This window comes from Collinsella sp. AM41-2BH, assembly GCF_003468085.1.
Classification (GTDB): Bacteria; Actinomycetota; Coriobacteriia; order Coriobacteriales; family Coriobacteriaceae; genus Collinsella.
Window position 1 is genome coordinate 1 of sequence record NZ_QSGH01000016.1, and the last position, 47,136, is coordinate 47,136.

Annotated in this window: 32 protein-coding genes and 3 rRNA genes; 4 read left to right on the top strand and 31 right to left on the bottom strand. The window is 59.4% G+C overall.

The window, feature by feature from the left end; genetic code table 11:
• Positions 1 to 205: 205 nt before the first annotated feature.
• From DW899_RS08230 to uvrA, 25 genes are all read right to left on the bottom strand, one after another.
• Positions 206 to 1,234, bottom strand: a complete 1,029-nt coding sequence (locus tag DW899_RS08230) for an ABC transporter ATP-binding protein (RefSeq protein WP_117564866.1) — start codon at positions 1,232 to 1,234, stop codon at positions 206 to 208.
• Positions 1,235 to 2,326: an ABC transporter ATP-binding protein gene (locus DW899_RS08235; protein WP_117564867.1), complete on the bottom strand. Its 1,092-nt coding sequence runs from the start codon at positions 2,324 to 2,326 to the stop codon at positions 1,235 to 1,237.
• A gap of 2 nt (positions 2,327 to 2,328) precedes the next feature.
• Positions 2,329 to 3,264, bottom strand: coding sequence for an ABC transporter permease (locus DW899_RS08240; protein WP_117584279.1), 936 nt, complete (start codon positions 3,262 to 3,264; stop codon positions 2,329 to 2,331).
• A 14-nt stretch (positions 3,265 to 3,278) separates the two neighbouring features.
• Positions 3,279 to 4,316, bottom strand: coding sequence for an ABC transporter permease (locus tag DW899_RS08245; protein ID WP_117800622.1), 1,038 nt, complete (start codon positions 4,314 to 4,316; stop codon positions 3,279 to 3,281).
• 156 nt (positions 4,317 to 4,472) lie between these two features.
• Entirely contained in the window at positions 4,473 to 6,149 is a 1,677-nt protein-coding gene (locus DW899_RS08250) for an ABC transporter substrate-binding protein (protein WP_117648301.1), read from the bottom strand.
• Positions 6,150 to 6,439: 290 nt separating this feature from the next.
• Positions 6,440 to 6,694: a preprotein translocase subunit SecG gene (gene secG, locus DW899_RS08255; protein WP_117776111.1), complete on the bottom strand. Its 255-nt coding sequence runs from the start codon at positions 6,692 to 6,694 to the stop codon at positions 6,440 to 6,442.
• Between the two features lie 164 nt (positions 6,695 to 6,858).
• Entirely contained in the window at positions 6,859 to 8,412 is a 1,554-nt protein-coding gene (gene gpmI / locus DW899_RS08260) for a 2,3-bisphosphoglycerate-independent phosphoglycerate mutase (RefSeq protein ID WP_117800623.1), read from the bottom strand.
• A 5-nt stretch (positions 8,413 to 8,417) separates the two neighbouring features.
• A complete protein-coding gene (gene tpiA / locus DW899_RS08265) occupies positions 8,418 to 9,185 on the bottom strand; it encodes a triose-phosphate isomerase (RefSeq protein WP_089572945.1) in 768 nt (255 codons plus the stop codon).
• Entirely contained in the window at positions 9,178 to 10,368 is a 1,191-nt protein-coding gene (gene pgk / locus DW899_RS08270; RefSeq protein WP_117800624.1) for a phosphoglycerate kinase, read from the bottom strand. Before pgk ends, tpiA begins: the two co-directional genes overlap by 8 nt.
• A 140-nt stretch (positions 10,369 to 10,508) precedes the next feature.
• Entirely contained in the window at positions 10,509 to 11,534 is a 1,026-nt protein-coding gene (gap, locus tag DW899_RS08275) for a type I glyceraldehyde-3-phosphate dehydrogenase (protein ID WP_022094880.1), read from the bottom strand.
• A gap of 193 nt (positions 11,535 to 11,727) precedes the next feature.
• Positions 11,728 to 12,657, bottom strand: a complete 930-nt coding sequence (whiA, locus tag DW899_RS08280) for a DNA-binding protein WhiA (RefSeq protein WP_117800625.1) — start codon at positions 12,655 to 12,657, stop codon at positions 11,728 to 11,730.
• Between the two features lie 6 nt (positions 12,658 to 12,663).
• Entirely contained in the window at positions 12,664 to 13,584 is a 921-nt protein-coding gene (rapZ, locus tag DW899_RS08285; RefSeq protein ID WP_117638000.1) for an RNase adapter RapZ, read from the bottom strand.
• Between the two features lie 98 nt (positions 13,585 to 13,682).
• On the bottom strand, positions 13,683 to 14,369 hold the full coding sequence (locus DW899_RS08290; RefSeq protein ID WP_022094877.1) for an N-acetylmannosamine-6-phosphate 2-epimerase: 687 nt from the start codon (positions 14,367 to 14,369) through the stop codon (positions 13,683 to 13,685).
• A gap of 140 nt (positions 14,370 to 14,509) precedes the next feature.
• Complete coding sequence (locus DW899_RS08295; protein ID WP_006236155.1) at positions 14,510 to 15,475, bottom strand: ROK family protein; 966 nt, start codon at positions 15,473 to 15,475, stop codon at positions 14,510 to 14,512.
• A gap of 172 nt (positions 15,476 to 15,647) precedes the next feature.
• Entirely contained in the window at positions 15,648 to 16,568 is a 921-nt protein-coding gene (locus tag DW899_RS08300) for a dihydrodipicolinate synthase family protein (protein WP_040359998.1), read from the bottom strand.
• 68 nt (positions 16,569 to 16,636) lie between these two features.
• Positions 16,637 to 17,488 carry an acetylxylan esterase gene (locus DW899_RS08305; protein WP_117800627.1) on the bottom strand — a complete coding sequence of 284 codons (852 nt, stop codon included), beginning with the start codon at positions 17,486 to 17,488 and terminating at the stop codon, positions 16,637 to 16,639.
• The gene (locus DW899_RS08310) at positions 17,481 to 18,458 is read right to left on the bottom strand and encodes an acetylxylan esterase (protein ID WP_117800629.1); all 978 of its coding nucleotides are present in this window, start codon (positions 18,456 to 18,458) and stop codon (positions 17,481 to 17,483) included. The genes DW899_RS08305 and DW899_RS08310 overlap by 8 nt, the downstream gene beginning before the upstream one ends.
• Positions 18,459 to 18,538: 80 nt before the next feature.
• Positions 18,539 to 19,366: an ABC transporter ATP-binding protein gene (locus DW899_RS08315; RefSeq protein ID WP_006236159.1), complete on the bottom strand. Its 828-nt coding sequence runs from the start codon at positions 19,364 to 19,366 to the stop codon at positions 18,539 to 18,541.
• Positions 19,367 to 21,382 carry a dipeptide/oligopeptide/nickel ABC transporter permease/ATP-binding protein gene (locus tag DW899_RS08320; RefSeq protein ID WP_035138893.1) on the bottom strand — a complete coding sequence of 672 codons (2,016 nt, stop codon included), beginning with the start codon at positions 21,380 to 21,382 and terminating at the stop codon, positions 19,367 to 19,369. It abuts the gene before it with no gap.
• Between the two features lie 3 nt (positions 21,383 to 21,385).
• Positions 21,386 to 22,342: an ABC transporter permease gene (locus DW899_RS08325; RefSeq protein WP_055251823.1), complete on the bottom strand. Its 957-nt coding sequence runs from the start codon at positions 22,340 to 22,342 to the stop codon at positions 21,386 to 21,388.
• Between the two features lie 157 nt (positions 22,343 to 22,499).
• Positions 22,500 to 24,113 carry an ABC transporter substrate-binding protein gene (locus DW899_RS08330; protein ID WP_117655648.1) on the bottom strand — a complete coding sequence of 538 codons (1,614 nt, stop codon included), beginning with the start codon at positions 24,111 to 24,113 and terminating at the stop codon, positions 22,500 to 22,502.
• A gap of 365 nt (positions 24,114 to 24,478) precedes the next feature.
• A complete protein-coding gene (gene uvrC / locus DW899_RS08335; protein ID WP_369832170.1) occupies positions 24,479 to 26,419 on the bottom strand; it encodes an excinuclease ABC subunit UvrC in 1,941 nt (646 codons plus the stop codon).
• 6 nt (positions 26,420 to 26,425) lie between these two features.
• Positions 26,426 to 28,006 carry a murein biosynthesis integral membrane protein MurJ gene (murJ, locus tag DW899_RS08340; RefSeq protein ID WP_117800630.1) on the bottom strand — a complete coding sequence of 527 codons (1,581 nt, stop codon included), beginning with the start codon at positions 28,004 to 28,006 and terminating at the stop codon, positions 26,426 to 26,428.
• A gap of 105 nt (positions 28,007 to 28,111) precedes the next feature.
• Entirely contained in the window at positions 28,112 to 28,612 is a 501-nt protein-coding gene (gene ybaK / locus DW899_RS08345; protein ID WP_089573609.1) for a Cys-tRNA(Pro) deacylase, read from the bottom strand.
• A gap of 132 nt (positions 28,613 to 28,744) precedes the next feature.
• The gene (gene uvrA, locus DW899_RS08350) at positions 28,745 to 31,624 is read right to left on the bottom strand and encodes an excinuclease ABC subunit UvrA (RefSeq protein WP_117800632.1); all 2,880 of its coding nucleotides are present in this window, start codon (positions 31,622 to 31,624) and stop codon (positions 28,745 to 28,747) included.
• A gap of 193 nt (positions 31,625 to 31,817) precedes the next feature.
• Here uvrA and DW899_RS08355 point away from each other — a divergent pair, with 193 nt between their 5' ends.
• From DW899_RS08355 to DW899_RS08370, 4 genes are all read left to right on the top strand, one after another.
• Positions 31,818 to 33,971 (top strand): LTA synthase family protein, encoded by a 2,154-nt coding sequence (locus DW899_RS08355; protein ID WP_158566602.1) that lies wholly within the window; start codon positions 31,818 to 31,820, stop codon positions 33,969 to 33,971.
• A gap of 145 nt (positions 33,972 to 34,116) precedes the next feature.
• On the top strand, positions 34,117 to 34,947 hold the full coding sequence (locus DW899_RS08360; RefSeq protein ID WP_022094864.1) for an Mrp/NBP35 family ATP-binding protein: 831 nt from the start codon (positions 34,117 to 34,119) through the stop codon (positions 34,945 to 34,947).
• Entirely contained in the window at positions 34,948 to 36,219 is a 1,272-nt protein-coding gene (locus DW899_RS08365; RefSeq protein WP_117786307.1) for an NAD(P)/FAD-dependent oxidoreductase, read from the top strand. It begins immediately after the preceding gene.
• An 80-nt stretch (positions 36,220 to 36,299) separates the two neighbouring features.
• A complete protein-coding gene (locus DW899_RS08370; RefSeq protein WP_117800636.1) occupies positions 36,300 to 37,940 on the top strand; it encodes an NAD(P)/FAD-dependent oxidoreductase in 1,641 nt (546 codons plus the stop codon).
• A gap of 65 nt (positions 37,941 to 38,005) precedes the next feature.
• Here the strand turns inward: DW899_RS08370 and uvrB are convergent, their stop codons facing one another.
• From uvrB to DW899_RS08400, 6 genes are all read right to left on the bottom strand, one after another.
• Complete coding sequence (gene uvrB, locus DW899_RS08375) at positions 38,006 to 40,246, bottom strand: excinuclease ABC subunit UvrB (RefSeq protein WP_117640771.1); 2,241 nt, start codon at positions 40,244 to 40,246, stop codon at positions 38,006 to 38,008.
• A gap of 51 nt (positions 40,247 to 40,297) precedes the next feature.
• The gene (locus DW899_RS08380; RefSeq protein WP_117640770.1) at positions 40,298 to 40,879 is read right to left on the bottom strand and encodes a lytic transglycosylase domain-containing protein; all 582 of its coding nucleotides are present in this window, start codon (positions 40,877 to 40,879) and stop codon (positions 40,298 to 40,300) included.
• Complete coding sequence (gene coaE, locus DW899_RS08385; protein ID WP_117800637.1) at positions 40,872 to 41,513, bottom strand: dephospho-CoA kinase; 642 nt, start codon at positions 41,511 to 41,513, stop codon at positions 40,872 to 40,874. The genes DW899_RS08380 and coaE overlap by 8 nt, the downstream gene beginning before the upstream one ends.
• A gap of 196 nt (positions 41,514 to 41,709) precedes the next feature.
• A 5S ribosomal RNA gene (gene rrf / locus DW899_RS08390) occupies positions 41,710 to 41,825 on the bottom strand.
• A gap of 148 nt (positions 41,826 to 41,973) precedes the next feature.
• A 23S ribosomal RNA gene (locus DW899_RS08395) occupies positions 41,974 to 44,947 on the bottom strand.
• 398 nt (positions 44,948 to 45,345) lie between these two features.
• A 16S ribosomal RNA gene (locus tag DW899_RS08400) occupies positions 45,346 to 46,851 on the bottom strand.
• The 16S, 23S and 5S rRNA genes sit together here, the layout of an rRNA operon.
• Between the last annotated feature and the right edge of the window lie 285 nt (positions 46,852 to 47,136).

Sequence of the window (47,136 nt, forward strand, 5' to 3'; positions counted from 1 at the left end):
ACAGCATTGCCCAGTTGACAAAACTATAGGAACACCCCCCCCTCTGCATCGGTAACACAGAGCCCGTGCTAGACTTAGTTTTCAGAACATTCCGCAGACCAGGAAACCCCCTTATCCACAGCTCCGAAGGAGCAGGATAAGGGGGTTTCCATGGTCGAGGACGTTCTGAAAACTAAGTCCAGCACGGGCCCGGACAAACAGCCGACTACAGGTCGATGTGAGATTCCTTGATCGGGAACGGCTCGGCGAAGTGGCACGCGCAGCAGTGGCCCGGAGCGACTTCCTTAAACTCAGGAAGCTTCTCGGAGCAGATGCCCTGCGCGATCGGGCAGCGCGTGTGGAAACGGCAGCCGGTCGGCGGATCCAGCGGCGACGGCGGGTCGCCAGCGAGGATGATGCGTTTGCGGGTCTTCTGGATATCTGGATCGGGCACCGGCACGGCAGACAGCAGCGACTGCGTGTACGGGTGGTGCGGCTCACTGTAGAGCGTCTTCCAGTCCGAAACCTCGACCATCTTACCCAGATACATAACGGCAACGCGATCGGAGATATGCTGCACGACGGACAGGTCGTGGGCAATGAAGAGATAGGCCGTACCGAACTTGTCCTGAAGTTCCTTGAGCAGGTTCAGAACCTGGGCCTGAATGGAAACATCCAGAGCGGAAACGGGCTCGTCGCAGATGATCAGCTTGGGCTTCAGAGCGAACGCACGGGCGATGCCGACACGCTGACGCTGACCGCCCGAGAACTCGTGCGGATAGCGGTTGATGTGCTCGGGGTTCAGACCGACGACGTCCAGCAGCTCACGGACACGCTCAATGCGCTCCTCCTTGGTGCCCACGCCATGAATAGTCATGGGCTCGGAGACGATCTCGCCGATGGTCATACGAGGATTGAGCGAAGCATAGGGGTCCTGGAAGATGAACTGCATCTCACGACGCATGTCCTTGATCTCATGCTTGCTCATCTCGGCAACGTCTTTGCCCTGGAAGAACACCTTACCTGCCGTCGGCTTGGTCAGGCGCATGATGGTGCGGCCCGTGGTGGACTTACCGCAACCAGACTCGCCGACCAGGCCAAAGGTCTCGCCCGGATAAATCTCGAACGAAATGTCATTCACAGCAGAGACGACGCGCTTGGAAAAACGCTTGGCGAACATGCCGGACTCTGCGGGGAACTCCTTAGAAAGATGCTCGACCTTCAGCAGCGGAGTGCGCTCGTTATTGTCTGTCATTTACGCCTCGCCTCCCTTCTTGGAATCCTTGCGCGTGCGGGACGTCTCAGGGGCGTTCTTGAGGAACTCGGGGTCACCGGAATAATGGCACGCAGAATAGTGGCCGGACTCGGTGACAACGCGCTCGGGGCGCTGCTTGCGGCACTTGTCCGTCGCATAGGGGCAGCGAGGAGAGAAGACGCAGCCCTCGGGCAGGTTCATGAGCGAAGGCGGGTTGCCGTGAATCGGCGTCAGCGGCTTCTTCTCATCGATGGCCTGCTCCGGGATGGAGCGAATAAGACCCCAGGTGTAGGGATGGCGGCTCTCGTAGAAGATTTCCTCAGCAGTACCGAACTCGACGGGACGGCCGGCGTACATAACCATAATCTTATCGGCCATATCGGCGACGACGCCCAGGTCATGGGTAATCATAATAATGGCGTTGCCGTTCTTCTCCTGCATCTCCTGCATGAGCTCGATAATCTGAGCCTGAATGGTAACATCCAGAGCCGTCGTGGGCTCGTCGGCAATCAGGATATCGGGATCGCAGGCAAGAGCCATAGCGATCATGACGCGCTGACGCATACCGCCGGAGAACTGGTGCGGATACTCATTGACGCGCTTCTCGGGCTCGGGGATACCCACGAGGTCCAAAAGCTCGGTGGCGCGCTTGAGCGCCTCCTGCTTGGAGTAGCCACGGTGCAGACGAAGGCCCTCGCCCACCTGCTTGCCGATCTTATAGACCGGGTTCAAGGAGGTCATAGGATCCTGGAAAATCATCGCGATATCGTTACCGCGAATGTGCTGCATCTCTTCCTCGGTCATCTCGAGGATAGAACGACCGCGATAGCGAACGTCGCCGCCCTCAATCTTTCCCGGAGGCATCGAGATAAGACCCATGATGGTCATGGCGGTCACGGACTTACCGGAGCCGGACTCACCGACGACACCGAGGGTCTCGCCACGATCGAGCGTGTAGGAGACACCGTCGACAGCGCGAACAACGCCATCTTCGGTGTGGAAATACATCTTAAGGTCATCGACCTCGAGCAGATGCTGGCCCTCGGGAACCGGCTGGTCCTTCAGGTCCACATAGTTCTTGTTCTTCTTCATCCTTATGCGTCCTTCATCTTGACGTCGAGGGCGTCGCGCAAACCGTCACCCAGCAGGGTGAAGGCGAGCACCGTCGAGAGAATTGCCAGACCGGGCATGATCATCATCCAGGGAGCAGTCAGAAGATACTGCTGACCGTCCTGAATCATGGAGCCCCACGAAGGCGTAGGCGGAATAACGCCCATGCCGAGGAAGGACAGAGCGGACTCGGTCAGAATAGCGCCGCCGATGTTCATGGTCGCGTAGACCACGATGGAAGCAACGGAGTTCGGGAAGATATGGCGCATAACGATACGGGCATCGGATGCACCCATGGCACGGGCGGCGTCAACATAGTCGTTCTCTTTGACCGTGAGGATCGCGGATCTAAAGACGCGCGCAATCGAAGGCCAGCCGAGAATACCGATGGCGATGAAAACATTTTGAAGACCACGGCCGATAACGGCGATCATGGCGACGACGAACAGCACGTACGGGAACGCCAGGAAGATGTCCGCGCAGCGCATGATAATCGTATCCCAGATGCCGCCATAGAAACCGGCAAGGGCGCCCATGACCAGACCGATCACCGTGGAGATGGCGGTGGCCATAATACCGACGGAAAGCGAAACACGTGCACCGTAGATAACACGAACGAGAATGTCGCGGCCAAGGGCGTCGGTGCCAAACGGGTGCTCGGCACACGGAGCCAGCAGCGACGTCTCGGCCATGGTGGTCGAGTCGGAAGCCGTCGGCGAACCGAGCCAGGGCTTAGCCCACAGATCTGCGGTCAGGGCAACCAAAACGACGACGATGATCCAGCAGACACCGATAACGGCGAGCTTGTTCTTGCGAAGACGCTTAAAAGCGTCGCCCCACAGCGTGCGGGACTTGGCGGGAGCAGATGCGGCCTTGGTGGCGGTAGCCTGCTCCTGAGACTGAGAATCAGTTTCCTGCATGAGACGTACCTCCCTTAGGCCTTATCCGACGGACCGCCAAGGCGGATGCGCGGGTCGAGGAATGCATAGCTAATGTCGACGAGCAGGTTGATCACCATGACGACGACGACGATGAGCGTAACGCCGCCCATAACGATGGGCCAGTCACGCATGCTAATGGCGCGATAGACCTCATAGCCGATACCGGGCCAGTTAAAGACCGTTTCGGTCAGGATGGCACCCGAAAGCATGCCGCCAAAGTCGACACCAATATAGGTAACGACGGGGATGAGTGCATTCTTAAGCGCATGCTTGATGATGATCGCGCGATTGGAGAGACCCTTGGCCTTTGCCGTACGAATGTAATCTTGGTTCATGACGTCAAGCAGCTGCGAACGCATAATGCGGGCAGCATAAGCGGTCGAAACCGAAGCCAGCGTAATGGTCGGAAGCACATAGTGCATCCAATCCTGATACTGAGAGCTGGAACCGCCGGCACCCGAAATCGGCATGGAGAATGCGCCGCCGGTGACATCCTTAAGGATGACGCCGAAGAACAGCTGCAGCAGCATGCCGAGCCAGAAGGCGGGAACGGCAACGAGGATCGACGTGGTCAGCGTTACCAAAATATCCCAGAAGGAATAACGCTTTACCGCCGAAATGATACCCGCACCGATACCCATGATCGCCTCGAGCACGATGGCGCACGCGGCGAGTTTGACCGTATACGGATACTTCTGGGCAAAGATTTCCGTAACCGGCAGCTTGCGCTGGTACGAATTACCCAGATCGCCATGAAGCAGACCGTTCATGTAATACAGATAACGGTCTACAAGCGACGTCTGAACGGGATCGCCGTTCTCGTCAAGGATCGCGTTACCGTCCTCGTCCGTCTGGACCAGGTGATAGCGTACGCGAAGCTGAAGCTCTACCTCGGGGGACAGAGCCTTGTCTCCACCGATCAGCTTGATCGGATCTCCCGGCACGATATTCTGGAGGGCGAACAGAATCAGCGTGACGCCCAAAAACACCGGGATGAACTGAAGCACACGTTTAACGATGTACTTACCCATACCACTCCCCTATCTAGGGATTAACCTAAATGGGATGCCGATCGCCAGACCGGCATCCCAAAATTACCATCAGCCAGTTTACCCCAGGTTAGGGGGAACTGTATGTTTCCCATGAGGTCTACGTAAATACTTGACCCTCACGGAAGCTGCAAACTCTTAGGCGAGCTCAGCGGTACCCAGATCGGCGTGCTTCTGCGGATCAACGTAGAGGTACTTGACGCGGTCGGAGCCAGCGATGGTGTGCGTGTAGAACATCACCGGGATGACCGGGCAGTCGGCGGCGACCATGGCGTCGGCCTCCTGCATCTTGGCGATACGCTCGTCGTCGTCAACCGTGGCACGGGCCTCGTCAACCTTGGCGTCAAAGTCGGGGTTGCTGTAACCGGAGCGGTTGTCGCCACCCAGGGAGTCGGAGTGGAACAGCGGATACAGGAAGTTGTCCATGATCGGGTAATCGGCGATCCAGCCCAGACGGCCGAACTGATAGTTGAAGTTCTGATACTGCTCGAGCAGGGCAGACCACTCAGGGGTATCGGAGACGGCGGTGACGCCCACCTTGGCGAGGTCGCCGATGATGGACTCCATGATCTCCTTGTGGCCGCCGTCCTGGTTGTAGGACAGGGTCACATTGATGCCACGATCGCCGTTAGCGCCAGCGGGAGCGACCTTGTCGAGGTACTCGTTAGCCTTGTCGACGTCGTAGGCGCAGAACTCCCATGCGCCCTCCTTGTAGCCGGCGATTCCCGGAGGAACGATGCCGTCAGCGGGGGTACGGGTGCCCTTGAAGATGGTCTTGCAGATGGCCTCACGGTTGATAGCCAGGGAGATGCCCCTACGCAGGTCAGCGTTGTTGAACGGCTCGGCCGTGGTGTTGCACGTCAGATAGTACGTGGAAGGCTCGGAACCGAGCAGCATGCGCGCACCATCACTCATGGTGTAGCCATCCTTGGACTCGCCGCGGTCCTTCTTGGCGGCGTCGATCTGAGCAACGGGAACGTCGCAGACATCAAGGTTACCGGCCTGGAACTCCTTGTAAGCGGTCTCCACGTCCTTGATGACCTGGAAGTGGATGGCGTCGATCTTGGCCTTGTCGCCATAATAATCGTCGAACTTCTTGAGGTTGATCTCCTGACCATCCTCCCACTTACCGTCCATCATGAACGGGCCGTTGCCGACCGGGGCAAGATAGAAGCTCTTGACATCGGTCTCGGCGCACTCGGGAACCGGGGACAGAGCCGGGTGAGAGGCGACGAAGGGGAAGTCGGCGTAGGCAGAAGTCAGCTTGACGACGAGGGTCTCGTCATCCGGGCAGGTGACACCGGTCAGCTCGGTAGCCTTACCGGCAACCAGATCGTCATAGCCCTCGACCATGGAAAGGTGATAGGAGACCTCGGAAGGACCATACTCGGTAGCGATGGCCGACTTGGTGTTGACCAGGCGCTCCCAACCGAGCTTGAAGGACTTGGAGGTAACGTCGTCACCGTTATGGAACTTGGCCTTCTTGATCTTGAAGGTGAACTCGGTGGCGTCGTCGTTAGCCTCAAAGGACTCGCAAGCCAGCGGAACGATCTCGCCCTTCTCGTTATCGTACTCCGTCAGAGCGTCGAAGAGCTGGTACTCGACCTGAGTGCCCTGATCCTCCTGGACGTTGTAGGGGTCGATGCAGACCGGGTTGTTGATGTAGAAGTTCAGCGTCGAACCGGACTCAGAACCGGAAGCGTCGCCGCCCTTCTTGCCGCATGCGGCAAGAAAAGCCATGGAGCTCGCAGCGAGGGTGCCGCCAACAAAGGCGCGACGACCCATAACGGGCTGGTGGAACATAGAATCAGCCATGCCATCCTCCTTATGAGATAGGACAAAGTGAATTCGGCCGGGCAACGTCGAGACAGCCCAATCGAACCATTCAAACGCGGTCCGCTGTTATGGCTGGTTATGCAATGCGGGCCAACGTTTTGCAATACAGTAGCGCATTTTATGCACAATTTGGCGCTGATTCCGGTTAACGGTCGAGAATTTCTTTAGTTGGGCGAAGTATGTGGGGATATTTTGGCTCTGTTACAAGTCTGTAAACAAAAAGGGCCCCGCACATGCGGGACCCCTTACAAACGTATATACGCCGATGCTTAGTAGCCGACGATGCCCTGCGGGAAGAAGAACATGCACAGAACGACACACACAGCAAAAACGACGGCCATAATTACCGTCAGGCGATCGAGGTTCTGCTCCATGACGCCCGTGGCAGAGCTGGAGTTATACAGCGAGCTAGCGATCATATCCGAAACGCCGGTACCCTTACCGGAGTGCATCAGGACGAGAATCGTCAGCGCCACGGCAGAGATAGCCCAAACGACAAACAGAAGAATCTGGAACGGACCCATAGATAAGCTCCTTAATAGAACAATTTAAACTCCAGTACTGTACCACAACCTCCAACACTCCCCCATCCGCCATTTAGGGACGGGGTAGAAATGGCAGAAATACCAAAAAAGGGGTCGTCCGGTTGTGGACAACCCCCTTACTAGAAAACGGTATTTGTTTTCTATTAGGCCTCGGTGGCGAGTACGCGACCCGTCATCTCGGCGGAAGGCTCAATACCAGCCATGGTAAGCATGGTCGGAGCGATATCGGAAAGACGACCGTCCTCGATACCGGTGAGCTGTGCCTTCTCATCAACGATGATGAACGGCACGCGGTTGGTGGTGTGAGCCGTGAACGGATGCTTGGAACCGTCGGAAGCAACGTCAAACATGTGATCGGCGTTGCCGTGATCGGCGGTAATCAGCGCAAAGCCGCCCTTAGCGAGAATCGCCGGGACAACCTTGGACAGGGCATCGTCAACAGCCTCGACGGCCTTAACGGCAGCTTCGAAGACACCGGTGTGACCAACCATGTCGCAGTTTGCGAAGTTCACGATGTAGAAATCAGCGCGATCCTCGTTGATGGCGGCGACAAGCTTCTCGGTAACCTCGGGAGCGCTCATCTCAGGTTGCAGGTCGTAGGTAGCGACCTTGGGAGAAGCGACGAGCACGCGCTCCTCGCCCTCCTTGGGCTCCTCGATGCCGCCGTTGAGGAAGAACGTCACGTGGGCGTACTTCTCGGTCTCGGCGGTGTGCAGCTGCTTCAGGCCATTGGCGGCGATAACGTCGGCCAGAACGTTCTTGGGGAACGTCTTGGGGAAGGCGACCTCGACGTCAAACGTCGGGTCGTACTCGGTCATCGTCACAAAGTGCGAAAGCTTGATCTGCTCGCGCTCAAAGCCGTCGAACTCCTTGTCCGTGAACACGCGAGTCATCTGACGAGCGCGGTCGGGACGGAAGTTGAAGAAGATGGCCGCGTCGCCCTCGTGGATGCCCTCGTTGTGGGCAGCGAAGGGCTCGACGAACTCGTCGCCGCGCGGATCCTTCTCGTAGTAGGCCTTGATACCGGCAACAGGGTCGGTATCGGCATCGGACGCGTTGACCATGACGTCGTAGGCGCGCTGGATGCGCTCCCAACGGTTGTCGCGGTCCATGGCCCAATAACGGCCCGAGACGGTGGCAACGCGAGCGTCGCAACCGGTCTCCTCGGAGATCTTGGCCAGGAAGGCACAGAACTCACTCATGTAACCGGCACCGGACTGCGGGTCAACGTCGCGGCCGTCCATAAAGGCGTGGACGCGAACGGTCTTGACACCGTGCTCGGCAGCCATCTTGACCAGAGCCTCGACGTGGTTCATGTGAGAATGAACACCGCCAGGGCTCATAAGGCCCATGAGATGAAGGGTCTTGCCGTCAGCCTTGACATCGTCCATAGCCTTGACGAAAACCTCGTTCTTGGCGATGGAGCCGTCCTTGATGGCATTGTTGATGCGCGAAAGCTCCTGGAACACGATGCGGCCGGCACCGATGTTGAGGTGACCCACCTCGGAGTTACCCATCTGGCCGTCGGGAAGGCCCACGTCCTCGCCCGAAGCACCGAGCGTGGTGTGGGGGTACTTCTCGTACAGGCTATCAAGGAAGGGCGTCTTGGCAGCGGCGACGGCGTTCTCGCCATCGGCCGGAGCCAGGCCGCAACCATCCATGATGATCAGGAGTGCAGGAAGATGACGCTGTGCCATATGTCCTACTCGCCTGCCTTGACGACCATAGAGGCGAAGTCGGCAGCCTTGAGCGAAGCGCCGCCCACGAGGGCGCCGTCAACGTCGGGCTTGGCGACGAGCTCGGCAATGTTGCCAGGCTTAGCGGAACCACCGTACAGGACACGGATGCCGTCGGCGAGCTCCTCACCGAACATCTCCTTAAGGGTCTCACGGATAGCGCCGCAGACCTCCTGAGCGTCCTCGGCGGTAGCGGTCTTGCCGGTGCCGATGGCCCAGATGGGCTCGTAGGCGACGACGACCTGCTTGGGGCAGGTGATCTCAAGACCAGCAAGACCAGCCTTGACCTGGTTCACGACGTGCTCGACATAGGTGCCGGCCTCGCGGACCTCAAGGGACTCACCGCAGCAGAAGACGGGAACAAGACCGGCGGCAACGAGGGCCTTGGCCTTCTTGTTCTGATCCTCGTCGGTCTCGTGGAAGTAGTCACGACGCTCGGAGTGACCGATGATGCAGTAGGTGCAGCCAGCGGATTTGAGCATGTCGCAAGAGGACTCACCGGTGAAGGCACCCTTGGCCTCCCAGTACACGTTCTGTGCACCGAGGGCGATGGGGGCAGCCTGAATACGGTCATGAACCGTGGTGATGTCGATGGTCGGAGGGCAGACGAGCACCTCGACGCCAGCCGGAACCTCGGGCAGAGCCTGGGCCAGCTCGTCGGCGAGCTTGGCGGCCTCGGCGACGTCGTTGTTCATCTTCCAGTTACCAGCGATAAGAAGGGTGCGATTAGGCATCGAGAAGCGCCTCCACTCCGGGCAGGGCCTTACCCTCGACGAGCTCCATGGAAGCGCCACCGCCGGTGGAGATCCAGCTCATCTTGTCGGCCAGGTTAAACTTGTTGACGGCTGCGACGGAATCGCCACCACCGATGATCGAGGTGCAGTCGGCCTCGGCAACAGCCTCAGCGATAGCCTGGGTGCCGTGAGCGAAGTTGTCGAACTCGAAGACGCCCATGGGGCCGTTCCAGAACACGGTCTTGGCGCCCTTGACGGCCTCGGCGTAGAGCTCCTCGGTCTTGGGGCCGATGTCCATACCCTCACGGTCGTCGGGGATAGCGTCGGAAGCGACAACCTCGGGGACAGCGTCCTCACCAAAGTGATCGGCAACGCGGTTGTCGATGGGGAGCAGGATCTTGACGCCCTTCTCCTCGGCCTTCTTGAGCATCTCGGCAGCGCGCTCGACCCAGTCCTCTTCCTTGAGGGACTGACCGACGGACAGGCCCTGAGCCAGGAAGAAGGTGTAGGCCATGCCGCCACCGATGATCAGGGTGTCAGCGGAGTCGATGAGGTGATCGAGAACGCCGATCTTGGAGGAAACCTTGGAACCGCCGACGATAGCGACGAAGGGGCGCTCGGGCTCGGCGAAGATGCCGGTCAGCGTGTCGACCTCCTTCTCGAGCAGGAAGCCAGCGACGGCAGGCAGGTAAGCGGCGGGGCCCACGACGGAACCCTGGGCGCGGTGGGCGGTGCCGAAGGCATCGAGAACGAAGACGTCACCATAGGAAGCGAGCTTCTTGGCGATCTCGGGATCGTTCTTCTTCTCACGCTTATCGAAGCGGACGTTCTCGAGAACGAGGACCTTGCCCGGCTCGACGGCGGCAACGGCCTCGGCGGCCTTCTCGCCATACGTGTCGGCAACAAAAGCAACGTCAAGGCCAGAGAGCTCGGCGAGCTTCTTGGCGACGGGCTCGAGGGAGAGCTCGGGCTGGAAGCCAGTGCCCTCGGGACGGCCGAGGTGGCTCATGAGGATGACGCGAGCGTTGTGCTCAACGAGGTAGTTGATGGTGGGCAGGGCAGCCTTGATGCGGGTGGTGTCGCCAACGACGCCATCCTTGATAGGCACGTTGAAGTCAACGCGGACGAGAACGCGCTTGCCGTCGACATCGATGTCGCGGACGGTCTTCTTGGTAAAGGCCATGTTTGCTTCTACCTTTCGTACGTGTCTGCCTCCCATTACGGCAGACGATTTCCTATAAAAAGGGCGCGACCCTAGGGTGTAAGCCCTATAAGGCCGCGCCCTTCTTTAGACGCTCAACGAGCTATTCGCTAAAAGCTAAATTAAGCAACGAACTTCTCGAAGTACTTGATGGTGCGGACCATCTGAGAGGTGTAAGAGTTCTCGTTGTCGTACCAAGAGGTGACCTGAACGAGGGTCTGGCCGTTGCCGAGATCAGAGCACATGGTCTGAGTGGCGTCGAAGATGGAGCCGTGGGTCTCGCCGATGATGTCGGTGGAGACGATGTCGTCCTCGTTGTAACCGAAGGTCTCGGAGATGGTGGCAGCGTAGGCCTTCATAGCGGCGTTGACCTCGTCGACGGTGACCTTCTTGTCAACGACAGCGTAGAGGTTGGTGATGGAGCCGGTCGGCGTCGGGACGCGCTGGGCGGCACCGATGAGCTTACCGTTGAGCTCGGGGAGAACCAGGCCGATAGCCTTGGCAGCACCGGTGGTGTTGGGGACGATGTTGACGGCGCAGGCGCGGCTACGACGCTTGTTGCCCTTGCGCTGCGGGCCGTCGAGCGGCATCTGGTCGCCAGTCCAGGCGTGAATGGTGGTCATGATGCCGGACACGATGGGAGCGAAGTCGTTCAGACCCTTGGCCATCGGGGCGAGGCAGTTGGTGGTGCAGGAAGCGGCGGAGATGATGTTGTCCTCAGCGGTCAGCGTCTCGTGGTTGACGTTGTACACGATGGTGGGCAGATCGCTGCCGGCCGGAGCGGAGATGACGACCTTCTTGGCGCCAGCGTTGATGTGGGCCTGAGCCTTAGCCTTGCTGGTGTAGAAGCCGGTGCACTCGAGAACGACGTCGACGTCGAGGTCGCCCCAAGGCAGGTTATTGGCGTCGGCCTCCTTGTAGATCTTGATCTCCTTGCCGTCAACGGTGATGGAATCCTCGCCAGCAACGACCTCGTGATCGCGAGCGTAGTTGCCCTGCGTGGAGTCGTACTTCAGCAGGTAAGCGAGCATATCGGGAGAGGTGAGGTCGTTGATAGCGACGATCTCGGAGCCCTCATGACCGAACATCTGACGGAAAGCCAGACGACCGATGCGACCGAAGCCGTTAATAGCAACCTTTACTGCCATTGTGTCTCCTTTCGTAAGGCCCCCGCAAGCTACAGCGCCTGCCGTTGAGGCCCACAAACTAACCACTCGCCTAATATACCTTTTTTTGGACTTGAATTTCACGAGAATGCTCGAAATTGAAAATCAAATTTACGTTAAAACGTTTTAAAGAATAAAACAGCAGTTAAATCCGCATATACGCCAATACTTTAAACTACCTGTTTGCTTCAATGAGCTTTTCAAGCCTCAAAACTCGATGGTAGAGGGCCGACTTTGACAAGGGAGGGTCAGCCATCTCCCCCAAATCACGCAGCGACAGATCGGGATAGCGCTCGCGCAGGTCGCAAAAGACCGCCAAGGCATCCGGAAGCGCATCGCGAAGGCCACGCTGCTCGAGCTCATCGATAAGCGCAAGCTGATGTTGGGCGGCACCGGCGCTTCTGGTCTGGTTGGCGAGTTCGGCGTTCACGCGACGGTTCACATCGTTCTTAACCAACTTGACCGCACGCGCCTCCTCAATCTCGGCAACACTGCGCTTGGCACCAATCAGCTTTAATAGATGCTCGATTTCCTCGGCGCTCTTAATGTACACGGCATAAGACCCCCGCCGTGCATTAACACGCGCATGGACCCCAATCTGCTCCAACAGATCGCAAAGCCCCTTGGCATATTGCTCACCCTGTACCGCGATCTCCAAATGAAAATCGCCGCGTGGATCGGCCACGAAGCCGCCCGCGATGAGCGCGCCGCGGATATAGGCAAGTCTGCAGCAAGGACGGGCAACGATATGCCGGGGCACGCCGGCGACAAGTCCTCCCCTCCGGTCGAGGATACCCAGCAGCACCAGAGCCTTATCCAAATCGGGCTGATCGGGCAAGGTGATGAGATAATTTCGAACCTTATGCAATACAGATTTGCGGACGGTGAACTCCGTTTTGAGTTTAAGGATGCGATGCGTCAGCGTGATCATCGTGCGCGCGACGGCTCCCGTCTCAGTCGCAACCGTCAAACGATACCGCCCAGAGCCGGTAAGCGAGAGCGTACCACTCACGCGCGTGAGGGCGGCAAGCGTCGACAAGTCGCAGTATTCACATTCGGGTTCGCAGCGCGCAAGCTCGTCACGCACCTCGGCGGTAAACGACATGCAGGCCTATGCTTTCGTGTTGGCGCGCGACAAGTCGCGATGGGAAATGCTCACGTGATACTGGGCGCCTTCCAAATAACGTGCCGTGGCCTCGGCGATGGCAACGCTGCGGTGCTGACCGCCCGTGCAACCGATGGCAATAGAAAGCTGCGGCTTGCCCTCCGCGATATAGCCGGGCATGACCGTATCGAGCAGCTGCGTCCAGGCCTTCCAGAACTCCTGGGTCTTGGGATGGTCCAGAACAAAGTCGGAGACTTTCTTATCGAGACCGGTCATGGTGCGCATCTCGGGATCGTAGAACGGATTGGGCAGGAAGCGAACGTCGATCATAATGTCCGCCTCGACGGGCATACCGTGCTTAAAGCCAAACGAGAACACGTGAACGTCCATGAGCTGCTGGTCGGACAACTCGGAGAACGCCATGCGCAATTTATTACGCAGGGCAGAGGTGCGCAGACGGCTCGTGTCGATGATCATATCGGCTCGATCGCGCACACCCCGCAGCTGCAGACGCTCCCGCTGAATCGCATCGGCCGTAGTCTCCCCCGGCTTGGCAATGGGATGGCGGCGGCGGTTTTCGCTATAACGACGGATCAGCACCTCGTCAGAGGCCTCGAGAAAAACGATGTCGCAGCTCATCTCGCGCTCCTCGAGTGCGGCAACGGCATCGAGCAGCTCATCGAACAAGCCCTGGCTGCGCAGGTCGCAGGTGACGGCAAGGTGCCTACCCACGCCCGTATTGATGCCAACGAGCTCGGCAAGCTGGGCAATCAGACGCGGAGGCAGGTTATCAATGCAAAAATAGCCCATATCCTCGAACACGTGCATGGCCTGTGTGCGGCCCGATCCGGACATTCCGGTGATGATGACGATATCGGGGATGCGCTCCGAGCGCTCCGCCGCATCCATGGCATCTCCCTTTTGCATGTGTGCCTCCTAAAACAAGCGCGGGACCCGGCCAGCGGATCCCGCGCGATCAATTGCCTTTATTGAGTATACCGCCCCAAGCGGATACGAGGTCCGTCTTACGCCTCAAGCGCGGCTTTGAACCAACTCGTAATACTCGTGGGGTGCGTAATGGCAGTGCCCACGACAACTGCCCAGGCGCCCGCATCAATCGCGGCGCGGGCCTCCTCAGGCGTGTGCACGCGACCCTCGCAGATGATGGGAAGGCCGGGAAACTCCTCGGTCGCCTGGCGCAGGAGCGGCAGATCGGGACCGTCGGCCATGGTGCAATCGATGGCGGCGACACCATGAGAAAGCGTGGTGGACACCAGGTCGAAGCCCATGTCGACAGCACGACGAATATCCTCGATGGTGGCACAGTCGGCCATCAGGAGCACGCCCTCCTCGTGCAGCGGACGGAAGGTGTCCTCAACGGTCTTGCCATCGGGACGTGGGCGATCAGTGGCGTCAATTGCCACGATGTCGGCACCGGCGGCAACGCAGGCGCGAGCATGACGCAGCGTCGGCGTGATGTAGACGCCCTCGTGTCCATCCTTCCACAAGCCGATGACGGGGACCTCGCAGCGGCCCTTAATGGCGGCGATGTCGGCAAGACCCTGGCAGCGAATAGCGGCAGCACCGCCAAGCTCGCAGGCGCGAGACATCTGAGCCATGGTTTCGGGCGTACGAAGCGGCTCGCCCATATACGCCTGAACGCTCACGACGAGCTTGCCCTTTAGGGACTGGATCAAAGGATCAACGGTCATGTTCGACTCAACCTTTCTCAAAACAGCCTTCTGAGACACCGCACCTTGACGTTCAAACCGTCGCTCGCGTACCGAAGTACGCTTCGCTCCTCTTTCACGTCAATCTGCGGCACCTCAGAAGGCGCACTTGGTAGTTATGTTTACTTCAACGACGCAAGAAGGTGTTCGGCGGCACCGATGAGCGGCGCGTCGCCCTCCAGAGAGCCGATGAGAATCGGCGTGTCCTGAAGCGGGTCGAGCGCCTGGCTGGCATAGCCCTCGTGCACCGAGTCCTTCCACGTCTGTGAACGCCAATCGGGGCCTTGGTGAATCACGCCGCCCGAAAGCACGATGACCTCAGGGTCCAGGATGTTAGCGAGCGAGCCCAGGCTGGCGCCCAGCGCAAAGCCGGCGTCATGAATGACCTCGGTCGCCTTTGCGTCGCCTGCGCGGCACAGGTCGTTCACGTCACGGCCGACCGAAGGACGGCTGGGGTCGACGCGGCCAAAACGCTCATCGTACATGCGCCCGATTGATGTTCCGGAAGCAACCGACTCCAGATGGCCGGAACGCCCGCAGGCGCAGGGAATGCCGGCGGCAGCCGAGCACTCGATGTGGCCCATATGGCCGGCAGCACCATGGAAGCCCTGCATCACGCGGCCGTTCTCGACATATGCGCCGCCGATGCCCGTACCGATGCCCAAACACAAGACGGAGAACTTGCCCTTGCCGACGCCCCAGTGGGCCTCGCCCAGAGCATGAGCCTGCACGTCGCCTACAACGGCAACGGGAAGGCCGAGGTCCTCGCGCAGACGCGGCCCCAACTGAACACCGGACCAGCCGGGCATAATCTCATTGGCATACGCGATGGCGCCCGTCTTGGGGTCGACGACACCGGCAGCGCCGATGCCAACTCCGAGGACCTCGACATCGGGATTTGCCTCAAGAGCTGCCTTGATAGACGCCTCGATGCGCTGGAAGACTGCTTCGCCACCCTCCTGGGCCTCGGTGGGAACCTCAGCCTCAAAAACGGGATGGGGCACACCGCCGTCAGCCGGATACTCCATGATGGCAGTCGCGATCTTAGTTCCGCCGATATCGACAGAGCAGACGTACTTGTTCTCCATGTCGTTCTCCTTCGGAGACAAAAACAACTACAGGAAATGCGCCGTCAGGCTAGCCGTCACAGCGCGGTAAAGGTTTTCCAGGTGCCCGAGATCGCCGAGAAACCGTGCGGCCATTGACCTAATGGGTCATGGCCGCACGGTTGAACGGCGAGGTCGGGTGCCTGGGAAAGCTTTAAAGGAGACCGTTGTCCTGGAGGACCTTGCGAATCGCCTCGACGTTCTCACCGGTCATGGCCTTCACCGGGCGCGGCATGGTCGGGCTGTCGAAGATGCCCATGAGGTTCATAGCGGTCTTGAAGGCGCCGACGCCACCGGCATAGCCCTGGACGCCCGAGGTGACATCCCAGATGTGCGAAATCTCATTGAGGCGATCCTGCTCGGCCTTGACGGTAGCCCAGTCACCAGCCTGAGCGGCCTTCCACTGACGAACGTAGCCCTCGGGCTCAACGTTGGCGAGACCCGGGACAGAGCCGTCGGCGCCACCGAGGTAAGCGCCGTCGACAACAACCTCGTGACCGGTGAGGATGCTCATCGGATGGCCGTTCTTTTCGTTCTCCTGAACGAGGTAGCGGAACGAGATGTCATCACCCGAGGAATCCTTGACGCCAGCAAGGACGCCCTCGGCGCCGAGCTTGGCAAGAAGCTTCCAGGGAAGCTTGGTGTGGACGCACACGGGGATGTCGTAGGCGAAGATGGGCAGGTCGAGTTCCTCGTGAAGGATGCGGAAGTGCTCCTCGACCTCGGTCATGCCCTGCAGGGCATAGAACGGGCAGGTGGCGACGAGCGCATCGGCGCCCAGCTCCTGAGCGACCTTGCCGTGCTCGATCATGCGCTCGGTCTCGGTGTCGATGATGCCGACCAGAACGGGAACGCGGTGGTCGACGATACGAACGGCCTCTGCGACAATCTGGCGACGGCGCTCGTCGGTGGAGAAGACGACCTCGCCCGAGGAGCCCAGGAAGAACAGGCCATCGACGCCGGCATCGATCATGCGGTTGATGCTGCGCTCAAAGGAGGCAACGTCGAGCTGGTGGTCTTCGGTATCGGGAACAACGACGGGAGGGATAACGCCGGTGAATTTCTGAGTTGCCACAAGAATCTCCTTAGTTGTCTGGCGGGCAGCCCTATGCCGCCCACTCTTGTTGGCGGTGTCCAGGCCGTCTAGGCCAAAGAACACGGGTAGAACGTTTGGTTAAAGAAGTCGACGACTTCGTTTTCGAACGCATTGATGCGCTCGTGAGCGTATTTGGCATAGATGATATGCCTCCGGTCACACTCAAGACCGTTGAATACGGCAAACTGACCCTTGGGATCACTCACGGTATCCATGAGCGATGTGCCCATGAGCACCGAGCCACGAACCCGAGGCGACAGCGTCTCGAGACCGCTGGGAAGCGGATTGGCAAGCGCCGTGCAGGCAAGGCCCCGCTCGTCCAGAGCAGAAACCGCCAGCGCGACACCGCCGCCAAGGCCCTCGCCCCATGCAAAGATGCGGTCGGGATCCATGCCATCAAGGTTGCGCGCAACCTTCGCCAACGCGCAGCCCCAACGGACACGCTCGACAAAAGCAGGCGAGGTAATCCCCTGCTGCAGATCGTTGGATCCAATAGTCTCATCGTCCAGCGCGAGGACGGCATACCCCATGGCGACAAATCTCGTCATGTGATGCCAGCCGCGCACGGGTCGGTCGATGTCGTGAAACATCAGGCATAGTGGCACAAGCTCGGATGCCCGGTCACGACCAACAGGCTCAATCAAACGGCCGTGCACGACATACCCGCCGAGCTCAAAGGAAACCTCGGAGTAGCGCGCGCACGGATTTGCGAAATCAATCGCCGTAACGGTCAGCCCGCAAACCTCAAGGTCCGAAGCGGCTGTCTCCAACTCGGAAACATCCGCAGAAGCATCGCCGCGCCAATCCCGGAAATCAGAGAGCCTTGACGAAACCGTCCCAGCAATTCCCGCAAGCTCGGGGACAATCAGCTCATCGATATTGCTCTCGCACTTAGACATGAGCCTCCCCTCCCTTGCAGAAAAACGGAATGATCAGATCGTCAAAATCCTGAATCTCCTCGTGACCGAAGCCTTCAAAGAACTCATGACGCTTTTCGCAGGTCAGGTTGTTGTAGACTGCAAACTGCGTCGCCGGCGGACAGACGATATCGGCTGTGCCCGTGCCAAACAGCACGGGGCATTTGACCATGGGGGCAAAGTTCTTGGAATCGAAGTACGCCAGCTTGGCATAGGCTTCGTCGATACGAGTCGAGTCCTCGTCAAACCAGCGAGACCAATAGCGCAGGCCCTCGTAGGCGATGTCGTCGGCATCCAAATCCCAGACCAGGCGGAAATCCGACAGGAAGGGATAGAGGATGGCGGCGCGATTGATAAGCTCGCTATTAAGCGCACAGGTCGCTATACCCAAACCGCCGCCCTGCGACGCGCCGTTCACAAACACACGGGCAAGATCGATGCCCTCGAGCTCGCGAACAATACGGCACAGAATGCGAATATCTTGGTGCAAGCGGACATAGTAGAGGTTGGCCGGGTCACCGTCGATACCGGCGACGATATGGCCCGCGACCGTTGTGCCCTCAAATCCGCCAATGTCCTCGGACGGACCTCCTTGACCAGGACAATCGAGAGCAATGAGCGCCATGCCCATGCCCGCAAACGATGCCTGCTCAAACCAGCTGCGACTCGCACCTGGATATCCATGGAACTGAAGTACCAATGGCATGGGCTCGTCCGAGACAGGTTTAAGGTACTTGGCGTGCAGGCGAGCGCCACACATGCCGGTATACCAGAGATCGAAAAGCTGGCAGGTCACGGCATCGGTGACCGATGCCGCCTCGATCGCATAGTCAAGCCCGACGGCGTCAGCCTCGGCCATGCGATCCTTCCAAAAGAGATCGAAATCTGATGGACGGGGCATGGCGCCTCGATATTCACCAAATTGCTGTTGTAGCTCCTGAGCACTTGGCATGGCTCGTGAACCCAACCTTTCGAAATCGCAACGGAGGTGCGCCCGGCAAGGGAACCGGGCGCACGGGAGGGAAAGCGAGGCTACTCGCCGAGCTTGGGATGCAGCAGCGACGGCGCAGCGCCGAGCAGCATCTTGGTGTAGGGGTCCTGAGGGTGCTGGAAGACCTGCTTGGCCTCGCCCTGCTCGACGATCTTGCCGCCATTCATAACGATGATGTCGTCAGAGATATAGCGGACCGTCTGGATGTCATGGCTAATGAACACCATGGCCAGGCCGAGCTCCTTCTTAAGGTCGGTCAGCAGGTTCAGAATCTGCGCGCGGACCGAAACGTCCAGAGCCGAGGTGGGCTCGTCGGCGATGATGGCATCGGGGTTCAGCGACAGGGCACGGGCAATTGCCACGCGCTGGCGCTGGCCGCCCGAAAGCTGGCCGGGAAGAACCTCGGCGGCGGAGCTGGGCAGGCCGGTGAGCTCCAAGAGCTCCTTGACGCGCTTCTCCTGCTCGGCCTCGGTACCCAGGTTGTGGACGCGCATGGGGTCGAGCAGTTGCTCGCGAACGACCATGCGGGGATTGAGCGCCGTGGCCGGGTTCTGGAACACGACCGAGATGACGCGACCCATGTGGCGACGGTCCTCGGCGGTACGTTTGGTAACGTCCTTGCCCTTAAAGTAGACCTTGCCGCTCGTGGGGGCCTGCAGGCCGCACATGACGTTAGCCGTGGTGGACTTTCCGCAACCAGACTCGCCGACGATGCCGATGGTCTGTCCGGGCATGAGCTTAATCGTTACACCCTGGACGGCGTGAACCAGGTTGGGGTGCAGAATCGAGCCGGTACGGGTCCTAAAGGTGACGTGGACGTCATCAAGGAAGATGATCGGCTCGACGCCGTTGACTGCGGTCTCGCTCATCTACATCACCTCCGCGTGAGGGGTCAAACCATTTGCCTTGAGCACCTCGTCGGGGAGCTCGGAATAGAAGTGCTCGGTGCCGGGCACGCGCTTGAAGACCGGACGGGTGTCCAGGCCAATGCGCGGATGACTCGAGCGGGGTGCGAAGCGATCGCCCTTGGGGAAATCGCGCGGGCTCGGAACGGCGCCGGGCACCTGGTGCAGGCGGCCCGAACCGCTCTCGATGGACAGGACGGAGCCCAGAAGACCGCGAGTGTACTCGTGGATCGGGTTGGTGAGCAGCTCCTTGGTGGGCGCCTGCTCGATAACCTGGCCGGCGTACATAACCGTGATGTTATGGGCGACCTCGGCGACCAGTGCCAGGTCGTGCGAAACGAAGATCATGGCAAAGCCGAGCTTGGCCTGAAGGTCGTTAAGCAGCTTGATGACCTGCTTCTGGACGGTAACGTCCAGAGCGGTCGTGGGCTCGTCGCAGATGACCAGCTTGGGGTCGCGGGTAAGGGCCATAGCGATCAGAACGCGCTGACGCTGACCACCGGAAAGCTCATGCGGATAGCTCTCGAGCGTACGCTTGGGGTCGAGGCCCACGAGCTCCAGGAGCTCCTCGGCGCTACGGGTGCCGCCGCGCTTGGTGAGCTGCTTCATCTGGGCGGAAATGAGCATGGAGGGGTTGAGCGAGGACAGGGCGTCCTGATAGACCATGGCGATATCGGTACCGCGCAGGCCGAACCACTCCTTCTTGCTCATCTTGAGCAGATCGCGGCCCTCCCAGAGAACCTCACCAGAAAGGTGCTCGTCATCGTCGGTCAGGCCCATGATGGCCAGCGTGGTGATGGACTTACCGCAGCCGGACTCGCCCACCAGGCCCATGGTCTGACCAGGACGGACGTCAAAGTTGACATGGTCGACGACGTTGATATCGCCGTGATGCTCAAACTGAATGCAGAAGTCACGGACCGAGAGAATCGGTTCGACAGACTCGTCGGGCACATGGCGATCGTCACGCTTGAGCTCGACATCGCGCAGGGCGCCAAGGCGAGCGGAGAGGGACTGGGCCTGCTCCTTGTAGGCGCGAACGGGGTCGGAGACCAGCAGGTCGGCCTCGCGACGCTTGGAGGAATCGGTCGGATCCAGGGCGGCGGAGGGAGCAGCGGCCATGGCGTCGGTAATGCCCTCGGAGAGGATGTTGAGCGCCAGGCAGGTGATCATGATGGCCAGGCCCGGGAACAGCGCCTGCCACCAACGGCCGGCGAGCACGCCGCCGCGGGCGTCGGCGAGGATGTTGCCCCAGGTAGCGGTGGGCTCCTGGATACCAGCGCCGATGAAGGTCAGCGAGGCCTCGAAGATGATGGCGTCGGCGACCAGGGTAACGGTGAAGACCATGATCGGGGCGATGCAGTTACGCAGAACATGCTTGATCAAAATCCACGGAGCCTTGGCGCCGGAAACGATGACCGCGCGGACATAGTCCTCGCCGTACTCGGACACGATGTTGGCGCGCACGATACGGGCAATCTGCGGAGTGTACATAAAGCCGATGGCGAAGATGATCGACGGCACGGAGTTGCCCAGGATGGAGACGAAGACGGCCGCGAGGGCGATGCCCGGGATGGACATGATGATGTCCAGGATACGCATGATCGTCTCGGAAACGGCCTTGCGCGAAACCGCCGCAAGGGCGCCCACGACCGAGCCGCAGACCAGAGCCATGGCAGTGGCGCCAAAGCCGATAATCAGCGAGTAACGACCACCGTAGAGCATGCGCGACAGAATGTCGCGACCCTTATCGTCGGTACCGAAGATAAATCCGTTGCCGGGAGCCTGGCGAGCCGTAAAAATCTCGACCGGGCTATAGGGGGCAAGAAGGGGCGCCAGAATCGCAGTCAGGGCGACCAGCACCAACACGACGGCGGCAATCTTAGAAGACAGCGTCATCTTCTTCCAGCCACCGAGCTTGAGCCCCTTGGAGGCAGCCTTCTCGAGCTGCTCGGTTTGCTTCTCTCGAATCTTTACCATAATCTACACCGTCCTGATGCGCGGGTTGATGAGCAGGTAGAGCATGTCAACCACGATGTTGATGATGATGAAGGCAAGAGCAACGACGATAACGACGCCCTGAACCAGGTTCGCCTCGTTGCCCTGAACGCCCTGCAGAATCGCGGTGCCCATGCCGGGGAGGTTGAAGATAACCTCGATGACGACGGCGCCGCCCATGAGGTAACCGATCTTAAGACCGAGGGTGGTGACCGGGGTGATCAGCGCATTGCGAAGAACGTTGATGCCGACGACGACCTTCTCGGGAACGCCGGCGCCGCGAGCCATACGGACATAATCCTTATCGAGCTCCTCGACCATGGCGGTACGCACGATACGAGTCATCTGGCCCGTCAGCGGAAATGCCAAGGCGATAGCGGGCATGATCATACGTCCCAGATAGCCAGCCGGATTCGTGGTGAAGTGAGGCAGAGCACCCGATGCCGGAAGCACCTTAAGGTAGGAAGAGAACAGCAGGATCAACAGAACGGCAAGCCAGAACGACGGGGTTGCCAAGCCGGCGATGGAAAAGACGCGGATCACTTGGTCCGGCCATTTGTCGCGATACAGTGCCGCGATGACGCCGAGTAAAAACGAAACGACCGCACCGATGGCAAGGCCGATGAAGGTCAGCTGCATCGTGACGGGCAGGGCCGTGGAGATGCGCTTGGCAACGGAGTTGCGAGCAGCACCATAGGTGCCCATGTCGCCATGGATCAAATCGCCCATATAGCGCACGTAGCGCACAGGCCAGGGGTCGTCCAGACCATACTTCTCATGGTACTCGGCAACCGCCTCGGGCGAGGCACCGTCACCCAACGCCGTGTAGGCGGGGTCGGTCTTGGAGAACGACATAAGGAAGAACACCAGGACGGTGACGCCCAATGCCATGATCGGCAGCGCCACAAGACGCCTTCCAATCAAACGTAGCAAGTTGTTCACGTTCTCTCCCCTTTCTTTTGTCGGTAGGACCAACTGGTATATGAGTACGGATACTCATTACAAGACCCGAGCGACATCGAGGTCGCCCGGGTCTTTGTTTCAACTATGAGGATACGGTCCCAACGACCGACATCCTGCATACAGACTCAAGCGAGTCTTACGCCTTGACGGTCGCAACGCCCCTGAAGGACATGCTCGTCGTGCCGATGCCCTTGAAGCCATCGAGGGCCTCGCCGTTGGGCGCAGTGGACGGATCGTCCCAGGAAGCGGAGACGGTCTTGACGTGGACAACGGGGTACAGAACGGCGTTGTCGGCAATGATGTCGAAGCACTCGTTCCACTTCTTCTGCTGCTCATCGCCCTCAGCGGCAAGAGCCTCGTCCATGAGACCGTGGAGCTTCTGCCACTCAGCGGACTCCTTCCACGGGCAACGGGTCTGCATCCAGACGTTGTCGCCGTACCACCAGTTGAGCAGCAGGTCGGGGTCGGCGCCGAAGCAGGAAGGATCGCCAGGGGCAAGGAGGATATCGTAGGCCTCGCCGCCGTCGATGGCAGCGTAGGTGGCCGGCGAGGTATCGGTCTGGATGGTCACATCGAAGCCGAGAGCGTCGAGGTCATTCTTGACCTGGGCGGCCATGCCCTTAATCTGCTCGTTGTCGGTGGTGCGCAGGGTGATGGCACCCGGGGTGATGCCAGACTCCTCGATGAGCTTCTTAGCCTTCTTGGCGTCGGTCTTGTACACCGTGGAAGCCTCATGATAGTTGGTGAAGCTCTTGGGCAGGTAGCAGCTGGCAGCGGTGGCAAGGCCGGCGAAGGTGTTGCTGACCATCTTCTCGGTGTCGAGCGCATACATGACAGCCTGACGGACCTTGACGTTGTTCCAAGGCTCCTTGGCGACGTTGAACATGATGAAGCGGGTGCCGAAACCCTGAACGTTATCGATCTTGCAGCCGGCGCTCTCGAGCTGGTCGACGGCGTCAGCGGTAACGAGCTCCATAACGAGCGTGGAGCCCTCCTGCTGAGCGGTAACGCGAGCGGTGGGGTCGGTCAGGATGCTGTACTGGATCTTCTTATCCTCGGCAGCATACTCACCGTTGTACTCGGGGTTGGGAACCAGGGTGATCTCGGTATCGGAGATAGAGTCGTACATCCAGGGGCCGGAGCCGATCGGCTGCTTGGCGCGATCCTCCTCGGTCTGGGTGGCCGGGGTAACGCGGACGATGGCCAGACGATCCTTGAGCAGGGAGAAGTTGGGGACCTTGGTCTTGACCGTCACGGTGCTGGCGTCCTTGGCCTCGATGGACTCGAAGGGCTGGAAGAACGGAGCATAGGTAGCGGAAGCGGCGCAAGCGGTGTAGGAGGCAACGACATCGTCAGCGGTGACCTCGGTGCCATCGGAGAACTTGGCGCCCTTGCGGATGGTGACCTCGAAAGTGGTGTCGTCCACAGACTTGGGATCGTCGGTGGCGAGCTCTTTGAAGGTGCTGTAGTCGTGGTAATCGATGCCGTAGAGGCCCTCGACGACGTGCCAGTTAGCACCCAGGCCCACAGCGGAGCCGGTGCTGGCGGGATCGAAGCTGGACGGAGCGTAAGCGGAACCAGCGGTGATCACGCCGCCGCCACGGTTGGCGGAATCGGTGGAACCGGAAGCGGAACCCTCGTCGCTAGAGCTGCCACCGCAGCCGGTGAGACCAAGCCCTGCGACAGCAGCGACGCTGCCGGTGAGGCCGAGGAACGAACGCCTGGACATACCCTTGTTGATGATGGCCATGTCTTCTCCTATCAATAGAGAATCTTACCCGGGAGCGCCTAGACGTGCCCCCGCGCAACTTGCGGACGATATATACCTTACCTACCGACGAACCCAACTGAGGTGCCGCGCTCGGCGACCGATACATACATACGCTTGAACGGTATTTGCTACCGTTCACCGAATTCATTGACAAACGATTCGCCAGACAGTATGTATCGACGAGGTGAGATATCAGTCTTCGTCAACCCGCAGGATAGCAGGGTTGTTCACCATGGCTAGTCAAACGTTTTAGCGTTAATTAAACCCGAAATCGGCTGGTAATCGCCGTGAAATAAATGATTGAAAATCACGCAATCATGTATATCAGTTGTTTAGAGGCGTGTTTAGTTTTCGGATTGCTTTGCCGCCGCCTCGGCGCGCTCGGCATTCCATGCAACGAGCGCCTCGTGAACCGCTTTGGCGACATCGGCAGGAATGCCTCGAACTTCCGCGATCTCTTGCTCGCTCGCCGCGCGCAAACGCTTCATCGAGCCAAAATGGCGCATAAGGGCACGTTTTCTGGTGGGTCCCACGCCTGGAACGTCATCGAGTACCGAAACCGTCATGGCTTTATCGCGCAATTCGCGATGGAACGTGATGGCAAAACGGTGCGATTCATCGCGCACCTGTTTAATTAGATAGAGCGACGCGGACCCGGTCGGCAGCACGACGGGAGTCTCGTCCCAAGGCACGAAAACCTCCTCATCGGCCTTTGCCAAGCCACAAACTGGTATATCGAGCCCAAGAGCCTCAAGTTGCTTCATCGCAGCGGTCAATTGCGGCTTACCGCCATCGACAACGAGCAAATCGGGGCGCGAGCCAAAGCGCTCGTCGGCCATGCGCTCGGGAGCATAACGTCGTCCCAAAACCTCGGACATCGACACGAAGTCGTTTGCCTCGTCCAATTCGGCCTGAATTTTAAAACGACGATACTGACTCTTGTCGGCGCGCCCGTTGGTAAACACCACCATCGAGGCGACCGTAAAGGTGCCATGCAGTGTAGAGATATCGAAGCACTCGATACGCAACGGCGGCGATGGCAGCGCCAACGCACTTTCGAGCTCCAGGAGCGCTTGATTGGTGCGGTCGTCAGCGTACCCCGTTCGCATCATGTAGCGCATGAGGGCATGGCGCGCATTTTTGGATGCCATATCGAGCAGACGGTGCTTTTCGCCACGCTGCGGCCTATGGAGATGGCAGGAACGCTCACGCTTGCCCGCAAGCCACTCCCCCAGCGCTTCCGCATCCTCAAGCTCGACGGAAAGGTTGACCTCAGCTGGAATATCAGCCGTCTCGTCGTAATAGCGCTTAAGAAAGCCCGACTGGAGCTCTTCCTCGTCAACATCAAGACCCTTGTCGAGAATGAACTCGCAGGTGCGAACAGTTCGGCCCTCGCGAACGACGAAGACGCAAGCGGCGGAGATGGTCTCCTCGCGATAGAAACCGATGACATCTATATCGACACTGGAGGGAAAAACGACTTGCTGACGATCGTCCAGACCCCTGATGACCTCCAAACGACGTTTGACGCGTGCCGCGCGCTCAAAGTCGAGCGCCTCAGCGGCATCCGTCATCTCGGAGGTCAGCTCATCGACGACATCCTTGCGATGGCCCGACAAAAAGCGCTCGACACGCTTGACGTTCTTGGCATAGTCTGCCGGGGAAATCGCGCCGACACACGCACCCGGGCCGCGCCCGACATGGTAGTCAAAGCAGGGGCGCCCGTTTTGCGCGCAAATCATATTGACGATGTCTTCCTCGCCCTTGTGGGACTCGACGATACGGCGACAACGACGCCACTCCGCACAGGATGCGGAGCAGATGGGGATAACCTTGCGCAGCGTATCTATCGTCTCACGTGCCGCGCGGCTATCGGTATAAGGTCCAAAATAGCGCGTTCCCGGCTTATGACGCTCACGCGTGTATTTGATAGCGGGATACAGGTCGCCCTTTGTAATGGCGATAAAGGGGTAGCTCTTGTCATCCTTGAGGTCGACGTTAAAGTACGGATGGTACTGACCAATCAAATTGCGCTCGAGCACCAACGCCTCGTGCTCGGTCTCCACCACGATATAGTCAAAGCTCGCCACCAGCTGCATCATCAGCGGGATCTTCTGGCGCTCGTCCTGCAGCGTCACGTACTGACGCATACGGGCGCGCAGGTTTTTCGCCTTGCCCACGTAGATGACATCGCCCTTGGCATCCTTCCAAAGGTAGCATCCGGGCTGCGTGGGAACGCGCGAAACCTGCTCGGCAAGCGTTGGAATGTTGTCGTGACCGGCCACGCGCACCTACTTGCGACGAAGCAGCGCCGAGACCTCGGGCATCTTAAGGACGACGGCAAGGCCAAAGGTAACAGCAAGCGAGACGACACCCGCAACGCAAACATAGCCAAGAGTAATCAGAATCGAGCCGCCAAGTGCCCCGACAAAGTGTTCAAGCGCCCACATGACGCCGGCGCCTGCGGCAGCACCCAGGCCACCGAGCAAAAGGCCAAAGAAACCGCCATGTAGGATAGATTTGACCTGAAGGCCACGCAGGCGACGACGCAGCCACCGCAGCGAACAGCCGACCAAGATCACGTAGTCGACGACATACGAAAGCGCGATTGCCGGCATACCGAAGCCCAGCACAACGCCAAACAGCAGAACCGAGCCGGCCTGGCCGATGGCGGAATACAGGCAATAGCGGCTATAGGGCTTCATGTCGAGCAAGGCAGAGAAGCTCTTCTGCATCAACACGACCACGCCGTAGAGCGGCAGCGAGAACGCCAGGTAGACAAGGAACTCGGACACCAGCGCCACGCCGGATTCATCGAACTTGCCGGCACAGTAAATCATGTTGAGCGGACGCGCGAAGACAATCAGGTACAGCGCAAACGGAATCAGGAAGAACAGCATCTGGGCGACGCCACGCGAAATGCCCGTGCGAACGCTGTCGTAATCCTTCTCCTGTGCGTCGTGAGAGAGCTCGGTATAGAGCGCCGTCGAAAGCGAGGCGGCAATCAGCGCGTAGGGCAGCGTGTACCACAGGCGCGCATAGGCGATGACGGAAGGACCAGTCTCGGGCTGGACCACCAGCGCAGCAGCGTTGGTGATAGAAGTCGAGACAAACATGCACACCGTGGCGAGCAGCGTCGGGATACCGAGCGCAATCGTCTGGCGCAGTGCGGGGTCCTTAAAGTCGATATGGATATGGGGATGCACGCCGTGCTTGCCAAGCGCGGGGATCTGACATGCCATCTGAACAAAGACACCGAGGGTCGTACCGGCCGCAATCAAGATGATGCCGGCACGTTCGCCAAACTGTGCGGACACGGGCGCAAAGCCCATAAAGCTCGCAATGACGATCACATTGTTGAGGACCGGGGCAAACGTCGACCAGAAGTAGTCGCGGTGTGCGTTGAGGACGCCCGAAAACACCGAGCCCAAACCATAAAACAGAATCTGGATGGCAAAGAAACGGAACATGAACGCAGCGGTATCCATGCTGCCGCCGTCACCCGAAAGGAACGATTGCGTCCAGATAAAGCCCGGGGCGAACACGGTCCCCAGCAACGAAATGCCACCCAGCACCAATAGCAGAATACCGAGCAGGTTGCCCACGTACTCGTTAGAGGCCTCGCGACCCTGCTCACGCCTCACGCCCATGTACACGGGCAAAAACGCCGTCACGAGCATGCCGCCCATCACGAGTTCGTAGAGCATATTGGGCAGGTTGTTGGCGACCTGATAGGAAGACGAGAGCAGCGACATGCCGATAGCGGCCGCCATTGCCCACGTGCGGATAAAACCGGTGACGCGAGACACGATGGTCAGGATGGTCATAAGCCCGGCGGAACGACCAACCGTGGAGTAGTCCGACGAGCCCATGTCGTCAGTGTCGTCTCGCGACGAAGAAGCTTCGGATGAGGGTGTCTGAGGCGCAGATTCTTTTGCAAAATGAGCTCCGCACTTCAATTCTTCCTGCGGCATCGCTCAGTCCTCTCTCGTAATCGGGGCGACCGTCGCCCCGCAAAATGCAATTAAATCATCAGGTGCAAGCTCAAGCTGATAACCACGCTTGCCTCCCGAAATAAAAATGGTATCCCAAAGGACACATGTCTCATCAATGAGCGTCCGGTAGCGTTTTTTCATACCGACCGGACTGCAGCCGCCGCGAACGTAGCCAGTCGCCGCAAGCAAATCCTTCACATGCATCATGGCCAAGGACTTCTCCCCCGCGGCACGCGCGGCGGACTTTAGATCGAGCTCGTCGGCAACAGGGATGCAGCACACGACGTGGTCGTTGGACGGCGTCACGCAGACCAAGGTCTTAAATCCTTGTCCGGGCTCCTCGCCAAGCTGCTCCGAAATCGCGACCCCCAGGCCCGCCGACTCATCACCATCGTCTTCGTACGTATGTAGAACATAGGAAATGCCGGCGCTTTCCAGCTCGCGCATCGCATTGGTTTTTGGCGTCTTTACAGCCTTTGCCATGGCATATCCTTTCCCTCGCATTCGGACGCAAGGATTAAGTATATGTCCAATTCGGCTGCATACGTCACTTCGACACAGCAAGCGCCATCGAATCACAAGGAGTCGATGGCGCCCATAAACTGAATCGCCTATTTATTGAGCATCAAGTTGAGCCTGACGCTCCCGGTCACGCCTGAGCAACGGCGCCAAAAACTTGCCCGTATAACTCTGCGGACAGTCCGCAACCTGCTCCGGTGTGCCCGAAACCACGACGGTTCCGCCGCCGTTACCGCCCTCGGGGCCCATATCGATCAGGCGGTCGGCAACCTTGATGACATCAAGGTTGTGTTCAATCACCAGCACCGTGTTGCCCGCATCGACCAAGCGCTGCAGCACATCGAGCAGCTGGCGGACGTCCTCAAAATGAAGGCCGGTCGTCGGCTCATCCAAAATATAGAACGTCTTGCCCGTCTGGCGTCGATGAAGCTCCTTGGCGAGCTTCACACGCTGCGCCTCGCCGCCCGAGAGCGTCGTAGCGGGCTGGCCCAGGCTCACGTAGCCCAAGCCTACATCGTACAGCGTCTGGAGCTTGCGCTTAATCTGCGGGATATTCCCAAAGAAGGCCAGTGCCTCGGTGACGCTCATGTCGAGCACGTCCGAGATGGTCTTACCACGGTAGGTGACCTCAAGCGTCTCGCGGTTATAGCGTTTGCCGCCGCAGACCTCACAGGGGACATAGATATCGGGAAGGAAGTGCATCTCGATCTTAATTTGTCCGTCGCCCTTGCATGCTTCGCAGCGACCGCCGCTCACGTTAAAGGAGAAACGTCCCGGCGAGTAGCCGCGCGCCTTCGACTCCGGCGTACTCGCAAACAGCGCGCGAAGATCATCCCACAGGCCAATGTACGTAGCAGGGTTGGAACGCGGCGTGCGGCCAATCGGCGACTGGTCGATATCGATAACCTTATCGATACACTCGATGCCCTCGATTTTCTTATACGGACCCACAGGGCGCGTCGAACGGTGAATGGCATTCGTAAGGGCAGGTGCGATAGTGTCGGTAACCAGGGAGCTCTTACCCGATCCCGACACGCCGGTAACGACCGTAAGCGTACCAAACTCGATCTTGGCGGTAACGTTTTTGAGGTTGTTGGCGCGGGCGCCCGTGATCTTAAGGCAGCCGCGACCGGGCTTGCGGCGCTCATCGGGAACCCGGATCATTCGTTTGCCGGTCAGATAAGCGCCCGTCATCGACTCGGGACACGCCATGATATCGGCAGGCGTTCCCGCCGCGACTACGTGTCCGCCGTTCACGCCCGCGCCGGGGCCCATGTCGATCACATAGTCGGCAGCACGAATCGTATCCTCATCATGCTCGACGACGATGACGGTATTGCCGATATCGCGTAGGCGCTCAAGCGTCTTGATCAGGCGCTCGTTATCGCGCTGATGGAGGCCAATCGATGGCTCGTCCAAAATGTACAGGACACCCATGAGGCCGGCGCCGATCTGCGTTGCCAGGCGAATGCGCTGGGCCTCGCCTCCGGAAAGCGTCGCCGAGGCACGATCGAGGGTCAGATAGTCGAGTCCGACATCGACCAGAAAACGCAGGCGCTCCAGGATTTCCTTGACGATGCGTCCGCCGATAAACTGTTGGCGCTCGGTGAGTTCCAGGCCCTCAAAAAACTCGAGCGACTCACGGCACGACAGACAACAAACCTCGTAAATGGACTTGCCGCCCACGGTGACGGCGAGCATCTCGGGGCGCAAACGAGCGCCGTGGCAGCTCGAGCACGGCTCCTCGCGGATGTACTTCTCCAAGCGCGCCTTGGTGTTCTCATTCGTCGTCTCGGTATAGCGCTCGTACAGGATATTGCGCACACCCGAGAACTTGGTGTCCCACTGGCTGCGGCGCCCATCGAGCTTTTGATAGTCGACCGAAATCTTCTGGTCGCCCATGCCGTCTAAAAACGCACGACACACCCGCGGAGGCAGATCCTCCCACGGCGTATCGACGCTCACCTTAAAGTGTTTGCAGACCGCAGCGAAAATCTGCGGATAGTAGTTAGAGTTGCCAAACAGGCTGCCAAAGACCCCGTCGGCGATCGACTTCGAGGGGTCTTCGATTAGGGCCTCGGCATCGACCGTCTTCTTAAAGCCCAGGCCATCGCACTCGGGGCACGCGCCATAGGGCGCGTTGAACGAGAAATCACGCGGCTGCAGGTCATCGATGGAGTGTCCATGCTCCGGGCACGCTAACGCCAGCGAATACTCCAGCAACTCGCCTTCGGTCCCCTCGGGAGCGTCGCGGTCGGGCAGCAAGTATACGTTCACATTGCCGTGCGCCAGCGCAGTCGCCTGTTCAACGGACTCGGCAATACGGCCCACCGAGTTCTCGCGAATCACGATGCGGTCGACCACGACCTCGATATCGTGCTTGAATTTCTTATCCAAATCGATAGGGGCATCAAGCGAGCGAACCTCGCCGTCGACACGCGCGCGGCTAAAGCCCTCGGCGCGAAGGTCCTCAAACAGCTTGGTGTACTCGCCTTTTCGCCCGCGCACCACCGGTGCCAGCACAAACGCGCGGCGGCCCTCCCCCGCCGCCAGGACCTTATCGGCGACCTGGTCGGTCGTCTGGCGCTCAATGACGCGGCCGCATTCGGGACAGTGCGGGGTGCCCACACGGGCGAACAGCAGACGCAGATAGTCATAAATCTCGGTTACGGTGCCAACCGTCGAGCGAGGGTTTTTAGATGTCGTCTTTTGGTCGATCGACACCGCCGGCGAAAGGCCGTCGATTGAATCCAAGTCGGGTTTGTCCATCTGGCCCAAGAACTGGCGCGCATAACTCGAAAGGCTCTCGACGTATCGACGCTGGCCCTCGGCATAGATAGTGTCGAATGCCAGCGAACTCTTGCCCGAGCCAGAAAGACCGGTAATGACCACGAGTTGGTCACGCGGAATGGAAACATCGATATCACGGAGGTTGTGCTCACGAGCGCCGCGAATAACGATAGAGGAATCAGACATGGAAGCTCCTTGCCTCCTATTGCATCGAATCATACTGCCGATGAGTTTAGCGCACTCGACGCGCACAGATGTTCGTAATACAAGATTCGCAGACCTTTAGCTTTGCGTATCGGGCGCTTTGTTTCTCGAAATGCCGTGGAAAGGTTACAGTAATCTAATACTGAACTTAATTTGCTGTACCAGAGGAACGTCCATGACCGAAGATATCCCCCTTGAAATCACTTCGAGCGACATGGCCAATCTGCCCATATTCATCGCCGTCCTTATCGTGGCCGCCGTCGTCGTGCGCGTGTATTTTTCAATCAAACGCAACGAAAAGCCACCCATTGCCCGCGTCTTTTGGTGCGCGACGCTCCTCGTCCCGCTCGGCGTGGTAGCTGCATGGATTACGAATCAATTGCTCGTAAATGAGGGCAGCTCCCTATGGATCCTTTCTTATTCGGCGCTCGGTGCTGTCGCCGTCATGCTTCTTGTCGAGCCCTTGGTTTCGGGACTTATCGACCAAACCGACCTTGCGACGGGAACGGTTGCCTGTATTTGCCGTGACATCCTTGTCATCGCCGCTGTTTCAGCGCTCTCGTTCGTTTCACTCGAAATTGCCTGCAACGAAACGTTCTATCGCATTCCCGCCAACTCATTCGGGTTTTCCGTCGGGCTGCTCGCGACGGTTCTGCTCTCCCTTTATTTGCTGGGACAGCGTCATGGAGGCGTCATGGCTCTCGTGCCCGTCGTCTGCTGCATCCTTGGCATTGCCGAGCACTTCGTCATAACGTTTAAAGGCGAAGCCATCCTGCCAAGCGATATCTTGGCCCTTGGCACCGCAATGGAAGTCAGCGAGGGATACGAGTTTACCTTTACCGCCGGAATCGTAACCTCTCTCGCCCTGCTGGAGATTTCCCTGGGGCTTCTTTCGCTCATCCGACCGCGAAAGCTCCGTACGCCCACCCATGTCTTCCCCGCTATCGCCGCTAACCTCTGTGCTTTTCTGCTAGTGACCGTTGTGGGGCTCTCAGGCTTTTCCAACATCGACTTGGAGCAGGCGCTGGATTTTGGATTTGACCGTTGGCAGCCCATCACCACGTATGCGTCTCAGGGTTTTATCACTTCGTTCACCGAAATGGTCAACGAGTTGTCCATTGAGAAGCCCGAAGACTATACGCCCGATGAGGCGCAGAGCATCGAGCAGGAGCTCGCCGCCGTCTACGACAGCACATATGGCTCGAGCGAACAGCGCGCGGCGGCCGTTGCCCAGTTCAATGAAATCAAGCCGACGATTGTTGCCGTCATGAACGAGAGTTTTAGCGACCTTTCGTGCTTTGAGCAGCTCCAGGCGGCCGGGTACTCCGGCCCCGCATTCTACAACTCGCTTCCCGACACACTTGTTCGCGGCACCATGCTCGCTTCGGTCGCCGGTGGCGGAACGGCGAACTCCGAATTCGAATTTTTGACCGGAGCGACAACGGCCTTTGTCGGATTAGGCAAGATCCCCTATCAGCTGTATCAGATGAATGGCGTAAACAGCCTGGCAAAGGACCTTAAAGAGCTTGGGTATACCACTACCGCTATGCACCCGCAAAACCCCGTCAACTACCATCGAGATAAAATCTATCAGCAGCTGGGCTTTGGAGACTTTCTTTCAATCGGCGATTTCGAAGGTGCGCCCTATTACCATGCCGGCGTATGCGACTACGCCACCTACGACAAGATACTCGACCTGCTTAGAACCGACGAAGCGCCGCAGTTCATCTTTGACGTCACGATGCAAAATCACGGCGGCTACGACTATGGCACCGTTCCCGCCGAAGAGCTGACAAACTATTGGGTCGAGGGAGCCAGCGAGGGCGCCAACAGCGCGCTCAACACCTATCTCACCTGCATCAACGCATCCGACCGGGACCTCGAGTACTTTATCAACGAGCTCCGCAACATCGGCAGACCGGTTGTTCTTGTCTTTTTTGGCGACCATCAGCCGAGCGCCGCAACGACTCTCAACGACGAGCTGTACCCTCAGGAAGATACGGCAAGCCACGCTTTCCGTATCTATCAGTCGACATATCTCGTCTGGGCTAACTATGAGATCGCCGGCAATACCGAGCTCAACGTCTACGACACCGTCGGGGCAAACGAGATTGCAGCCATTACCCTTAATAAGATCGGCGCCCCGCTCACCAATTACCAAAAGGCCCTGCTTGCGACAAGGTCAGATGTGCCCACCATCAATGTCGCCGGCTATCTCGGTGCCGACGGGCTGCGCTACGACTTGGAATCGGAAGACAGCCCCTACGCCTCGACGATCGACAAGCTGCAGCGCATGCAATACCTCGAGTTCGCCAGCAAAGTTCAGTAAGCCCGCCCATTCGCTTGGGCCCATCGTATTGCAAGCACGCTCGGCCCAAACGCATCGCAAATGACTCCCGCTCGCAAACGAGGGTACAATGACGCTCGTGTCACATCGCGGGGCCCCGGCCCCAGCATATACAAAGGAGTCATACATGGGTTGCGAACACGCACAGGCCGCCGGCGGACAAACGTCGCCGTCGCAATTTGAGGAGAACACGCTGTCCGAGGTCAAGCGCGTCATCGCCGTGCTTTCCGGCAAGGGCGGTGTCGGCAAGTCATTTGTCACCGGTGCCATCGCCACCGAGCTTGCCCGTCACGGCCACAAGGTCGGCGTCCTCGATGCCGACATCACCGGTCCCTCTATCCCCAAGATGTTCGGTATGAGTGGACGCCACGTCCATGCCCTTGGCAACCTTATGCTGCCCGAAATCTCCGAGCACGGCGTCAAGGTCATGAGCTCCAACCTGCTGCTCCAAAACGAGACCGACCCCGTCCTTTGGCGCGGTCCGGTCATCGCAGGCGCCATTAGGCAGTTCTGGAGCGAGACCTCGTGGGGCCCCATCGACTACCTGCTGGTCGACATGCCTCCGGGAACAGGCGACGTCGCGCTCACCGTCTTCCAGTCGCTGCCGGTCGACGGCATCGTCATCGTCACGAGCCCGCAGGATCTGGTCTCGATGATCGTCGCCAAGGCGGTCAACATGGCCGAGAAGATGAACGTCCCCATTCTGGGCATTGTCGAGAACATGAGCTATATTGAGTGCCCCGACTGCGGCAAGAAGATCGAGGTCTTTGGCAAGAGCAAGCTCCCCGAGGTCGCAGAGCGCTATAACCTCGACATCTTGGGCCAGCTTCCCATTAATCCGGCACTCGCCGAGGCCTGCGATAAGGGCGAGGTCGAGACCGCGCTGCCCGATGGCATGTTGCCCAAGGCGGTCTCTGCCGTCGAGGCTATTACCCCGCACGAGACCGACGAGGCCTAAGTGAACGCGAGCGCCCTCTATGACGTCTTGGTAATCGGCGGCGGGGCTTCAGGCCTCGCCGCCGCCATTACGGCCGCACGCGCTGGCAAAAGCGTCTGCATCGTTGAGCGCGATGTCGCCTGCGGCCTTAAGCTCCTTGCGACCGGTAACGGCCGCTGCAACCTCTCCAACGAATCGATCGATCCTCAGCGGTATAACCACCCAGCATTCGTCACATCCGTCATGGGCCCCCAGCCCGAACAAGAGCTTATGGGTTTCTTCTCCTCGCTGGGCATCATGACAACCTCCGAGGAAGGCCGGCTGTACCCGCGCTCCCTTCGCGCCGAATCGGTGCGCGACGCGCTTCTCAGCGTTTGCGACCGCCTAGGTATCACCTTAATCTGCGGAGCCAACGTTGCCTCGGCGCACAAAGCTTCCGAAGGCTGGGCACTCCAAATAGACCGTCCAGCGCGGGCACTCAAGGCAAAAAAGCACGACGACCGAAAATCGGAGCTCCGCTCGCTTCGGAAAGCGCTCGCCGATGTCCCTCGCAAGAACGAGGCCCTGCAGGCACATGCCGTAATTATCGCCACGGGCGGCAACCCCACCGGTATCGCCGATACGTTTAGCCTCCCCCTCACTTCACTGCGCCCCATCCTCTGCCCCGTATCGGCAACGGTCGTTGGCGATCGGGCGGCATTCAAGACGTTGGATGGCCTGCGCGTCCGTGCCCGCTTGACGCTCGCCCGCAATCATAATGAGCTCTGGCACGAAGACGGTGAAGTGCTGTTTCGAACCTTCGGTATCTCGGGTGTCGCTGTCTTCAACCTCTCTCGTCGTATCCAGCACGGCGATACGATCCTGCTCGACGTTTTCCCCGACCTCTCCAAAGACGAGCTGCTCGATACGCTCAACCGACGCGTTGAACTGCTCGGCCGCTTTTCACCCCGCGATCCCCGTTGGCTCGACGGCATGCTCGCCCCGCAACTCTCCCGCGTCGTCTGCACAGCGTTCGAGCAGTGCCATCCAGGCTCCAACGATGTCATCCACCTGGTCTCGATCCTCAAACACTTTAAGTTGCTCGTCGAGGGAACAGCCGAGGAGCGCTCAGCACAGGTCACGCGTGGTGGCATATTTGTCGAGAGCATCTCAACACCCAGCCTACGCGCGCGCAGCGTTGTCGACGCCCCGCTTTACGTCTGCGGTGAAGCGCTCGACATCGACGCCGATTGCGGAGGCTTTAACCTTGCGTGGGCCTGGATCTCGGGCATTCGCGCTGCAAGCAGCCTGTAGCCGCGCAGTCTATAATCAAAAACGCATTCGGGCCGTCTGGGATACCGGACGGCCTCTTTCTTGCCTCTAAGGAGACCTCGATGATTGAAATCACCCAAGTCAACGCGTCGCTCGATGAAGCCGGCGATGAAAATGCCTGTCTCATTGTTGGCAAGCGAGTCGCCAAGTGCGTCCTACGTTGCAAGGACTCCGAGATCAAGTCCATCGAGCTCCACCGCAAGTCAATCGACGCTCGCAAAAAACGAGACGTCCATTTTATCCTGAGCTTTCGTGTTGAGCTGACTAGTCCCCACCTCGAGCGAGAAGCGATCGACAGCGTTGCCGAGCGTGACCGCTCGCGCGTACGCGCGATAGAAGACTATGAGCCTTCATTCCCCTCCCCCGCCTCCGACGCACCTCAAGAACGCCCTGTCGTTGTCGGCGCCGGATGCGCCGGCCTTTTCGCTGCGCTTACGCTCGCCGAAGCAGGTCTTAAGCCCTTGCTCATCGAGCGCGGCGACCCGGCATTTCGCCGCTCGCAGGCGATCGACCTCTTTCTAAAGGAGCGCATCCTCGACCCCGAGAGCAATATCCAGTTTGGCCTGGGCGGCGCGGGGACCTTCTCGGACGGCAAGCTCAATACGGGAACCAAAAATCCCGCCCATCGCCTTATCCTCGAAACCTTCGTCGAGGCGGGTGCGCCCCGCGATATTCTGTGGGATGCCAAGCCGCACATTGGCTCCGACATCCTTCCCACGGTCGTCACCGCTATATCCCAGCGCATCGAGCAGCTCGGAGGTGTCGTCCGTTATCGAACGAAGCTCGTCGACATTCGCATCGACGCGTCTGGCGCCATCACCGGTATTGATGTCCAATCGTCCCAAGACACCGCTTGCGAGCCAATCGAGACAAAGCACCTCATCCTCGCCTGCGGGCATTCTGCTCGCGATATTTTTGAGCTCCTTAAGGACCACAACGTGGTCCTCGCACAAAAGACCTTTGCCATGGGCGTTCGCATCGAGCATCCGCAGCGCGACATCGACCGAGCCCAATTCGGAGCCTCGGCGGGACATCCTGCCCTCGGAGCAGCCCCCTACAAGCTCGTCGCCCATCTTCCCAACGGCCGCAGCGTGTTCTCGTTTTGCATGTGTCCCGGCGGGCAGGTTGTCGCCGCCTCTTCCGAGCAGGGCCACTTGTGCGTCAACGGCGCCAGTCTCAATGCCCGCGACGGACGCAACGCAAATGCCGCCCTGCTCGTTAACGTCACGCCTGAGGACCTTCCCAACGATGACCCACTCGCCGGCATCGAGCTCCAGCGCGCCTGCGAGGCGGCCGCCTACCGCCTGGGCGGTTCCAACTGGAACGCACCGGCACAGCTCGTCGGAGATTTCCTCGCAGGACGCGCCAGCAAGGCGCCCGGAAAGGTAAAGCCCACCTATCCGCTCGGTGTGACCTGGACGGCAATTGACGAAGCCCTGCCGCAGCATATCGTCGAGTCGCTCCGCCTGGGACTTCCCCTACTTGGAAAAAAGCTACGAGGCTACGACCGCTCCGATGCTGTCCTTACCGGCGTGGAGACTCGCTCGAGCTCACCGGTCACCGTCACCCGAGACCGAACATGCCATGCCGTGTCGACCCCGGGCCTCTACCCTTGCGGTGAGGGAGCTGGATATGCCGGCGGCATCATGAGCGCCGCCACCGACGGCATCCGTTGTGCCGAAGCCCTGATCGCAGACCTCTAACGCACGAATTCCAGCGCGCAAAAGACGCATGCCCCGAGCTCCGCAGGGAACTCGGGGCATGTTCGCTATTTCTTAAACCGTGCACCCTGGCGTTTTCTGCCCGATGCGAACGTGGAACCCTTGCGAGCCTGCGAACGTAAGCGCTCGATCGTCTCGTCCTCAGACGCACCCTCGAGCATCGCCCGAATCTGAACGACGGCATCGCGCAGGCGCGCCGCCTCCTCAAAGTCCATGGCGGCAGAAGCGTTACGCATATCCTCTTCCATGGTTTCGACGATCCGCACGAGCTCGTCATGCGGCAGTTCTTCCAACTGCTCCGCAAGTGTCTGCTCGGGCGCCACCGTTTCCGGCACGCCACCCTCGCCCAACTCATCGGGCGTATAGAATGCGCCATGGCCAAGAGAGTCGCCCTTCGAGCGTCCCTTGGAACCCACGGTTTTTTCGGCCTCGGCAATAAAACTTGAGATGTCGTTGATGGCCTTGCGCACCGTCTTGGGCACAATGCCATGCTCTTCGTTATATGCCATCTGAATCTCGCGACGGCGCTGCGTCTCCTCGATGGCCTCTTTCATCGAATCGGTCACAACGTCTGCATACATGATGACTTCGCCATCGGCGTTACGGGCCGCGCGGCCAATCGTCTGAATCAGCGAACGGCGGTTGCGCAAGAAGCCTTCCTTATCGGCATCGAGAATTGCCACCAGTGAGACCTCGGGGAGATCCAAGCCCTCGCGAAGCAGGTTGATGCCAACGAGAACATCAATCTTTCCCTCGCGCAGCGTTCGCAGGATCTCGACACGGTCCATCGTCGCTGTATCGGAGTGCATGTAATTGACCTTAATGCCGGCATCAAGCAGATGGTCGGTCAGATCCTCGGCCATGCGCTTGGTGAGCGTGGTCACCAGTACGCGCTCCTTGCGGGCAACGCGCTCGCGAATCTCGTCCTCAAGATCGTCAATCTGCCCACGAACCGGACGCACATCGATCTTGGGGTCGAGCAGACCGGTCGGACGAATAATCTGCTCCACGTCGTTTTGGCTCACCCGCAGCTCGTAGTCGCCCGGTGTGGCCGAAACATAGATAAACTGGGGTATCCTTGCCTCAAACTCATCGAAGCGAAGCGGACGGTTGTCGAGCGCCGAGGGCAGGCGAAAACCATGCTCCACCAGGGTCACTTTACGCGATCGGTCGCCTTCGTGCATACCGCGAATCTGCGGCACCGTCACATGGCTCTCGTCGATGATGCAGAGCATGTCCTTGGGAAAGTAGTCAATCAAGGTAAACGGCGGCTCACCCGGCTTACGCCCGTCCAGATGACGCGAGTAGTTCTCGATGCCGTTGCAAAAGCCCATCGTTTCGAGCATCTCGAGATCATAGTCGGTACGCTGCTGCAGACGCTGTGCCTCGAGCAACTTATCAGTCGCCTTGAGCTCGGCCACACGCTTCTCGCACTCTTCACTGATTGATTTCAGAGCGGCCTTGACCTTTGGCTTCTCGGTCACGTAATGCGAGGCCGGCCACACGGGAATTGCTTCGTACTCACGCAGCATCTCACCGGTGACCTCATCGATCTCGGCTATCAGTTCAACCTCGTCACCAAAGAACTCAAACCGCAACGGATGCTCGGCATAAGGCGGATACACGTCGACGACATCACCGCGCACGCGGAACGTGCCGCGCGCCAGGTCATAGTCATTGCGATCATATTGAATGTCGATAAGCGCATGGATAAAGTCATCGCGCTCGAGCGGCACCTTCTTGTCGACGTTTGGAGCAAGACCCGCATAGTCCTCAGGAGAGCCAATGCCATAGATACACGAGACCGATGCGACAACGATCACATCGCGTCGAGATAGCAGCGATGCGGTCGCCTGATGGCGCAGCATCTCGACCTCTTCGTTAATCGAGGAGTCTTTCTCGATATATGTATCGCTTTGCGGCACATACGCCTCGGGCTGATAGTAGTCGTAGTACGAGACAAAGTAGACCACAGCGTTGTTGGGAAAGAACTCTTTGAGCTCGCTCGCAAGCTGAGCGGCGAGCGTTTTATTGGGAGCCATGACCAGCGTCGGCTTCCCCAGGGCCTCAATAGTCTTAGCCATCGTGAAGGTCTTGCCCGAACCAGTCACGCCCAGCAAAACCTGATAGCGATCTCCGTCCCTCACACCCTGCACAAGCGACTCAATGGCCTTAGGCTGAGAACCTGCAGGCTCATAGGGAGAAACGACTTCAAACGGCACCTCAGCGCCCTCAACGCCAAAGCGCTTAAGTTCACCGCCAACGCGTTCTACTTCAAATTCCGCCATGGATACTCCTAACTCATATATCTGCAGTATACGCAGGCGGCAGGCATAGTCCTATACGAACCGATCGGGATAGAGGGTCTTATAGCGAACCCAGGCATTATTGACGCGAATCAGATACGCCTGCGTCTCGGGAAAGGTGATTGCATTGTGCAGCGACGTACTTTGCTGCGCCCATCCGTCGACATTGCCCATGCCGGCGTTATAGGCGGCAATAGCGCTATCCGTCGACCCGTTGAAATACGTTAAGAGATACGAGAGGTACGCACAGCCAAACTCGATATTCGTAGCCGGATCGTTAAGGTTGTCGGCCGAATACTCCCCACCGTCGACAAGACCCTTGGCGATCATATCCTGAGCAGTCACAGGCATCAGCTGCATCAATCCCTGAGCACCCTGATTCGATTCGGCCTCGGGATCCCAATTCGATTCCGACTTAATGACAGCGCACACCAGATACGGATCCAGATTATGCGAAATACTGGATTGCTTTACATATGCCTCGTAGTCAATCGGATACAGCGGCTTAAAGAAGGCGGCAGGAGCACACGAGTAAACGAATGAGATAAGGCCGAAGGCAAAAACGGCAGCCAGCGGAATAAGGCGATACCACGCAAAGAAACGTGTCTTAGGCATCGGAATCCTCCTTATTCGCAGTGTCTATAAACCCATGGCATGCAAGCCATGAGTCAAGCTGCTCAAAGAGCGAATTATCGCCTGCGGCATTATCAATCACCGTTGTAGCGAGATTGCACAGCGCAGACTCATCGGGCTGGCAAGCAGAACGGGCATCGAAATCAGATGGCTCCATGCCACGCTGAATAGCACGCTCGCGACGAACTGACAAAGGGGCGCTGATGACCAGAATTTCATCAGCCAAGCCAAATGCATCCTCAAAACCAGTCGGAGCAGAAACCTCGACCACCGCAAAGGGATAACGGGGGGAAGAAACCGTGCAGCAAACCGGATCAAGAATCCTCAGTGACAGCTGCTCAATGAGAACGGGGTGCACAATGCTATTGAGCCTCGCGACCGCATCAGGAGAAACAAAAGCTCGAGAAGCGAGGATGTTACGGCGAACGCCGCCCTCCTCGTCCAAAATATCCCAGCCAAATTCTTCCGCGAGGGCATTGACGATATCGGAGCCTGGCACATACAGCGATTTGGCAAGCTCGTCCAGATCGATAAGCATGGCGCCATGAGATTCGAGATAGCGGCAGGCAGTCGACTTACCCGAAGCAATATTGCCCAAGACAAAAACGGTAAACATCAAGTCCTCCCTAACGCCAATGGGAGTTATTATCGCGCAAATACAAAAGAAGGACTCAAAATACAGCCAAACAGTAAGACAAGCTAAAAGAAGGCGAGTTCTTGTATTACAGCTCTCTATAAAACGCAAAAAAAAGGGGGAGGCCGCGAGGCCCCCCCCTTCTTCAAGTCAAGCGTACGGCTCGGTGCCGTCCACCGGTCAGCGGCGCCCTGGCCTCCCACGGGCTGGCCCCGCAGTACTCTCGGCGCGATGGGGCTTAGCTTCCGGGTTCGGAACGGGACCGGGCGTGCCCCCCATGCTCTGGCCGCTGACCGGTGGGCGGCGCCCACCGTTACGGTGTCCTGGGTCTCATCTACGTGCCCTGGGGGCCGCATGGCGTATAGGAAAGGGAACTGACTCGGGGGCATCCTCGTGCCCGGACCGCGCATGAGCGCTGGGTCCCGCGGGCCGCGAGGTGCGGTTCCGGAAGAGCTCGGGCGATTAGTGCGGCTCGGCTGAGGCTGTCGCCAGCCTTGCACCTGCCGTCTATCGACCAGGTAGTCTACCTGGGCCCTTACCGGAAGGAGAACTAATCCCTGGAACGGCTTCCCGCTTAGATGCCTTCAGCGGTTATCCGCGCCGCACGCGGCTACCCGGCCGTGCCGTTGGTCGACAACCGGTTCACCGGAGGTGCGTCCACCCCGGTCCTCTCGTACTGGGGGCAGCCTCCATCGATTCTCCTGCGCCCACGGAGGATAGGGACCGAACTGTCTCACGACGTTCTGAACCCAGCTCGCGTACCGCTTTAAACGGCGAACAGCCGTACCCTTGGGACCTGCTCCAGCCCCAGGATGCGATGAGCCGACATCGAGGTGCCAAACCTTGCCGTCGATGTGGACTCTTGGGCAAGATCAGCCTGTTATCCCCGGAGTACCTTTTATCCGTTGAGCGACGGCCCACCCACTCGGGGCCGCCGGATCACTAGAGCCTGCTTTCGCACCTGCTCGGCTTGTGGGCCTCGCAGTCAAGCCCGCTTGTACTCTTGCATTCAAAAGGACGGTTGCCGACCGTCCCGAGCGGACCTTCGCGCGCCTCCGTTACCCTTTAGGAGGCGACCGCCCCAGTCAAACTGCCCGCCTGGCACGGTCCCCGAGCCGGTTGACGGCCTCGGGTTAGGACGCCGGTCGCGCGAGGGCAGTATTCCAAGGGCGGCTCCCCGGGGGCTGGCGCCTCCGGATCGATGCCTCCTGCCTATCCTCTACACGCGGGACCAGCGGCCAATGCCAAGCTGCAGTGAAGGTTCACGGGGTCTTTCCGTCCTTCCGCGGGTAAGTCGCATCTTCACGACCAGTGCAATTTCACCGGGTCCATGGTCGAGACAGCGCCCAAGTCGTTGCGCCTTTCGTGCAGGTCGGAACTTACCCGACAAGGAATTTCGCTACCTTAGGACCGTTATAGTTACGGCCGCCGTTTACCGGGGCTTGGCTTCGGGGCTTCGCGCGATGCGCTAACTCCTCCGCGTGACCTTCCGGCACCGGGCAGGCGTCAGACCCTATACGTCGCCTTGCGGCTTCTGCAGAGTCCTGTGTTTTTGGTAAACAGTCGCTTGGGCCTCTCCACTGCGGCCCGCCTCCGCTCCCGGAGCAAGTCCGTTCACGTACGCGCGGGCACCCCTTCTCCCGAAGTTACGGGGCCATTGTGCCGAGTTCCTTGACCATGGTTGACCCGATCGCCTCGGTATGTTCTACCCACCCACCTGTGTCGGTTTGCGGTACGGGCGCGCACGCGCCTGCCTAGGGGTTTTTCTAGGGACCTCGGGCTCACTCGCTTCGCTTGATCGCTTCGTCCGGAGCCTCGCCCTCGTGCGGACCGGATTTCCCTGGTCCGCGGGCCGCGCTCCATCACGGGGACGTCCAGAACCCCGCCGAGCCACCCCCATCCGTCGCCCCGTCGGTCGTAGCGCCGCGTGCGCGGTGCAGGAATGTCTGCCTGCTGCGCGTCGGCTACGCCTTCCGGCCTCGCCTTAGCCCCCGACTGACCCTGGGAGGATTAGCCTTGCCCAGGAAACCTCGGGTTCACGGCGGACGAGTTACTCTCTCGTCTCTCGCTACTCATGCCAGCATTCTCACTCCCATGCGCTCCACCGCCGGTCGCCCGGCGGCTTCCCCGCCCATGGGAAGCTCCCCTACCGATTCTGAAAATCAAAATCCCGCCGCTTCGGTGTCCAGCTTAGCCCCGTGTATTGTCGGCGCATGTCCACTCGACCAGTGAGCTGTTACGCACTCTTTGAATGCATGGCTGCTTCTAAGCCAACATCCTGGTTGTCTGGGCGGACGCACATCCTTTGCCACTCGGCTGGAACTTGGGGACCTTAGCGGGCGGTCCGGGCTGTTTCCCTCTCGAGCACACAGCTTAGCCCACATGCTCTGACTGCCGCGCTCTGGGCCGCCGGCATTCGGAGTTCGGTTGGATTCGGTAGGCGGCGAAGCCCCCTCGTCCATCCGGTGCTCTACCTCCGGCGGTGAACGCGCGACGCTAGCCCTAAAGCTATTTCGGGGAGAACGAGATATCTCCGGGTTTGATTGGCCTTTCACCCCTATCCGCAGGTCATCGCCGCCGTTTTCAACCGACGTGCGTTCGGCCCTCCACGGGGTCTTACCCCCGCTTCAGCCTGCCCACGGATAGCTCACCCGGCTTCGCGTCCGCGGCGCGGGACTCAAGTCGCCCTGTTAAGGCTCGCTTTCGCTCCGGCTCCCTTTCGGTTAACCTCGCCCCGCGCCAGCGACTCGCTGGCTCATTCTACAAAAGGCACGCCGTCACACCGTAAAGGTGCTCCGACTGCTCGTGGGCGCACGGTTTCAGGTACTGTTTCACTCCCCTCCCGGGGTGCTTTTCACCTTTCCCTCACGGTACTGGTGCGCTATCGGTCACAGGGTAGTACTCAGGCTTGGATGGTGGTCCACCCAGGTTCGGACCGGGTTTCACGTGCCCGGCCCTACTCAGGGACCGCGTCGCGCCGTCCGGTCTGGGTTCGCGTACGGGGCTGTCACCCGCTGCGGCCGGCCCTCCCATGCCGTTCCGCTCCCCAGCCGGACCTGCGCCCGGGGGCGGCAGCCCCCGGATGCGCGGCCCTGCAACCCCGTCGGCGGAACCCCTGCCGGGTACGCCCGCTCGACGGTTTGGCCATCGGTCCCCTTTCGCTCGCCGCTACTCGGGGAGTCTCGAGATTGATTTCCTCTCCTCCGGGTACTTAGATGTTTCAGTTCCCCGGGTTGTCCTCCCGGCCCCTATGCGTTCGGGGTCGGGATATCCACACCTCTGTGGATGGGTTCGCCCATTCGGAGACCCCCGGGTCGAAGGATGTGTGCTCCTCGCCGGGGATTATCGCAGCTTGCCGCGTCCTTCATCGGCTCCCTGTGCCAAGGCATCCGCCGTGCGCCCGTGGTATCTTGCGGGACCGCTCTCGGGCCCGCGGGATATCCACGTGTCGCTAATAAAAATTAATCGATATCATGAATAGCGCTCGTATGTCGCAATTCGGGTATCTCATACCGCGGCACAGTGTGTTGTACTGTGCTCGCGATCAGATGCTCCTCACTCATTTATAAGTGAATTCTTCTTGTTTGGATCGGATGAATGATTGCTATCATTCTTACGTTTAATCGCAGAAAAGAATCGAGTCTGGAAGAATGATCTTCCATCTCTCTCCTATCGCTATGCGGCTCTCAAGGTACGCGGGTGCGACCCCGGGGACCGGGTGCTGCGGGGACCTATCCTGGCCAGACATCAACCGGACGGGCTCCTGCCCTCTATTCGAGTTAAAGTGTTTCTCTCTAAGAACGTATCTCCCTAGAAAGGAGGTGATCCAGCCGCACCTTCCGGTACGGCTACCTTGTTACGACTTCACCCCCCTCACCCTCCACACCTTCGGCGCCTCCCCCCTCTCGGTTGGGCCGGCGACTTCGGGTGCAGACGACTCGGGTGGTGTGACGGGCGGTGTGTACAAGGCCCGGGAACGCATTCACCGCGGCATGCTGATCCGCGATTACTAGCAACTCCGACTTCATGGGGGCGGGTTGCAGCCCCCAATCCGAACTGGGGCCGGCTTTCCGGGATCCGCTCCCCCTCGCGGGGTGGCATCCCTCTGTACCGGCCATTGTAGCACGTGTGCAGCCCAGGGCATAAGGGGCATGATGACTTGACGTCGTCCCCGCCCTCCTCCGCCTTGACGGCGGCGGTCCCGCGTGGGTTCCCGGCATCACCCGATGGCAACACGCGGCGGGGGTTGCGCTCGTTGCGGGACTTAACCCAACATCTCACGACACGAGCTGACGACAGCCATGCACCACCTGTATGGGCTCCTCTCGGCCACGGGGTCTCCCCCGCTTCACCCATATGTCAAGCCCTGGTAAGGTTCTTCGCGTTGCTTCGAATTAAGCCACATGCTCCGCTGCTTGTGCGGGCCCCCGTCAATTCCTTTGAGTTTTAGCCTTGCGGCCGTACTCCCCAGGCGGGACGCTTAATGCGTTGGCTGCGGCACGGGGGGATCGTCCCCCCACACCTAGCGTCCATCGTTTACGGCTGGGACTACCAGGGTATCTAATCCTGTTCGCTCCCCCAGCTTTCGCGCCTCAGCGTCGGTCTCGGCCCAGAGGGCCGCCTTCGCCACCGGTGTTCCACCCGATATCTGCGCATTCCACCGCTACACCGGGTGTTCCACCCTCCCCTACCGGACCCAAGCCGCGGAGGTTCCGGGGGCTTCGGGGGGTTGAGCCCCCCGCTTCGACCCCCGGCCTGCCGGGCCGCCTACGCGCGCTTTACGCCCAATGAATCCGGATAACGCTCGCCCCCTACGTATTACCGCGGCTGCTGGCACGTAGTTAGCCGGGGCTTCTTCTGCAGGTACAGTCTTGACTCTTCCCTGCTGAAAGCGGTTTACGACCCGAAGGCCTCCGTCCCGCACGCGGCGTCGCTGCGTCAGGGTTCCCCCCATTGCGCAAGATTCCCCACTGCTGCCTCCCGTAGGAGTCTGGGCCGTGTCTCAGTCCCAATCTGGCCGGTCGGTCTCTCAACCCGGCTACCCGTTGTCGGCACGGTGGGCCGTCACCCCGCCGTCTACCTGATGGGCCGCGGAGCCATCCCCTCCCGTCGGGGCTTTAGCCGGGGTGCCATGCGGCACCCCGGGGTATCCGGTATTACCCGTCCTTTCGGGCGGCTATCCCGGGGGAGGGGGCAGGTTCTCCACGTGTTACTCAGCCGTTCGCCACTCGCTTCTATCCGAAGATAGGTGCCGTTCGACTTGCATGTGTTAGGCGCGCCGCCAGCGTTCATCCTGAGCCAGGATCGAACTCTCCGTCCAAAATATATGGGCTTCGAGCCCGTCCGGTCCTCACAACTATTAGCTGATCGGTTCCGTTCGATTCATATGGTTTAAGTATAGGAAAAGGAATTTCTCGGGGCCGCCTCTCGGCGGCCTTGCGAAAAACAAATCCAAGTTAGACCATTTCAAATGGTTCGATGTCTGCCCGGATGCGACACTGAATGTGTCCATCCTCGCAGTATCCGGTTCTCAAGGTGCACGCTGTGCGGCTGATCCGGTCCGACCGGGCCGCGCGGCAAGGAGATATATTGCCAGACCGGAGGG

Coding starts and splice junctions, on each gene's coding strand:
- DW899_RS08230 (WP_117564866.1), bottom strand. CDS start 1,234: ATGACAGACAATAACGAGCGCACTCCGCTGCTGAAGGTCGAGCATCTT.
- DW899_RS08235 (WP_117564867.1), bottom strand. CDS start 2,326: ATGAAGAAGAACAAGAACTATGTGGACCTGAAGGACCAGCCGGTTCCC.
- DW899_RS08240 (WP_117584279.1), bottom strand. CDS start 3,264: ATGCAGGAAACTGATTCTCAGTCTCAGGAGCAGGCTACCGCCACCAAG.
- DW899_RS08245 (WP_117800622.1), bottom strand. CDS start 4,316: ATGGGTAAGTACATCGTTAAACGTGTGCTTCAGTTCATCCCGGTGTTT.
- DW899_RS08250 (WP_117648301.1), bottom strand. CDS start 6,149: ATGGCTGATTCTATGTTCCACCAGCCCGTTATGGGTCGTCGCGCCTTT.
- secG (WP_117776111.1), bottom strand. CDS start 6,694: ATGGGTCCGTTCCAGATTCTTCTGTTTGTCGTTTGGGCTATCTCTGCC.
- gpmI (WP_117800623.1), bottom strand. CDS start 8,412: ATGGCACAGCGTCATCTTCCTGCACTCCTGATCATCATGGATGGTTGC.
- tpiA (WP_089572945.1), bottom strand. CDS start 9,185: ATGCCTAATCGCACCCTTCTTATCGCTGGTAACTGGAAGATGAACAAC.
- pgk (WP_117800624.1), bottom strand. CDS start 10,368: ATGGCCTTTACCAAGAAGACCGTCCGCGACATCGATGTCGACGGCAAG.
- gap (WP_022094880.1), bottom strand. CDS start 11,534: ATGGCAGTAAAGGTTGCTATTAACGGCTTCGGTCGCATCGGTCGTCTG.
- whiA (WP_117800625.1), bottom strand. CDS start 12,657: ATGTCGTTTACCGCCGAGGTGCGTGACGAGCTTGCGCGCTGCGAACCC.
- rapZ (WP_117638000.1), bottom strand. CDS start 13,584: ATGCAAAAGGGAGATGCCATGGATGCGGCGGAGCGCTCGGAGCGCATC.
- DW899_RS08290 (WP_022094877.1), bottom strand. CDS start 14,369: ATGACCGTTGATCCTTTGATCCAGTCCCTAAAGGGCAAGCTCGTCGTG.
- DW899_RS08295 (WP_006236155.1), bottom strand. CDS start 15,475: ATGGAGAACAAGTACGTCTGCTCTGTCGATATCGGCGGAACTAAGATC.
- DW899_RS08305 (WP_117800627.1), bottom strand. CDS start 17,488: ATGTCTAAGTGCGAGAGCAATATCGATGAGCTGATTGTCCCCGAGCTT.
- DW899_RS08310 (WP_117800629.1), bottom strand. CDS start 18,458: ATGCCAAGTGCTCAGGAGCTACAACAGCAATTTGGTGAATATCGAGGC.
- DW899_RS08315 (WP_006236159.1), bottom strand. CDS start 19,366: ATGAGCGAGACCGCAGTCAACGGCGTCGAGCCGATCATCTTCCTTGAT.
- DW899_RS08320 (WP_035138893.1), bottom strand. CDS start 21,382: ATGGTAAAGATTCGAGAGAAGCAAACCGAGCAGCTCGAGAAGGCTGCC.
- DW899_RS08330 (WP_117655648.1), bottom strand. CDS start 24,113: ATGGCCATCATCAACAAGGGTATGTCCAGGCGTTCGTTCCTCGGCCTC.
- murJ (WP_117800630.1), bottom strand. CDS start 28,006: ATGGGCTCGTCGGACTACTCCACGGTTGGTCGTTCCGCCGGGCTTATG.
- ybaK (WP_089573609.1), bottom strand. CDS start 28,612: ATGGCAAAGGCTGTAAAGACGCCAAAAACCAATGCGATGCGCGAGCTG.
- uvrA (WP_117800632.1), bottom strand. CDS start 31,624: ATGTCTGATTCCTCTATCGTTATTCGCGGCGCTCGTGAGCACAACCTC.
- DW899_RS08355 (WP_158566602.1), top strand. CDS start 31,818: ATGACCGAAGATATCCCCCTTGAAATCACTTCGAGCGACATGGCCAAT.
- DW899_RS08360 (WP_022094864.1), top strand. CDS start 34,117: ATGGGTTGCGAACACGCACAGGCCGCCGGCGGACAAACGTCGCCGTCG.
- DW899_RS08370 (WP_117800636.1), top strand. CDS start 36,300: ATGATTGAAATCACCCAAGTCAACGCGTCGCTCGATGAAGCCGGCGAT.
- uvrB (WP_117640771.1), bottom strand. CDS start 40,246: ATGGCGGAATTTGAAGTAGAACGCGTTGGCGGTGAACTTAAGCGCTTT.
- DW899_RS08380 (WP_117640770.1), bottom strand. CDS start 40,879: ATGCCTAAGACACGTTTCTTTGCGTGGTATCGCCTTATTCCGCTGGCT.
- coaE (WP_117800637.1), bottom strand. CDS start 41,513: ATGTTTACCGTTTTTGTCTTGGGCAATATTGCTTCGGGTAAGTCGACT.